41 protein-coding genes, 1 tRNA gene and 1 pseudogene (1 of these 43 cut by a window edge) are annotated in these 57,671 nt (G+C 60.9%); 22 read left to right on the forward strand and 21 right to left on the reverse strand.

The features are described from left to right. From KTAU_RS17975 to KTAU_RS17985, 3 genes and pseudogenes are all read right to left on the reverse strand, one after another. The coding region (locus KTAU_RS17975) for an ABC transporter substrate-binding protein (protein ID WP_228026526.1) at positions 1-734 on the reverse strand (734 nt) is incomplete at its 3' end. 326 nt (positions 735-1,060) lie between these two features. Next, on the reverse strand, positions 1,061-2,197 hold the full coding sequence (locus KTAU_RS17980; protein ID WP_151729668.1) for a LacI family DNA-binding transcriptional regulator: 1,137 nt from the start codon (positions 2,195-2,197) through the stop codon (positions 1,061-1,063). A 438-nt stretch (positions 2,198-2,635) separates the two neighbouring features. Next, a pseudogene (locus KTAU_RS17985) lies at positions 2,636-2,911 on the reverse strand (ABC transporter substrate-binding protein); the annotation flags it as partial. Positions 2,912-3,849: 938 nt separating this feature from the next. Between KTAU_RS17985 and KTAU_RS17990 the strand changes: the two are divergent. The 5 genes from KTAU_RS17990 to KTAU_RS18010 all read left to right on the forward strand — a co-directional run bounded on the left by KTAU_RS17990 (position 3,850) and on the right by KTAU_RS18010 (position 10,136). Further along, positions 3,850-5,205: a cellulase family glycosylhydrolase gene (locus tag KTAU_RS17990; RefSeq protein ID WP_228026527.1), complete on the forward strand. Its 1,356-nt coding sequence runs from the start codon at positions 3,850-3,852 to the stop codon at positions 5,203-5,205. A gap of 327 nt (positions 5,206-5,532) precedes the next feature. Next, positions 5,533-7,728 carry a cellulose binding domain-containing protein gene (locus KTAU_RS17995; protein WP_151729671.1) on the forward strand — a complete coding sequence of 732 codons (2,196 nt, stop codon included), beginning with the start codon at positions 5,533-5,535 and terminating at the stop codon, positions 7,726-7,728. Positions 7,729-8,290: 562 nt separating this feature from the next. After that, the gene (locus KTAU_RS18000; protein ID WP_151729672.1) at positions 8,291-8,491 is read left to right on the forward strand and encodes an ECF transporter S component family protein; all 201 of its coding nucleotides are present in this window, start codon (positions 8,291-8,293) and stop codon (positions 8,489-8,491) included. Between the two features lie 60 nt (positions 8,492-8,551). Next, a complete protein-coding gene (locus KTAU_RS18005) occupies positions 8,552-8,758 on the forward strand; it encodes a hypothetical protein (RefSeq protein WP_151729673.1) in 207 nt (68 codons plus the stop codon). 187 nt (positions 8,759-8,945) lie between these two features. Beyond that, positions 8,946-10,136 (forward strand): permease, encoded by a 1,191-nt coding sequence (locus tag KTAU_RS18010; protein WP_151729674.1) that lies wholly within the window; start codon positions 8,946-8,948, stop codon positions 10,134-10,136. Between the two features lie 66 nt (positions 10,137-10,202). Here the strand turns inward: KTAU_RS18010 and KTAU_RS18015 are convergent, their stop codons facing one another. The 4 genes from KTAU_RS18015 to KTAU_RS18030 form a co-directional block, all read right to left on the reverse strand. Further along, entirely contained in the window at positions 10,203-10,505 is a 303-nt protein-coding gene (locus KTAU_RS18015; protein ID WP_151729675.1) for a DUF1330 domain-containing protein, read from the reverse strand. A gap of 123 nt (positions 10,506-10,628) precedes the next feature. Continuing rightward, positions 10,629-11,531: a DUF1295 domain-containing protein gene (locus tag KTAU_RS18020; RefSeq protein WP_151729676.1), complete on the reverse strand. Its 903-nt coding sequence runs from the start codon at positions 11,529-11,531 to the stop codon at positions 10,629-10,631. Next, the gene (locus KTAU_RS18025) at positions 11,528-12,085 is read right to left on the reverse strand and encodes an EXPERA domain-containing protein (RefSeq protein ID WP_170293411.1); all 558 of its coding nucleotides are present in this window, start codon (positions 12,083-12,085) and stop codon (positions 11,528-11,530) included. The genes KTAU_RS18020 and KTAU_RS18025 overlap by 4 nt, the downstream gene beginning before the upstream one ends. Positions 12,086-12,218: 133 nt before the next feature. Further along, on the reverse strand, positions 12,219-13,010 hold the full coding sequence (locus KTAU_RS18030) for an SDR family oxidoreductase (protein ID WP_151729678.1): 792 nt from the start codon (positions 13,008-13,010) through the stop codon (positions 12,219-12,221). Positions 13,011-13,495: 485 nt separating this feature from the next. Here KTAU_RS18030 and KTAU_RS18035 point away from each other — a divergent pair, with 485 nt between their 5' ends. The 3 genes from KTAU_RS18035 to KTAU_RS18045 all read left to right on the forward strand — a co-directional run bounded on the left by KTAU_RS18035 (position 13,496) and on the right by KTAU_RS18045 (position 17,255). Continuing rightward, positions 13,496-13,891, forward strand: a complete 396-nt coding sequence (locus tag KTAU_RS18035; RefSeq protein WP_151729679.1) for a response regulator — start codon at positions 13,496-13,498, stop codon at positions 13,889-13,891. Positions 13,892-14,032: 141 nt separating this feature from the next. After that, on the forward strand, positions 14,033-14,632 hold the full coding sequence (locus KTAU_RS18040; RefSeq protein ID WP_151729680.1) for a chemotaxis protein CheW: 600 nt from the start codon (positions 14,033-14,035) through the stop codon (positions 14,630-14,632). Beyond that, on the forward strand, positions 14,625-17,255 hold the full coding sequence (locus KTAU_RS18045; protein ID WP_151729681.1) for an ATP-binding response regulator: 2,631 nt from the start codon (positions 14,625-14,627) through the stop codon (positions 17,253-17,255). Before KTAU_RS18040 ends, KTAU_RS18045 begins: the two co-directional genes overlap by 8 nt. Positions 17,256-17,392: 137 nt before the next feature. On the opposite strand, the gene ftsH is transcribed toward KTAU_RS18045, so the two are convergent. Both ftsH and KTAU_RS18055 read right to left on the reverse strand, forming a co-directional pair. Then, complete coding sequence (gene ftsH / locus KTAU_RS18050; RefSeq protein ID WP_151729682.1) at positions 17,393-19,390, reverse strand: ATP-dependent zinc metalloprotease FtsH; 1,998 nt, start codon at positions 19,388-19,390, stop codon at positions 17,393-17,395. Between the two features lie 379 nt (positions 19,391-19,769). After that, entirely contained in the window at positions 19,770-20,759 is a 990-nt protein-coding gene (locus KTAU_RS18055) for an N-acetylmuramoyl-L-alanine amidase (RefSeq protein WP_151729683.1), read from the reverse strand. Between the two features lie 529 nt (positions 20,760-21,288). On the opposite strand from KTAU_RS18055, the gene KTAU_RS18060 reads away from it, so the two are divergent. From KTAU_RS18060 to KTAU_RS18080, 5 genes are all read left to right on the forward strand, one after another. Next, positions 21,289-22,566, forward strand: coding sequence for a zinc ribbon domain-containing protein (locus KTAU_RS18060; protein ID WP_151729684.1), 1,278 nt, complete (start codon positions 21,289-21,291; stop codon positions 22,564-22,566). A gap of 901 nt (positions 22,567-23,467) precedes the next feature. Further along, positions 23,468-24,820, forward strand: coding sequence for a glutamine synthetase family protein (locus KTAU_RS18065; RefSeq protein ID WP_170293412.1), 1,353 nt, complete (start codon positions 23,468-23,470; stop codon positions 24,818-24,820). Between the two features lie 466 nt (positions 24,821-25,286). Then, positions 25,287-26,267: a ring-cleaving dioxygenase gene (locus KTAU_RS18070; protein ID WP_151729686.1), complete on the forward strand. Its 981-nt coding sequence runs from the start codon at positions 25,287-25,289 to the stop codon at positions 26,265-26,267. A gap of 189 nt (positions 26,268-26,456) precedes the next feature. Further along, on the forward strand, positions 26,457-28,073 hold the full coding sequence (locus tag KTAU_RS18075) for a hypothetical protein (protein WP_151729687.1): 1,617 nt from the start codon (positions 26,457-26,459) through the stop codon (positions 28,071-28,073). 186 nt (positions 28,074-28,259) lie between these two features. Then, complete coding sequence (locus KTAU_RS18080; protein ID WP_151729688.1) at positions 28,260-29,486, forward strand: helix-turn-helix transcriptional regulator; 1,227 nt, start codon at positions 28,260-28,262, stop codon at positions 29,484-29,486. A gap of 219 nt (positions 29,487-29,705) precedes the next feature. Here the strand turns inward: KTAU_RS18080 and KTAU_RS18085 are convergent, their stop codons facing one another. From KTAU_RS18085 to KTAU_RS18105, 5 genes are read right to left on the reverse strand one after another with little or no spacing between them, the layout of a single operon-like run. Continuing rightward, positions 29,706-31,235, reverse strand: a complete 1,530-nt coding sequence (locus KTAU_RS18085; protein WP_151729689.1) for an NADH-quinone oxidoreductase subunit N — start codon at positions 31,233-31,235, stop codon at positions 29,706-29,708. A gap of 16 nt (positions 31,236-31,251) precedes the next feature. Further along, complete coding sequence (locus tag KTAU_RS18090) at positions 31,252-32,877, reverse strand: complex I subunit 4 family protein (protein ID WP_151729690.1); 1,626 nt, start codon at positions 32,875-32,877, stop codon at positions 31,252-31,254. A gap of 15 nt (positions 32,878-32,892) precedes the next feature. Next, a complete protein-coding gene (gene nuoL, locus KTAU_RS18095) occupies positions 32,893-35,145 on the reverse strand; it encodes an NADH-quinone oxidoreductase subunit L (RefSeq protein ID WP_151729691.1) in 2,253 nt (750 codons plus the stop codon). A 6-nt stretch (positions 35,146-35,151) separates the two neighbouring features. Then, positions 35,152-35,469, reverse strand: a complete 318-nt coding sequence (gene nuoK / locus KTAU_RS18100; protein ID WP_170293420.1) for an NADH-quinone oxidoreductase subunit NuoK — start codon at positions 35,467-35,469, stop codon at positions 35,152-35,154. A gap of 12 nt (positions 35,470-35,481) precedes the next feature. After that, a complete protein-coding gene (locus tag KTAU_RS18105) occupies positions 35,482-36,024 on the reverse strand; it encodes an NADH-quinone oxidoreductase subunit J (protein ID WP_170293413.1) in 543 nt (180 codons plus the stop codon). A gap of 610 nt (positions 36,025-36,634) precedes the next feature. On the opposite strand from KTAU_RS18105, the gene KTAU_RS18110 reads away from it, so the two are divergent. After that, positions 36,635-38,647: an inactive serine/threonine-protein kinase VRK3 gene (locus tag KTAU_RS18110; protein WP_151729693.1), complete on the forward strand. Its 2,013-nt coding sequence runs from the start codon at positions 36,635-36,637 to the stop codon at positions 38,645-38,647. Positions 38,648-38,899: 252 nt separating this feature from the next. Here the strand turns inward: KTAU_RS18110 and KTAU_RS18115 are convergent, their stop codons facing one another. Beyond that, positions 38,900-40,288, reverse strand: a complete 1,389-nt coding sequence (locus KTAU_RS18115; protein ID WP_151729694.1) for a calcium:cation antiporter family protein — start codon at positions 40,286-40,288, stop codon at positions 38,900-38,902. 455 nt (positions 40,289-40,743) lie between these two features. Here KTAU_RS18115 and KTAU_RS18120 point away from each other — a divergent pair, with 455 nt between their 5' ends. The 3 genes from KTAU_RS18120 (at position 40,744) to KTAU_RS18130 (ending at position 43,660) form a co-directional block, all read left to right on the forward strand. After that, positions 40,744-41,382, forward strand: a complete 639-nt coding sequence (locus KTAU_RS18120) for a GtrA family protein (protein ID WP_170293414.1) — start codon at positions 40,744-40,746, stop codon at positions 41,380-41,382. A gap of 166 nt (positions 41,383-41,548) precedes the next feature. Further along, a complete protein-coding gene (gene map / locus KTAU_RS18125; RefSeq protein ID WP_151729696.1) occupies positions 41,549-42,343 on the forward strand; it encodes a type I methionyl aminopeptidase in 795 nt (264 codons plus the stop codon). 123 nt (positions 42,344-42,466) lie between these two features. Continuing rightward, positions 42,467-43,660 carry a WD40/YVTN/BNR-like repeat-containing protein gene (locus tag KTAU_RS18130; protein WP_170293415.1) on the forward strand — a complete coding sequence of 398 codons (1,194 nt, stop codon included), beginning with the start codon at positions 42,467-42,469 and terminating at the stop codon, positions 43,658-43,660. Between the two features lie 237 nt (positions 43,661-43,897). Here KTAU_RS18130 and KTAU_RS18135 read toward each other — a convergent pair whose 3' ends face one another. The 4 genes from KTAU_RS18135 to KTAU_RS18150 form a co-directional block, all read right to left on the reverse strand. Beyond that, positions 43,898-46,633, reverse strand: coding sequence for a valine--tRNA ligase (locus KTAU_RS18135; protein ID WP_151729698.1), 2,736 nt, complete (start codon positions 46,631-46,633; stop codon positions 43,898-43,900). 843 nt (positions 46,634-47,476) lie between these two features. After that, a complete protein-coding gene (gene pdo / locus KTAU_RS18140) occupies positions 47,477-48,184 on the reverse strand; it encodes a protein disulfide oxidoreductase (protein ID WP_151729699.1) in 708 nt (235 codons plus the stop codon). Positions 48,185-48,421: 237 nt separating this feature from the next. Next, positions 48,422-49,861, reverse strand: a complete 1,440-nt coding sequence (locus tag KTAU_RS18145; protein WP_151729700.1) for an MBL fold metallo-hydrolase — start codon at positions 49,859-49,861, stop codon at positions 48,422-48,424. Between the two features lie 244 nt (positions 49,862-50,105). Beyond that, positions 50,106-50,459, reverse strand: a complete 354-nt coding sequence (locus tag KTAU_RS18150) for a rhodanese-like domain-containing protein (RefSeq protein WP_151729701.1) — start codon at positions 50,457-50,459, stop codon at positions 50,106-50,108. A gap of 172 nt (positions 50,460-50,631) precedes the next feature. On the opposite strand from KTAU_RS18150, the gene KTAU_RS18155 reads away from it, so the two are divergent. From KTAU_RS18155 to KTAU_RS18165, 3 genes are all read left to right on the forward strand, one after another. Beyond that, complete coding sequence (locus KTAU_RS18155) at positions 50,632-51,120, forward strand: ArsR/SmtB family transcription factor (RefSeq protein ID WP_228026528.1); 489 nt, start codon at positions 50,632-50,634, stop codon at positions 51,118-51,120. A 237-nt stretch (positions 51,121-51,357) separates the two neighbouring features. After that, positions 51,358-51,768: a DUF302 domain-containing protein gene (locus KTAU_RS18160; protein WP_151729702.1), complete on the forward strand. Its 411-nt coding sequence runs from the start codon at positions 51,358-51,360 to the stop codon at positions 51,766-51,768. 120 nt (positions 51,769-51,888) lie between these two features. Then, complete coding sequence (locus KTAU_RS18165; RefSeq protein WP_151729703.1) at positions 51,889-52,782, forward strand: GntR family transcriptional regulator; 894 nt, start codon at positions 51,889-51,891, stop codon at positions 52,780-52,782. A 115-nt stretch (positions 52,783-52,897) separates the two neighbouring features. Here the strand turns inward: KTAU_RS18165 and KTAU_RS18170 are convergent. Continuing rightward, positions 52,898-52,972 (reverse strand) — tRNA-Asn (locus tag KTAU_RS18170). Between the two features lie 185 nt (positions 52,973-53,157). Further along, positions 53,158-53,772: a DUF2269 family protein gene (locus tag KTAU_RS18175; protein WP_151729704.1), complete on the reverse strand. Its 615-nt coding sequence runs from the start codon at positions 53,770-53,772 to the stop codon at positions 53,158-53,160. Between the two features lie 459 nt (positions 53,773-54,231). Here KTAU_RS18175 and cydD point away from each other — a divergent pair, with 459 nt between their 5' ends. Both cydD and cydC read left to right on the forward strand, forming a co-directional pair. Further along, a complete protein-coding gene (gene cydD / locus KTAU_RS18180) occupies positions 54,232-55,995 on the forward strand; it encodes a thiol reductant ABC exporter subunit CydD (RefSeq protein WP_151729705.1) in 1,764 nt (587 codons plus the stop codon). Continuing rightward, a protein-coding gene (gene cydC / locus KTAU_RS18185) for a thiol reductant ABC exporter subunit CydC (protein WP_151729706.1) crosses the window boundary here: on the forward strand, positions 55,992-57,671 show its 5' portion. Its footprint extends 87 nt past the window's final position; 1,680 of the gene's 1,767 nt are visible here — the first part of the coding sequence; the start codon lies at positions 55,992-55,994; its stop codon lies beyond the right edge, outside the window. The genes cydD and cydC overlap by 4 nt, the downstream gene beginning before the upstream one ends.

Consider the following 57,671-nt stretch of genomic DNA (forward strand, 5'->3'; position numbering starts at 1 on the left):
GAGTAGACGTAGATGTGCTTGACGGCGGGCTGGCTGCCCCAGTAGGAAGGGTTGACGTCGTAGATGATCAGGTCGGGGGAGAAGCTGCGCAGCTTGTAGGGGCCGGTGCCGACAGGGTTCTTGTCGTTGGTGAACTTGGTGAGATCGCCGCTGATGGTGGACCAGACGTGCTGAGGCACGATGTAGGTCTGGCCGATATAGAAGAGAGCGGTGCTGTTGGGGCCGGTCAAGGTGAAGGTCACCGTCTGGTCGTCAGGCGTAGCGACATCCTTGACTAGCGGCAGCACGCCGCCCTGGTCGAGAGCCGGGTGGGCCTTCAAGAGATCGAAGGTGAACTTGACATCGGCGCTGGTGAAGGGCTGGCCGTCGTTCCACTTGACGTTGGGGCGCAGGTGGAAGGTCAGCTGGCTACCGTCGCTGGAGAACTCATAGCTGGTCGCCAGCCACGGCTCGTAGTTGCCCGTATAGAGATTGGTACGATACAATCCCTCGTAGAGCAGGCCCTGAGAGCCCCAGGCAGCGGGGGTGTTGTAGTTAAAGAATGGGTTAAAGTTGTCGACGTTGGGACCATTGGGCGCCGGCAGCACGTTGAGCGTGTCCGTCTTAGGCCCCGATGAAGAGCTTGAGCTGCCGCCGCCGCAGGCGGTCAGCACCAGACCGAGCAGGAGCAGCAGCGACACCAGCCCGAAGGCAAAGCGATGCCGACGTGGTGACGATGCCAGATACGAACGCATAGAACCTCCTGAAACCAAGAGTAGAAATCAGGCGATTATTTGGACCATTTTCCCTACAGGCGACAATGTTCGGGTGCCAGAAAGGGACAAAATGCCAACCAGACAACAGATCGACCGGTTTACAGGACAGCAAACCGGCAATCGCTGCTGCTCCCAGACCAGATATCGAGTCGGTAAATACTGTCCAGGCAAGCTGTGCTGCTGGAACCTGTTGGCAGATATGCTTCCCTGCTGATTCGCTAGCAGGCGCTGCTCTGGCTGAGGCGGTAGGAAGTGCAGGGACAGGTAACTTCCTGCGACGTCGAGCCAGGCTGGCTCAGCTCTGCTCAGCGAGAGCGATCACCACCTCCTTGCTCAGATGGGGAATGAAGATGACGCGAGGCCCCGCAGGAGGCGCGGATGATCAGGCTCGTGGGCATCTTTACCCGCACGGGTGGGTCAAAGACCGCCGCCGAGGGAGTAACGCTAGCGAACTGACCATTCTGGCTCGGGTGATGCATCATGCGGGAAGCCTCTACAAAGGCCAGGAGCATCTCCGCGGCGCGGCGCCCCATCTCGTAGAAGGGCTGACGCACCGTCGTCAGCGGTGGCTCCATGTGAGCCGAAGACGGGTTATCGTCGAAGCCGACGACAGCCACGTCATCCGGCACCCGCAGGCCACGCTGCTCCGCGGCAGCAATAGCTCCATAGGCCATGTAATCGCTACCGGCGAAAATAGCAGTTGGCCGTCTCTCGGGAGGCAGATCGAAAAAGGCATTGGCGCAGGCGCGCCCCGTCTGCGGCATGAAGTCGCCTTCCAGCACCAGCGCCGGATCAAGAGGGATGCCCGCTTCCTCCAGGGCATCGCAGTAGCCCCGATAGCGATCGTGCGAGACCTGGTACTTGAGCGGCCCCTGAATATGGGCAATGCGCCGATGCCCGAGGCGAATGAGATGACGGGTGGCCTCATAGGCCCCTACGCGGTTGTCCACGCTGATCCAGGGCGTGTTCTCTGGCGGAATGCCCTGATCATCAATGAGCAGCACGGGGAAGGAACGTGAATGGAGCGCCGCCAGATACTTGGCCGACGGACCAGGGAAGACAGCCAACAGCCCGCTCACCAGCCGTGTACGAACAATGCGGCTGATGATGTCGCTGCGGTCCTTCTCGTGATTAACATCGTTGATACTGTAGAGAATCAGCTCGTAAGGGGTCGCCCCAACAACCTCTCCGACGCCTCTCATCAGCTCCGGGATGAGCGGCCAGGTGAGAGAAGGAATGAGGGCGCCCAGTAGCCGACTGCGCCCACCTGCCAGACCGGAAGCGGCGATGTTGGGCACAAAGCCTTGCTCCTCCATGACGCGTAAAATACGCTCACGGGTCGCAGGGTCCACATCCGGCTTCTGATTGAGTACTCGCGAGACTGTCGCTTTGGAAACTCCCGCCAGGCGGGCAATGTCCCGAATCGTCAGCTTCTCGGCCATAGCAATCCTTCTCACGCTTACGCGCAGGCCCTCCCTCCATTCCTCTGAGGGCCTCCCCGAAATAGGTTGTAACCGTTCACGAGATCGATACCGTAAACGATTACGAAAATTGTAACCGAAGAACCCCACCTTGTCAATAGGTGGTGGCTCACGATATAAAATGCCAAAGAAGCTCGGGTTCGCTCTGTCGCTGTGGGGCCTAAATCGCCAGAGATCCTTCTCTTCTGCCTTTCTTTTATGAAGGCTATCTCCAGGCCATCCGTACCTGACTTGCTTTGGAGACTTTACTGGTCCTCCCTGCCTCCTCTACCATACTCAACTGAATAGTATGATAAGCCTTACCTGCATGATAAATCCATCCCCATTTTTTCCTAGCTTCGCTACAAACCGGACAACCAGAAAATAGACCGCGGGGAGTGGCAGCGCCCTGCACGTCACCTATGAAATACGGCGGCGGAGGTAGACGTAGATGTGCTTGACGGCGGGCTGGCTGCCCCAGTAGGAAGGGTTGACGTCGTAGATGATCAGGTCGGGGGAGAAGCTGCGCAGCTTGTAGGGGCCGGTGCCGACAGGGTTCTTGTCGTTGGTGAACTTGGTGAGATCGCCGCTGATGGTGGACCAGACGTGCTGAGGCACGATGTAGGTCTGGCCGATATAGAAGAGAGCGGTGCTGTTGGGGCCGGTCAAGGTGAAGGTCACCGTCTGGTCGTCAGGCGTAGCGACATCCTTTTAAGCTCAAGCCGTCCCGACCTGGCTTATCTGCTTCCCTGTCAACTTGATCATGTGCTCAGGTCAGAGCCTTCTCCCCTTTCTATGTGAGCGAAAGCCCCCGTAAACGTTACCGTTACCGACGTAAATTGTAATAGTGTGCGATTTGTCTGCCAATTATCTGATTTAGTAGCAAAGATATTCAATAAGAGCTAGATGCTCATCAGTAGGAGAGGAAAATTAAAGGATATGCAGCATCAAAAACCTATTGAGTCATAAAGTATAGGGTAATCCCTTTAATCGCGGAGCATCGTAGGCCATTCTGGCTCGAGGTAAGGATAACAGTGCGTTTAGCCCGAGGGGGCAAGCTGGTAACCATTGCCAGCTTGCCCCCCTTTTTTCCTACCCAGTCGGGGAAACTCCTGGCTTGTTGGCGCCCACCGGCGCCCGCTAGCAGCTGGTTCGTCCGGGGTGCCCCGGGTCAAGGAGGTAGTCGGCGCTTGACAAAGGCCAGAGCTGGCAGGTATAGTTACTTTCGTAAACGTTTACGGTATCGTTTACGATACCGTTTACGAAGCTGTGGTAGAACAGGAGCCGCGGGATAAAAGTGACCACAGCGAGCGAGCCGGGCGCAGTGCTATCTCTGGTGCAGGGATGCGCAACCCCGGTAAGCAAGGAAGCTACCTCTTTGATCTATCAAAAGGGGGGGAACTATGGCCACACCATCCGCGTATCGCTGGCCTCGACTGAGGTACGCGGCGCTCTCTCTCCTGCTTGTTCTGGCGTCCTTCTCTCTAGCCACCTATCTAGGCGTCAGATCGCAGGCTTTACGTGCCCATGCAGCGCCTTCCGTCACTGGCCTGCACGTTTCTGGGAACCAGCTGCTCAACGGGCAGAACCAAGTAGTGCGTGCGCTGGGAGTTGACCGCTCTGGGGCAGAGTACATGTGTCGTAGCAGCACTGCCACCACTGTCTTTGACGGGCCGGTTGACACCAACGCCATCAACGCTATGCTGAGCTGGGACATCACTGCCGTGCGCATTCCCCTGAATGAGGACTGCTGGCTTGGCATTAACGGTTATCCCGCTGCTCAGTACTCTGCTGCCACCTATCAGCAGCAGGTCATCAATTTTGTCAATGCATTGACAGCTGATAATCTCATCGTCATTCTCGACCTGCACTGGAATGCGCCGGGCACCCAGCAGGCCAACGGGCAGCAGCCGATGCCCGACCTGGATCATGCGCCGGCCTTCTGGACCTCCGTAGCCAACACCTTCAAGAACAACAGTTCAGTTATCTTCGATCTCTACAACGAGCCATACACCAGCAGCTGGGCCTGCTGGCGTGACGGCAGCACAGCGGCCAATGCCAGCCCCTGTAGCGATGTTGGTTTCGCCGTAGCTGGCATGCAGACGCTTGTCAATACGGTGCGAGCCACGGGCGCCACCAATGTAATTATGCTGGGAGGTCTGGCTTACGCCAATGATCTCTCGCAGTGGCTGCAGTACAAGCCGACTGATCCTCTCAACAACCTGGTGGCCTCTTTCCATCTGTACAACTTCAATGCCTGCAGCAGCACGAGTTGCTGGGACTCTCAGGTGGCTCCGGTAGCGGCCCAGGTGCCGGTGATCGCCGGTGAGATCGGTGAGAACGACTGTGCTCACGGGTTCATTGACACCGCTATGGCCTGGTTTGATCAGCACGGTATCAGCTATCTTGGCTGGGCCTGGGACACCTATGACTGCAGCTCCTTCCCAGCGCTCATCAGCAATTACAATGGCACTCCCACGGCCTATGGGCAGGGCCTGCATGATCACCTCATTGCTCTGGCCAGCAGCGGTGGTGGCAGCACTCCGACGCCGTCGCCGACCCCGTCCCCCACGCCGACCACGGCGCCATCGCCGACCCCCACTCCTACACCGCGACCGACAGTGACGCCGACGGCCACTCCGTCGCCCACGCCAGGCGCGGGCGCCTCGTGTCAAGTGCACTATAGTGTAGTGAGTCAATGGCCGGGCGGCTTCCAGGCCAGCATCAGCGTCACCAACACGGGCAGCAGTCCCATTAACGGCTGGACCTTGAGCTTCAGCTTCACAGCTGGTCAGCAGATCACTCAGCTCTGGAACGGGAGCTACACGCAGCAAGGGGCCCAGGTGACGATCACCAACGCCTCCTACAATGCCCAGATCCCGGCGGGCGGCACGCTTAGCTCACCGCCAGGTTTCCTGGCCAGCTGGAATGGCAGCAATCCTGCCCCAACAAGTTTCACTCTCAATGGCGTCAGCTGCAGCGTCATCTGACCTGGCAGCCTTGATACCAGCAGCAGGTCAGGGATGGCTATTACCGCAAGGACGCGCCTGCTGGTATGTCCATAGATGAGCCGTGTAAGCGGCTAGCGCAATCCTGGGAGAGGCAGGCGGAGGCTGGGCAGGTTGGTGGAGTGGTGGAGGCGCCGGGTCGAAGACGGCGGAGAGGAAGACGCTCGTCTGAGTGGACCTGACCGTCATCGGCCCGCCCTCCACCGCTCTCCTGGCCGCTCCTTGGGACCATCTTCCTTCCGTCTCGCCTCTCCATCGCGTTACTGGCGAGAACCACAGGCTCTGGACGCATCTAAGGAGGCATTGGGCATGAAGCCATCCTTCTTCTCGCGCTCGCGTCTGCGACCATGGCAGGGACGCTGGATGTTCAGAGCGCTACTGATTGGCGTGTTATTGCTCTGCTCGGCGGGGTTGGCGCTGGGTACGGCTCGCAGCAGTCATGCGCAGTCGGCGCCCGCCGGGCTGGTCCTCGAATATGCCGATGCTAATACCAGCGCCACGACCAATACGCCTCGTCCTCACTTTGAGATCGTGAATAACACCAGCTCCAGTGTCGCCCTCAGCAGCCTGACGATCCGCTATTGGTATACCGAGGATGGTAGCCAGTCACAGCAGTTCTGGTGTGACTATGCGGCGGTGGGTTGCAGCAATCTTTCCGGCTCGTTTGTCCAGATGAGCGCCCCAACGGCGACCGCTGACACCTATCTTCAGGTCAGCTTCAGCAGCGCAGCGGGGAGCATTGGGCCTGGCGGCAATAGTGGCGAGATCCAGGTACGCTTCAATAAGAGCGACTGGAGCAACTATGACCAGACCAACGACTATTCGTGGAGTGCGACGCAGACGAGCTATGCCCCGTGGAGCCAGGTGACGCTCTATCTCAACGGGCAGCTGGTCTGGGGAACTGAGCCGGGTGGGGCCAGCCCAACGCCGACGCCGACGCCCTCGCCTACCCCGACGAGCGTATCGACGCTGACTCCCACGCCTGGCGCGGGTGGGGGTAGCACAAGCGGTGGCTGGACGACCAGCGGCACGAAGATTCTGGCTCCCAATGGCAGTCAATTTGTGATCAGCGGCATCAACTGGTATGGCTTCGAGACCCCCGACTATGTGGCGCACGGCCTCTGGTCGTACGATATCTCGACGATTCTCAACCTGGTCAAGAGCTATGGCTATAATACGCTGCGCATTCCCTTCTCAGACCAGATGTGGGAGTCCGACCCGGTACCGCAGAATGACGTTGGCTGTCCGTCGTGTGTGGGCCTGCACGCGCGTGATATTCTGGCCAAGATCATCAATTACGCTGGCTCGATTGGCCTGCATGTCATTCTGGACAATCACCGCTCGGAGGCAGGCGAGTCCGCGGAGCAGAGCGGACTGTGGTACACGTCGGCCTATCCCGAGAGCAGTTGGATCAACGACTGGGTGAGTGTGCAGCGCTGGGTGCATGGTATTCCCCAGACCTTGGGGGCGACCGATACGGTGACAGTGAACTATCTGGCCTCTGATGGCTGGCCGATCGTCTTGGGCTATGATTTGCGCAATGAGCCGCATGTAGAGGGAACCTATCCCAATCAATACGCCAGCGGTGCTCAGTGGGGTTCGGGCGATGGTATTGATCCGGCGACCAACCCGAATCCGAATCCGTTTGCCCCGGCCTGTGTGGCAACCTCGTCCTGTCACGATTGGCGCCTGGCTGCAGAGCGCGCAGCTGATACGCTGCTTGGCGATGCTCAGGCGCACGGTTGGAGCTATCCCTTGATCTTTGTCGAAGGGGTCTCGGCCTATCCGACAGCCTCTGGCACGCAGGCCAACGGTCCCTACTCCAGCACCTGGTGGGGTGGCAGCCTGCAGGGTGTCAATGGCAATAGCAACAACGCAGGGGCGCCGATCGTGCTCAACGCCGGCGGCAATGCCAGCAGCCTGGGTCCGGCGGTCAATAATCAGGTGGTCTACTCAGCGCATGAGTATGGTCCGACGCTCTATCCACAGAGCTGGTTCAATAGTAGCACCTGTTATAAGAGCGGCTGCTCTAGCTCCAGCCTGGTGGATGTCTGGACGAGCAACTGGGCCTATATTGCAACGCCAAACGGCATCAATCCAACCTGGCCAGGCCATAGCAGCTATCCCTGGAGTAATACCGGGGCTCAGCCTTACAGCTCGGCTCCGGTCTGGATCGGCGAGTTTGGCACCGGCAATAGCGCCAGTGATCTGGTCTCCAGCGGCGCCGGCTCGCAAGGCCAGTGGTTCACGGACCTGATCAACTTTATCAAGAGCAGTTATGGCGGCGGAGGCTCAGGTGTGGCCGTGAGTAATCTGAACTGGACCTACTGGGCGCTGAATGGCGAGGATAGCTATGGCCTGCTCAATGGCCAGTACAATGGTCTGGCCAATCCAACTAAGGAATATAGCTTCCTCTGCTTTATCGAGACCGGCCCGCTGGCGGTGCCTGCTGGGAGCAGCAGCGGTCAGTGTGGCTCGACAGGTCCGTTGCCAGCGCCGCAGTGAGGCGCGGCCAGCATAGCCCGCGCTCTCATCGGTCCCACTGCAGTGAGCAGGCAGACAGACAGCTCTAACACATAACGAGCGCCCCTGCTGGATACGAACGAGCACGAGCACCCACCCTGGAGGAAGGGCGGGGCGGAGGAGCACCTGCTCTGCTAGCCTCGCCCTTCCTCTCTCCCTCTCAGCTCACCGGTCCCGCTGATGCCGCTTCCACCGCGATCAGGTCGCTCCTGGAGGCAGCGCGCGTGTCACCTTTGCCCTTGGCTGACAGCTTTCCGGTTCCCTATACTAACCAGCAGTTATTGCAAAAGATTTGCAATTGCATCTGAGAAGCAGTTATGGCCGGCAGCAGGCGAGATGGCCTATTGGATGGCAGCCGGTCAGACCTGTCTGCGCCTGCTGCCACGGCCATCCGCGGTCTTTCCTCGGCACTTGGGCAGTGCTCTGTCTTTTGAGCGGGCTAAGGAGGTTCCTGTTTGTTGGTTATTATACCTATCGGTTGATAGCGGGGCGCTCGCCGGTGCTCTCGACGCGGCGCATCTGGGGAGCGGCCATTGGCTCCTAGATGGGGATTACCGCAGCGGCTCTGGCGGTTGGCATCGAGCTGGGGCTACAGCCAGTGCTCTCCCTGCAGAACGGGCACCCGCTCTATAGCCCCGTAGCCACTCCGGCGATGTTGCTCTCGCATGCCTTTGGGGCTTCGCTGGTTGAAGCCTTGATTACGGCCCTGTGGGAAGTCGCCAACGGTGGGTGCTGGTCAATTTGATCCGTCGCCTGGGCGAGCAGGGGAGAACTATCGTTACGGCCACCCACGAGTCTAGAGATTGTGCCATTGATTGCGCGCCGGGTGATTGTGCTGGGCGAGGAGCGGCGCGTTCTGGCCGACGGGCAACTGCTGGAGATCCTGCGCGATCGTGCGCTGCTGGTGCGCGCCAATCTGATTCATCCCCAGCGGCGCCGTAGCTGGCCTCTGCCCCTGGAGGCTGAAGAGGAGCAGCAGGCGCCGAGCGACACCGCGGCCTCCTCCCTCTAGACTGCTGCCAGGCGCGGCAGCAACCCTGGTCAGGAGGCTAGGGCTGGTCCCCGGTCCTGACTGCGCCTGCCCATGAGCTTGACAGGGGTGATCTGGGCGGCCTATCTTTCTCGGGGAAGCCTTGGCTTCCAGCTTGCTCTGAGGTGACCTGCGAGGGCAGGTGGCAAAAGGAGGGAAAGAAAGGCCCATGTTTATCGTACAGGCGCTGCTGAGCGCCTTCAGTATGTTCTGGGAAATTCTCTGGCCGCTTGTCTTAGGCTTTGCCCTCTCGGCACTGGTGCAGGCGGTCGTTTCCCGAAGGACGCTGGCCCGTCTCCTGGGAGGCGAGTCGCCCCGGCATCTGGCGCTGGCTACCCTTTTCGGCATCGCCTCCAGCTCCTGCTCCTATGCGGCGGTGGCCCTGGCGCGCTCGCTCTTCCGCAAGGGGGCCAGTTTCACGGCAGCGATGGTCTTTGAGCTGGCCTCGACCAATCTGGTCATTGAGCTGGGCCTGATCTTACTTGTCTTACTGGGCTGGCCGTTCATGCTGGCGCAGTATCTTGGCGGCCTCCTTATGGTGATCCTGCTGGCCCTCATCTTCCGTCTCACGCTCAGTCGCCAGCTGGTGGCCCGGGCCAGAGAGCAGGCGGAGCGCGGCCTCAGCGGAAGAATGGAGGGCCATGCAGCGATGGACATGAGCGTTGAGTCTACTGGTCCGTTCTGGCGCCGTCTCTGGAGTGGGCGGGCCTTCACGGTCATCAGTCATTATTTTGTCATGGACTGGGCTGCAGTCTGGACCGACGTGCTCCTAGGACTGCTTATTGCCGGGGCCTTGGCGGCCTGGGTGCCCGAGAGCTTCTGGCGGGCTTTCTTCCTGAGCGGCAACCCCACGCTCGCCGCCATCGAGGGGCCGCTGCTTGGTCCGCTGGTAGCCGTCATCAGCTTTGTCTGCTCGGTGGGCAATGTGCCCCTGGCGGCGGTGCTCTGGCGTGGCGGCATCAGTTTCGGCGGCCTGGTCAGCTTCATCTTCGCTGACTTGATCGTCCTGCCTATTCTCGACATCTATCGCAAGTATTACGGCTGGAAAATGGCTGGCTATCTGCTGCTGACCTTTTATGTAACAATGGCCCTGGCTGGCTACCTGGTGGAGCTGCTTTTTAGCCTGCTGGGCCTTATTCCTACGCAGCGTACGGTAGCTGCCATTGGCGGAGGTTTGCAGTGGAACTATACCACTGTGCTCAATCTGTTAGCTCTCCTGCTGGCCGCCGCGCTCGTCATCCGTTTTCTGCGCACCGGGGGCCCGGCCATGCTGGCCATGATGAACCGGCCTGCTTCTGAGCCAGCCGAGGCCTCCCATGTACATGAGCACGGCTCTCATGAGCATCAAAGTGCCTCATGAGCAAGCAGGGGGCGGCTGATGGACCCACTGGCTCATGAGGCGTGTAAGTAAGCGTGCCTCTTGCGCTCAGGCTGGCTGCTCGGGGAGGCCGTGGACGAGGATTAAACGCGAATGAGAGGCGCGCTGGCGGATGCCGCGGATCGCGCTGTACTCGGGCGAATTGTACCAGGCCCGGGCTTGTTCGGCTGTCGGAAACTCTACCAAAGCGATGCGTCCAGGCTTCCAGTCGCCTTCGATGGTCTCAATCTGGTTCCCACGCGCCAGGTATCTGCCGCCATATTGGGCCACGGTAGCGCCGGCCTGGCGGGCATACTCCTGATAATCGTCGGGATCGGTGATATCAATGCTGGCGATGATATAAACTGCCATCGTTCTCCTCCTGTTCTAGCAGTTGTATCCCCATGCTCCTCAAAGACTGGCCCGATAGTCTGAAGCGCCTTTAGCCCGAGAGCTGTGTTGTCAGGGCAAAGACACTATAGCACATGGCCTGGCTCAATGGTCCAGCTCTGCCCGCTGCTGTGGAAGAGGGTGAGGCGGCCAGGGAAAAAACGGTGAGACGCGCCGCTGGTACTCGGCATAGCTGGCCGGGTACTTTGCCAGCAGGTGGCGCTCCATCAGCGGAATGCTGATCCCCAGGAAGAGCGCCAGCATTGCCAGCGGCCCGATGATTGTCCACCAGAAAGCCGGATGAGCTGCCAGCACAAAGAGATAGAGGCCCCACCAGAAGAGGACCTCGCCGAAATAGTTGGGATGGCGCGACCAGGACCAGAGACCCGGCGGCAGAGGGCCGCGCTCGGCGGCGGGCCGGGTCCGGAAGTGCTCCATCTGCTGATCGGCCAGAGCCTCGATGGTCACGGCAGCCAGTGTCACCAGGGCCGCCAGCCCATCGGTCAGCACGAGGGGGGTCCCGCGATCGCTCAGGTTGGGCCACAGGCTCAGGCAGCCCAGGAAGACCAGTACTGTCGGCATCAGATGAATGCCGAGCAGGCTAACCGGCCAGTACCAGTGCCCCGTACTCTTACGGATATCCACGTAGCGCCAGTCTTCATGTTCCAGCCCGTGCCAGCGCCTGGCCCAGTTCAGCGTCAGGCGCAGTGCCCACAGACAGAGCAGGACAAAGATGAGGACGTGACGCGCATTGGCCAGACCATCCGAGCCGGGCTGGAGCAGCCAGAAGAGCGCGATCGGGATCGGGGCCACGCTCCAATAAGGATCGTAGAGGCTCGAATTGTTGGTCAGTACGCTGAAGACGAAGACCACGATGGTCGCCACCGCGTCGGCGACCGCCAGCGCAGCCAGCGGCGGCCAGCTCTGCTGAAGGAGCTGGAGTGTTACCCAGGCCACCCCCAGCGCCAGCACATAAGCCAGGGTCACTATAGCGAAGGCGCGTTTCATCCTCTGACTCCTTCCCCCGTTAAGGCTGGCTTGCTCAGGGCCACTGGGCGGCTGAAAGGATGCTCGCGTAATCCCATGCGGAAGAGAATCACAAGCGGGAAAATGATCCACGAAGCGTTAGCGGCAATTACCAGGCCCAGCTGTGGCGAGCGGTAGACACCGAAGGCCTCCTCGCTCAAGATGATCACCACGCCTTCGATCATAGCCACGGCGTAGATAATGCTTGGCAGGCGAATCCACTCGCGGCCCTTCGCGTAGGCATAGATAGCCACCAGGTAGAACGGGCCATAGAGCAGATCGTCGAGCCAGATAGTCACCTTGAAGAAGACTGGGCGGGCCATCAGGAGCGGGTCAAAGTGCTGGCCCCACCAGTGGATCAGATCGACCACCGGGCGCGGGGGCCAGAGCGGATAGCTGAAATGCCAGGGATCAGGAATGATAATCTGTTCAATATCGATCAAATAGGACACGAAGAGCAGATTGATCACGAAGAAAGCGATCAACAGCCAATCAAGGCGGCGTTGGGAGAGAGGAACAGGCTCCAGAGTTGTCACAGCATCAGCCTCCTGAGAGGAGATCTGAGGCCCGGCTCAGTGAGCCAGACCAGGGCTGGCGAGCGCTGGGACAATGCGTGCGTGCGGGTCTGGCCCGGTGTGGCCAGCCGCAGCTGCGGACAGCTTACTCAGCTCACTCGCGATAAGAAATCAGGGCCGTTGAGGCCAGCAGGCGCTCGACCAGGGCTGGGGCCCAGCCGTTCAGCCAGACCAGAGTCTTGCCGGAGAGCGTCAGCACCTGCTCGCGGCGACGGCGGGCGGCCTGTCGCAGGATCAGGCTGGCGCAGCGAGCCGGGTCGAGTGCGGGCACCTTCCTGGCCTGCTCGCCCATCACCTCCTGCAGGCGTGCCGTGCGCACGGCGCTCAGGTAGGTAATCGAGACGCTGACCCCGCTGCCGTGCAGCTCCGTGCGCAGCGTGTTCAAGAAGCCGCGCATAGCATGCTTCGAGGCATTGTAGCCGGCGGTACCCGGTAGACCGAGCAGGCCGCCGAAGCTGTTGACACCCACGATGCGCCCGCGACTGCGCTTCAAATATGGCAGAGCGTAGTAGGTGCAGTAGACCGTGCCCAGATAGTTCAGCTCAATCTCGGCGCGTATGGTTGAGAGATCGCGGAGGGCTTCGAAGCGGCGTGGAAAGCCCATGCCGGCGTTATTGATCAACATATCGAGGCGACCGTACTCACTGACCGTATGCTCGACCAGGTGTCGACACTGGGCCTCATCGCGCAAATCAGTGGGAACGGCCAGGGCGCGGGCGCCACGAGTCCGGCAAGCGGCAGCCACGGCCTCCAGCGCCTCGCTGCTGCGTGCGGCCAGGGCTAGCCAGGCGCCCTGCTCCGCCAGCTGGTAGGCCAGCTGCTCACCAATGCCGCGCGAAGCACCCGTGATAAGCACCACGTGCTCGCGAAAAGGGGCATCAGCCATCAAAAGCCTCCTCTGCTTCGCTCTCGGCTAGCGTGATTACCTATTAGTTTCTTAGTTCCTGCTCGCGCGGGAAGAAAGGTGGCCTGCTCTCCTTCCGGGCGCGTTGCAGGCCAGGCGGCTTGCCTGTTGCTACTAGATTACCACATGAGGGGCTGGCGAGGCTCTGGGAGGCGGGCTGGAGGGGCTGTGGGCCGTATTTGACCGTGATAAAAATCTTAATCAGTTTTTTATGCCCTTGTATTGCACTTTGCGGACGCCTATGGTACTATTGCTACAGCCCCACTATGTCACCTGAGTAGACTGGGTGTTTCGACGTTTTATCAGGGAATGGTCCTGAGAGCAGCACGGGGAAGTCGAAGCGACAGCTCTACCAGCGCGACCTTCAGGATGAAGGGAGCGCAGGGGGCCATCCGATACATACAGACTGTTGTATGTTGGCGGATTGAAGGATGGTAGTAGTGTGGAAGCAGAGAGAGGGAGACACTATGAGCAAACTCGTCATGGTGATAGATGATTCGCTGACCGTGCGCAAGATCATCGAGACCAGCCTGAGACGTGAGGGCTTCGATTACGTCAGCTATCCTGATGGGATTCAGGCGCTGGAGGCTCTCACGAAGCATAAACACCGCGTTCCTGATCTGGTGATCCTCGACATTGGCCTGCCAAAGATGGATGGCTACGAGATTGCCCGCATTTTGCGAACGAAGCCCCAGTTCGGTAATACCATCATTGTCATGCTCTCGGGTCGCGATGGGGTGATTGATCGTCTCAAGGGACGTCTGGCGGGAGCCAAGGATTACCTCACCAAGCCATTTCGGACGCAGGATGTCATTTCGGTTGTGCAGGCCCATCTGGGTAGTCCAACACCAACCTATAGCTAGCCGGTCTGGTTTCGTCTGCCGGGCGTTTGATTGATTGGTTGGTTGGTTGGTTGGGCCGCGCTCGTTCGATCAATCAACCGCCTCGGTCAGTCCAATCATGCAAGGAGCGGCTCGCTCATCACTCACGAACGAGCAGAACGAATGAGGGCAGTGCTGCCCGCGGCGGCGCGAGCGGAAGAGAAGATGGTTGTACCACGTGCGGGAGGGTTTCTCTCCAGGTCGCTAGAAGCCTTGAGCGATGAAGAGTTCTGGGACTATGCGCGTGAGCTGGCTCGCATGGTTCCGGCTGCCGCTCATCCCGAGGAGTATCTGGAATGCAGCCTGTCGCTAGGGCAGGGCTGCTGTTTTGTTTCACTTAAGGCACTCTGTGAAGTGGTGCCTCCTCCTCATCGCTTTGCTGTTTTGCCCGCTTCCCCTGCCTGGTTGCTTGGCCTGGTAGCCTGGCGTGGCGAGGTGATCGCCGCTATTGATCTCCCCGGCTTTCTCTGTGGTTCTCCCACTGCCTCCGCGGGCGAGGGTATGCTCCTGGTGGCCGATCATCCTGATCAACCGATCGGCCTGCTGGTCCCCGCCATCGGCTCGATCCTCTCCCTGGAATATACGCCCCTGGAAGAGTGTGAGGCGCTTCCCGTGCGCCGTGAACTGCTGCGTGGCCTGCGTGGCACCGATCCCGTACTGGATGTGCCGGCTCTGCTGGCCGAGGTCGTGCGCGAAATAGAGAGGGCGGTGACCTATGGCTGAGCCAGAGGATGCTCTCCAGAGCGATCTGCCGGAATTGCCGGAGGGAGCGTCTGAGCTGACGCCCGAGGATCTGGCGATCATTGAAGCCTTTCGCCTGATGGAGGACCTGGAGCCGCCAGCGAGCCTTGCTGAAGCGGCGGCAACCACAGCTAGCGGCGGGGAGGTCAGTTTGCCTGATGGAGCCGCGGTTACCTCCACTGGAAGAGAAGAGGCGGGAGCTGGCTCGTCATCGGCTGATACCGGCCTCGACGATATGCTGGCGCTCTTTGTTGCTGAGGCCGATGAGGATATTGCCTCAATGCGTCAAGCTCTGACCCAGTTGGAGCAAGAGGACCGACTTGACGAGGGCCACCTGGAGGCCCTGCGCCGCTGTGCTCATAAGCTGAAGGGGACCGCGGGGGCCGTTGGCTGCCCGTCGATGTCGACGATCGCCTACTATATCGAGATGCTCGTCGGCTCACTGCGCGATGGCTCGGTGCCGATGATGATCGGCCTGATGGCCCTGGTGCAGGCCATGCGTGCGCTGGAGGCGACCCTGCAAAGCATCGTTGAGACGGGACAGGAGAGTAGCGCGCCGCTCACCGAGTTGGAGGCCGATTATGAGGCCCTGAATGAGTTCGGCAGTGTGCGCCGCACGCCCTCAGAAAGCCTGATGGCTCTCACCGCAGCCGATGAGGCTCTTCTGCTGGAAGAAGAAGAGCTGGCTCCCCGCTCGCCGCTGCGCGAGGAGATCGCCCGTTTCCATCTCCGCACCCGCACGCCGCGTGACTCCGGCTCGCCGCTGCCTTCAGTACTGGTGGATGCTGAACGCCTGAAGCGGCTCATCCTCCATAGCGAGCACCTGGCCGAACAGCGAGAGCCGCTAGAGAACGCGCGGCGCGAGCTGGAGGCTGCCCTGCAGGAACTTTACTCCGCTCAGGCTCGCTTACAGTATCTAGAGACACTGCTCTCGCTTAATCCTCTCTCGCTCAGCGAGACGGGTCAGATTCCTCCTTTACCCCTGCGGGCGCTTCCCCAGCAGCCAATGTCATCGCTAGTTGCGCGCATTCTGGAGGAGGCGGAGCAGGCTGGACGCCATCTACCGACTCATGCTCAGCAGCGCCAACGTCTGAGCGCCCTGGCGCTCAAAGCGCGTGAGACGACCTCTTGGGACGAAATGGAGGTTGATCGCTATACCGAGAGCGATGTCCTCTTACGCGCCTTTGCCGAGGCCATCGCCGATGTCAGCACGGCTTCAGCCCAGGTTCGCGCGGCCTTTACTCGTCTTGACCGTGTACTGCGTCGCCATATGGACCTTGCCAATCGGGTGCGTGGCGAGACGCTCTTGTTACGCTCGGCGCCGCTGGCCGTTTTGCTGCCGCGCATCCGGCGGGCCATCAGGATGAGCGCCGATGCTCAGCGTCAGCGTGTCCGCTTTGAAGCTCGTGGCGAAACGACCGAGGTGGATCAGGATATTTTAGAAGCCCTGGCCCGTCCGCTGCTGCAGCTAGTGCGCTATGGCATGATCACTAATTGGAGCAGTGTCCAGGCTGAAGATGGAGCAGAGGAAGAGCAGGAGCGACGAGTCTGGTTCTATGCCCATGCTGTTGGCAATGAGGTATCGCTGGAACTGGGCTTCTCGACGCCGGTGCGGGCGGGAGCGCTAGAGCTGGTCCAGGGACCTATTCAACAGCTGCAGGGGACGGTGACCGCTCAACGTAATGCCCTGGGCGGCGTGACCTTCTACCTGACGCTGCCCCGCTTGCACGGGGCTATGCATGGCTTGCTGGTACGCACTGCGGGCCAGCGCCTGGTGGTGCCGTTCTCCCAGGTACGCCGCATTGTGATGGAACGCTCTGCCCTGGAGGAAGAGGGCCAGGTCTCTCGTGCTCGTTTCCCGAAGGACGGGCGCTCCGCTGTACCGCTCTCTCGCTTGCTAGGGCTGCCGGACGCGAACGGTGGTGGCAGTCTGCCTGTTTCCGCGGCGGAGGCGCGCCCCCTGCTCCTATTGCAGGAGGGCCTGCCCTGTGAGGTGATCGAAGTGGACGAAGTCCTGGGGGGCGTTGAGCTGGTAGTTCGGCCTGTGGCCTCCTATCTGCGGCGTCCGGGGATCATGGGGGCCGCCATTGACGGCCAGGGCAATGTCTTGCTCGTCGTGGATTTGATGCGTCTCGCGCCTCCTCCGGAGGCCCCCGAGGCGAAGAAGGCAAAAGCGCAGCGCGAGCCACTGGTCGGCAGCCCTGAACAGATGGCTGCCAGCGCCGGGCGGACAGTCATGATCGCCGACGATTCGGTCTATATTCGCCAGTCGTTGCAGCAGACCTTGCAGCGAGCTGGCTATCGCGTGGTGCAGGCGCGCGACGGTATGGAAGCCTGGGAGCTGTTGCTAGAGCAGCCGCCAGACGTCTTGCTGCTTGATATAGAGATGCCCCATTTGAACGGCTATGAGCTGCTCAGCATGATCCGGGCCAGCTCACGTTTTGCTTCGCTCAAGATCATCATGCTCACTGCGCGCTCTTCGGAGAAGCATCGTCGCTCAGCCCAGGATCTGGGGGCTCAAGCCTATTTGATCAAGCCTTCGCCTCCTGAGCTGCTGCTAGACACCATTGGGGCTGTGCTGAGCGAAAAGCCTCCAGCTTCGTAGGTGGCGTCGGCACGGCGGAGCTGTAAAGTCACTGCCAGAACAAGAAGGCTCCCCTTCCCTGACCGGATCGAGAAGGGGAGCCTCTTTTTTAACTGCTGGCTGGTGGAGCAACTGATCGCCGACCGCTGCCTCTCCCACTATTCGCGATAGTAGGTGGCAGCAGCCTTAATCGCGCCGGTCTCGATCATGATCTGACGCAGCTGCTGAGTATCGAGTGTCTCGTAGAGGCGCAGGGCCTGGGCAATGCGATCCAGCGTCACGCGATGCTCGCGCAGCAGGCTCAGAGCGCGATTATAGGCCGCCTTCACGATGCGATCGACCTCTTTATCGATCAGCGAGGCCGTTTTCTCACTGTAGTCGCGGCGTCCGAAAGCGGCCCGCTCCAGCGGGTCTTCGCGTTCCTGGAAGAAAAGCGGGCCGATCCGGTCGCTCATGCCCCAGTTAGTGACCATATGGCGGGCGATCTGCGTCACCTGCTGCAGGTCGTTCTCCGCACCGGTCGTAATGCGGCCAATGGCCACCTCCTCCGCGGCGCGTCCGCCGAGGGCGGTCACCAGGCGAGCCTCCAGATACTCGCGACTGTAGTTGTGGCGGTCATCGAGCGGCAGGTAGCGCGTCACGCCCAGCGCCTGACCGCGTGGCACGATGGTTACTTTGCCGACCGGGTCGACGTGCTCAGTCAGGAGCGCGGTCAGGGCGTGGCCGCCTTCATGGTAGGCCACCACCTTCAGGTCTTCCTCGCTGAGAACCAGCGGGCGCTCGGCGCCCAGAACGATCTTATCCAGCGCCTCCAGGAAGCAGTTCTGATTGACGGCATCCAGATTGCGGCGCGCGGCCAGCAGTGCTGCCTCATTGACCAGGTTGGCCAGGTCGGCGCCCACCATGCCCGGCGTCGCCCGCGCAATTGCCTCCAGGTCCACATCCGGGGCCAGTGGCACCTTGCGCGTGTGAATTTGGAGAATCGCCAGGCGGCCTTTCCAGTCGGGCCGATCCACTGTCACGCGGCGGTCGAAGCGACCGGGGCGCAGCAGGGCCTTGTCGAGTCCTTCGGGGCGGTTGGTTGCCGCCAGGACCACCACCGCCTGACGGACATCGAAGCCATCCATCTCAACCAGCAGCTGGTTCAGTGTCTGCTCGCGTTCATCGTTGCTATTAATGCTGGCGCCGCGCTGGCGTCCGACGGCGTCGATCTCATCGATAAAGATAATGCTGGGGGCAGCTTTCTTGGCCTGGTCGAAGAGATCGCGCACGCGGCTGGCGCCCACGCCCACCAGGACCTCGACGAACTCGGAGCCGGACATCGAGAAGAAGGGGACGCCGGCCTCGCCGGCCACGGCCCGCGCCAGCAAGGTCTTACCGGTGCCCGGGGGTCCAACCAGCAAGACACCGCGGGGGATCTTGCCGCCCAGGCGCTGGAACTTCTGGGGCGTCTTCAAAAACTCGACGATCTCGACCAGATCGTTTTTCGCCTCATCGACGCCGGCCACATCGGCGAAGGTCGTGCTGGGCCGGTCTTCCATAATCAGGCGCGCGCGGCTCTTGCCGAAGCTGAAGATATTCTGCTGGCCCTGTGTGGCGCGCCTGATGATGAACAAGAAGAGCACTCCCAGGAAGACCCAGGGCAGGGCATTAAAGAGGATGTTCAGCCACAGGCTGCCATCACTGGTCGGCTTGGCGGTGACTGAGACATTGTGCTGCAGCAGAAGCTGGATCAGCTTGGGGTCTCCGCTGGCGAGCTGCGTGAAATGATAGTATATTGACGTCTTGCCGGGGTTATTGGGGTCAGCGACAGGGTCCTTGAACTCGCCGGTCACGTCCTGCCCCTGAAAAACCGCCGTCTTGACGTTATCTTTCTCTACTTCTGCGTAGAAGGAGCTATATGGGATCTCAATAGCGTTTTGGTTACTGCTGCTTGTGCCGCCCTGGATGAAAGACTGAAGGGCCCACCACCCCAGCAGCAAGATCCCCACAATCACCAGGGAGCGCAGCAGCAACGAGGACAGGCTTTCATTGTTGCGGTTATTATTGTTGTTGCTGTTGCCATTGGGACTGGGAGGAGTATTTAAGCGCGGAGGCCCGCCCTGAGAAGGGCCATCGGGGCCGCGCTCATAGGTATGTAAAGCCTGAGCTTCCATCTTGTTCAGACCTGCTTTCTGCTCGACGGGATCGCCGCATCGGCTGACTGGCTCGCGGGCCAGGGGCAGCCAGGCGATCAGGTGTGGTCGCTGCCTCTGTATTCTATACGGTAATACGGATGAGCGAAGCGCTTGGGTTGGAATAATTACTATACTATGATATCTCATAGGAAGGAAAGAGTGCCAGCCCGGCCCCAGCAGCTTGATGGCTGTCAGCCTGGCCGGAGCAAAAAAGCATGAGCGCAGGCAGGGAGGGAGGATGAGAAGGAAAACAGGCATGATCAAACGCGCGGACCCTGCCCCGGGCAAGGGGGCGAGAGGGGTCCGCGCTGCTATCGTCAGATGAGCCTGTTGGCAACTTCGCCGGCTGATGGACGGGCTAGCTTGCTGGTTTAGCGGATGGACTGGAGCCAAGCTCCTGGGCGTCCAATTCCTGCTTGAGTGTATCGACTTCCTGTTTCAGCGTATTCACCTGCTGCTGCAGAGTGGCCACCTGCTGTTGGAGCGCGGAGATGCGCGGGTCCTGGCCGGGGCCGCGGTCAAGGTGCATGAGGTAAGCAGGGCCGGAGCCGGGAGGGTTGTCGACCTGGTGGCCGGGGTCCCAGCAGACCACGCCGCGCTCAAAGCGTTGCAAGACCACGCCCTGATAGCCAGGAACAGCCGTCTCGTTGGAGAGTGGCAGGCCGAGGTAGGTCAGCCCATAGAGGGCATCGCCACCGTAGCGACGGTAGAAGTCCAGGATGCCATGACCGACGACGTAGCCGGTTTTGGTGCAGCGCCAGACGTTATTGCCGAGATCGGTAAAGTAGCCGCGAGTGGCCGTGATATCCAGCATAAACCCTCCTTGCTCAAGAAATGCCCACAGCTCATTCCAGGGATAGTTCCCCGGACAGCGCGCGCGCGAAATGGGGTCCAGCTCAAAATGGCCGATGATGCCGCCGCTGGCATCGCCATGCCGCGCCGGGATGCCGTGGCGCTCACAGATGTCTGCAATCAGGTGGAAAGAGGCGCGTTTCTGGGCATCGGTGAGCGGCGTGGAGTTATCGAGAGCTGGGTCCACATGCTCAATGCTGATGGTGACGAGGTTCAGATTGATGCCCTCGGGCAAGAAGGCAGCATGGCCTGGCTCCAGACAGCAGTTTCCCCCGGCGCCGTCCTGCTCACGCACGCACTGCACCACTGTCCCATCCTGTCCCACCACATAATGGGTGCTGGTCATCTCCGCATTGGTAGCAAAGTAGTTGGCCACCTCCTGCGCTGTGTGAAAGCCCGCGGTCTTGTGGATCACGATCCATTTCGGGTTGTTGGCGTCGATGAAGACCCGCGAACGATCCACGTACATCGGGATGGCTTCCGCGTAGTCGGTCATCGCTATGGTACCTCCTCCTTCGACCGCTGCTGGTGCGCTCTCGCAGGCGAGTTTACTGAGGTCATACCTGCTCCTTTCCAGTTCAGAGCGACAGCACGGCTCCTGTCGCCAGTGAATGGATCTGTGCTCTTACTTAATCTATTACCTTCTTTTGATAAAGAAGCTTCGGTTAAGAGAACCGTCCTGTTTCACTGCGCAACATGGCCATTATAATCTACTATCGCTTCTATCTAGTAAGTATACTCGGCACAACAAATGTTTTTGATCAGGTCAAAAAGACTTACTGTCAAAGAAGGCGAGCGGTGGCAACTCAGTCGAAGCTGCCCGTCCAGAGACTCGTCTTTTGGGGCGAGAGAATCGGCTCCTGGTTGCGTTTAAAAGATGAGAAGATTGCCTCGTCAGTCAGGTGAGTGACCAACGCAACTGGCTTTCGGGATAGGGGCCCGGTGTGCAGTATTACCTTGTTAGGTGTCGCGTTTTCTTGCAGACTGAGTGATGACTAGAAAACCGACCAGGAGGCTGTGTCAACATGCAACGGTGTCCTCATTGTGGCGCCGCTCTGCCTGCCGATTCTCATTACTGCGGTCAATGTGGCTTACCAGTCTATGGAGCCACGCCTCATGAGCCGACAGAGCGGGCTGATGCTGGTGCCCATGCACCTGGGCCAGCCCTGGACCCGACGCGCCAGGCCGGGCCGGCACCCGTTGGGCCATACCAGGGAACAGTGCCTGCGGTGGGGTCTGATCCTTATGGGATGACCAAGTACGGGACTCCCCCCTATGGGGTAGAACCAGGGACGGAGCCTGCGGGGGGGGACCTTTTCGCGCCACCACCTCCGCCACCTTCTTCGTTCGAATATCCGCCTCTCTATCCTATCCCTCCTGTCCCTCCTGCAAGCCGGAACCAGCGTCCGCTTCGTCGACGGTCACTGATGCTCATTGGGGTGGTGGTAGTGGTGCTGGTGGTGGGTGGCGTACTGGCCGCTCTCAACCTCCTGCATGTGGGACAGGAGCAACCGCAGCTCAGGGTCAGCAGTGCCTATCACGTGGGCGGTCTGCCGGCGGGGGCTACGGGGACGAGCTTACAGGTCAGCGGGCAGCAGTTTGCCTCTGACTCGCAGGTGACCTTTTATCTGGATGGTCAGCCCCTTCCAGGAGTGAACGCTAAAACCGATCGCAACGGGGCTTTGAAAGTGAATCTGAGCGTGACGAGCGACTGGAAAGTCGGCCAGCATACGCTCACGGCGGCAGATGCCAGCAACAACCGCGTGCAGCAGGGGGTGACGGTGGTGATTGTGCCACAGGGGCAGGCGCACACACCTGGTCCCAACGGGGCCCCGCCGGATGATGCCAGCTTCAAGGTCGCTTTTACTGCTTCCAGCGGCTCGGCGATCCAGAGCGGTACGTTCACGGTCACGGGGCATCCTGATCCTGCCGGAGGCACGGTCTGTGCGAGCTATGCCAATGGGATGCAGGACGATGGGCAGCCACATACGCTGAGCGGGGTGACCTCCAGTGGTATTCGCTACCAGGAGACGCTTGTAGCGAGCTGTCAGGGAACGTATCGCGGTGGCAAAATCGTCTACAAGGAGATCTATAGCCAGGATTTGGTGGTTTTTGAGACATCCCTGGGCAATGTGACCTGCACCGCTGCTCCGCATACGCTCCAGGCCGAGGGGAGCTTTGTCGATGCCACGCATGTGAAGGGGACTCTGAGCGGGCCAGCCTACTCCTATAGCTGTGATGATGGGAGTTCCTCTCAGGTGCAGGCAGTAACGGGGACCTGGGAGGGCCAGCTCCTCACGTAGCGCTTCAGCCCTGGTCTCTGATAAACCCTGCTTCTTGCCAATCCCCCGCTTAAAAGACGGGGGAGTCTGCGTTTACGGTGGGCGGCTAGTCCTTCACCGCAACCTCCGTGGTTACGTTCTTCCTCGATAGTCACCAGTTAGGGGGAACGCAGTTCCTGCTAGCCACATGCTGCGACAGGAGTAGCGATCGCTGCCATCCTCCTCAGAGAACGTGGATGGACACACTCCTGCTGTGAGGAGAGGTCTGAGCAGAGCTGGCACTACAGCCACAGACGGCGGCGGGGAGACAGCGCGGCGCGTTGCTGCGCGAAAGAGGATAGCTACACCTTTGCAAAGGACGGCGCGAAGATCGCCTGTACGGCGCAGGCCTCATTTGTGGCGATGACTCTGGCAGGTAGCTTTACCTCCAGCCGGGAGGCGAGCGGAGACTATCAATCCCTTTATACTCCCCTACAATGTGATCAGGGAGCCACGGACTACCTGCCCTCGGCCCCAGGTGCCTGGACGGCTGTTCTTGTCTCCTAAAGAGCAGCCTGGGTGGCCCCTCTCACTGACAGCGATGTGCCTGACCTGCGCTGGCTGCTCGACGAGCGGCTGGCGTAGGCTGGCTGAGGCCATCGGCTCTGGCCTCCTCCCTCCCTCCCTCCCTCCCGCAACTACCTCATTGTGCCATCTGGAAGCGGCAAACCTGCAATTTAGCTGTCCCTTGAGTAGACTACCGTGTAAGCGGGAAGACAGGGACTGCTGTCCCCGCGCGTCGTGACAGCATCCAGGCTGGTGAGCCTCTCTCATCAGCTACACTGCATTGTAGTCAGCATCCTGGTCTGGTGGTTGAGTGAGGGGCCAGCCGGCGATTCATCAGTGTTCAGCAGTTCAGCTGCTCTGAATGGAGGTTTGCGCGATGACGATCACGCACAAGGACCAGAGCACCGCCGTTTCTCTGGATCAGCTTCTGGCCGAGTGGGAAGAGCTGGGTATTCGCACTGTGCTCTTTGAATTGCCCGACATGCATGGAGTGGCCCGCTCCAAGCTGATCCCTCTGAACAAGGTGCGCGGCTACGCTGAGAAGGGCCTGAACATGTACGGTGGCACTGTTGCCCTCGATAGCCGCTCGTTTGTCGTACCCGGCACCAGGTATAATGAGGAGAAGAATTACGCTGACCAGATGCTTCTTCCCGACCTGTCGACGGCTGCCGTGGTGCCCTGGCTGAGCGGTACGGCGCGCCTGATCTGCGATGCCTACTGGCAGGACGGCACGCCGCTTTATGCAGCGCCACGCCATGTGCTGCGCCGTGTCCTGTCCGAGTTGGACAAGCTCGGCTACGAGGCGGTCATCGGTCTGGAATACGAGTTTTATCTGCTTGATCCGATGACCATGACCCCGGTCTTCAATGGCCTGCATATCTTCAATACGTCGCGCAACCTGGCGGTGCCGGTGACGGAGCGCATCGTTGAGCTGATGCCGCAGATCGGCATCGATATCATCACGGCCAACTGTGAGTACGGCCCTGGCCAGTTTGAGATCAACTATGGTGCCCATTCCGCCCTGCGGGCCGCTGACCTGGGCTTCACCTTCAAGAATGGGGTCAAGATGATTGCTCGCCAGCTCGGCTACCATGCGACCTTTATGACCAAGCCCTTCAGCGATCAGTCGGCCAGCGGCGCCCATACGCATGTCAGCCTGGTCTCGAAGGCAACGGGCCAGAATGCTTTTCTCGATGCCAATGATCCGCAAGGGCTGTCGCCTACGGCCTACTATTTTACCCAGGGCATGCTGAAGCACGCCAATGCGGCGATGGCTCTGATGGCGCCGACGCCTAACTGCTACCATCGCTTCGTGCCGCACCATTTCGCGCCCTCTAACATCAGTTGGGGACCCGAGGATCGCTCGGCGATGATTCGCGCGAAGAATAGCCGCGATGAGCGTACGCATCTGGAGAATCGTTTGCCCACTGCGTTGAGTAATCCCTATCTATCGATTGCGGCGGTGATCGCAGCGGGTGTGCTGGGCCTGCGCGACCAGGAGCTGCCGCCGGCGGCGGTCTCGGGTCTGGCTGAAGAGCATAGCGAGTTTCCACCTTTGCCGACGACGCTCGACGAGGCCCTGGATGCGTTGGAGCGCGATGAGGAGTTCCGCCAGTTGCTGGGTGATGAGTTTGTGGAGGTCTTTACGCGGGCCAAACGCAGCGAGCTGGCACGCTTTAAGGCCCACGTGACCGATTGGGAGCGCGAGGAGTATCTGGAGATCTACTAGCTGCGACGTTGGCAGGGGTTGCCGCTCTGTCTGCGCTAAGGCTGACTCGCCCGTCAGTCAGTTAAAGAGCGGTGAACCCGCTGACTAACCCGCTTCAGTCATACACGCTTCCTTCTGAACTCTCTGGCCGGTACGGTGCATGGACCGCCGCCTGGTGGTCCATGCACCGCTGTTGTTTTGCCCGCGTGCAAGGGAGGTCAGTAGGGCTGTTGGCCTGGCCGTTAGTTCGCTGGGAAGTTCTGGGAAGGCCAGCGTGTTTCCTATAGTAGACTATCTGGCGAATGGGACGATCTGGCAGAGGCGATCTCGGGCCTGATGCTGCTGGTCGGATCAGATGCTGGCTGGGTTAAGATGATGCCAGAGCTTGCGCGTTGGCTGGCCCTTCGCTCTTCTCTGTGGGGCGCAAGGCATGAGAGCCAGCTGAGGTAGTGAGCCGGAAGCAGGAGTAAGGAAGGGAACAAGAGCAATGCAATTGCAAGGTATTCATCATGTGACGGCAGTGACGGGCAATGCCTCGCTGAACGTGGCCTTTTATACGCAGGTGCTGGGGATGCGCCTGGTCAAGAAGACGGTCAACCAGGATGATGTTTCGGCGTATCATCTCTTCTATGGGGATGAGTTGGGCCATCCCGGCACCGAGCTAACGTTTTTCGACTGGCCGGAGCTGGAGCGTCATCGCCACGGAGCGGGCACCATTTCGACGATCATGCTGGGAGTCAGTGGTGAGGAGGCGCTGCGCTGGTGGCAGGAGCGTTTTGCCCGCCTGCGTGTGGAGCATGATGAGCTGCGGCGCCGTGGTCCAGACGGAGTGCTCAGCCTGCCGTTCCGTGATCCCGAAGGCCAGCGCCTGGAGCTGGTCGACGATGGTGGACGGCTGCAGGGGGTACCCTGGCGCCGCAGTCCTGTGCCTGCTGAGTACGCGATTCGGGGCTTCTATGGTGTGCAGCTGACCTTGCGCGCGCTGGCCCCGTCGGCGCGTTTCCTGACCGAGGTGCTGGGTTTCCGTCAGGTGGGGAGCTATCAGCAGGGCAATGGCTACGAGGTGGTGGCCTTTGAGGTTGGTCCGGGAGGGCCTGGTGCGCTGGTACATGTAGAGATCCAGCCAGATGCGCCCTTCCATCGTTTTGTCGGCATCGGCGGCGTCCATCACGTGGCCTTCCGCGTGCCTACGGATGAGGAGCATCGAGCCTGGCGTGAGCGCGTGGCGGCTGTCAATCGCACGGTGACGCCGATTATCGACCGCTTCTACTTCCATTCGATCTACTTCCGCGAACCAGGTGGCGTGCTTTTCGAACTGGCGACGGATCTGCCGGGCTTCGCGGTCGACGAGGACCCTGAGCATCTGGGCGAGGGCCTCTCTCTGCCACCGTTTTTGGAGCCGTACCGGGCGCGGATCGAGGCCGGTCTGAAGCCGATTGAGCCGCTGGATCTGCTGGCGGGAGTCTAAGGGGAGGGAGAGCAAAGCGAGCCACGGGCTATCTGGAGGCCGGGTGAGGCGGCAATGAGTCGACGGTAGAACGGTTCATTGCCGCCTCACCCGGCTATCGTGTATGCTTAGCTCAACAGCGAAAGAGACCCGCTATGTCTGTAAGTCCAGGTTGTCGTCTATTTGCAGCCTGGGAAAGGAGCGTGCACCGTGGCTCGCAACCTCTACCGCAGTTATCTGTATGTGATCCTGCTTCTCCTGCTCGGTCTCGCTATCTATGCGCTGGCTGGTCTGCTTGATCCGCTCTGGCGTCTGACCCCGCTGCGACCTGGCTACGAGGCAGTCCCTGATCGGGCTGAGGTGGTACAGACACTGGTTTTTGCTGTGACGGTGCTTCTCTTCGTCGCCGTCCTGGGGGGTCTGCATTACTGGCTGCTACGACGCGACCTGCGTCAGGACCCGGCAGCAGGTGGCGGTGCCGTGCGCGCTTTTTTTCTCAATTTGAGCGAGCTGGTGCTGGCTCCGATTGCTATCTTCTCGCTAGGTCAGGTACTCACCCAGTTCCAAAGTGGCTATGCGGCCACTGGCCTGGCGACGCTCGCTGGACTACTGGTTCTGGAATGGGAGCGGCGGCGTCTGCCAGTCGGTCCCGGGCTGGCACGCTTTTTTCAGCGTCTTCATGTCTACGGCGTTCAGCTCATCCTTCTCTCCCCGCTGGTGAGCGCCACCAACTATTTCCTCTCGCTGGTGCTTGATTCCTACCTGCTCGGCGGCGGGCACGTTGCGCCTTCCGCTGTTGTGAATGGTCATGCCGATTTGAGGGGTCCATTGGCGACGGCGCTCTGGTTCGTGCTGGCCTGGTTTGCCTATGGCTATCTCAATCGTCACGACCCCGGTTCGTGGTTGCGGCGCTTGTTCTATGGTGGCGTGCTGGCCTATGGTCTGTTCTTAGCTCTCGATGAGTGTGCGGCTCTTCTGGATCTGCTCCTGCGTTTCCTGGCGGAGGAGAAGATCCAGGCAACGGCTCTGCTGTCGCCGCCCGGGGCACTGCTTTTCTCGCTGCCTTCGGGTATGGTGCTGGTCGGCTTGCTGGTGGCTGGCTTCGCCTGGCTCTGGCTACAGAGTGAGGTGAAGCAGCTGTCCGACCCGCTGCGGGCGCGTGCTGTGCTGCGCTATAGCCTGCTGGCTATGGCGGCGGCCATGCTGGCGCTGCTGTTCTGGGCTGGAAGCGGGCGTCTGTTGCTGACTCTCCTTTTCACGCTTTTCCCAACAGGACCTCTGCCTCGGTCTGGCGACTGGATCGATGGGTTGGCGCCGCTGCTGCTTGGCCTGGGCGCGCTGCCGCTGAATCTGCTCTTGATGCGGCGCTACCGACAGGAGCCGGAGCGCGCTCTGCTACCGTGCCAGGGCTTCATTCTGGCTACGCTGATCGGTGGGGTGCTGGCGACAACCGTCGGCGGGGCGGTCCTTCTTTTCTCGCTGGGTACTGTGGCACTTGGCTCCCCTGTAGAGAACTGGCCGCGGCTGACACAGGAGAGTGTAGTCGGACTGCTGGTCGGGCTGGTCGTACTGGCCTTCTATCTCTGGCAGGCAGGGCGCAGTGGAGTGCTTGCGAACCTGGGTTCTTCTCTACCAGCGCCAGTGCAGTCCGCCAGGTCTGGAACAGGGCCAGAGGCGGCGCCATCGATAACCGCTGCGACCGCTGCTGAGGCCGTTGGAGAGGGGACGCCTGCACTGGAGGACATCCTGCGACGCTTGCAGGCTCGCCAGATTTCGCTTGAGGAGGCTGCCTCTCAGATTCGGGCCTTGTTTGGCCAGAGGGCCTGAGCAGAGCAGAGGCTCTCTGAGCCCTCTTGTAAGCCCTCTCCAGCAATCGTCGCTCAAAAGCTTGCCAAAAGCAAAATTGTGTAGCGAAAACTACGGGATTCAATCCATTGAAAAGAGCTGAACTGAATGCTACACTCCCTGGTAGGAAATGTTCTTTGCCCTCTTGACAGATAAAGGAGGCATGAGATGAGTGGTGTTCACTGGTGGCGGCGCTATGGGGATTATCCGCCGGGGAAGCACAACTTGCCGCATATGGGGGCAGTGCTGAGCGACTATCGGCAGCGGCGAGGCTACAGTCGAGCAGAAGTAGCGCAGGCATTGGATGTCAAGAAGCAGGCAGTGAGCTACTGGGAGGCAACGATGTATCTGGCAGATCCAGAGCGACGCATGGTGCTGGCGAGATTGTTGCAGATACCGCCGGCGCTGTTGGGGCTGGCCTGGGAGCAGGTGGTCTATGTGGGCAGGGAGGGAGAGCCAGGCGCCAGCTACGAGCGGCTGGCGGAGGTGGTCAGCCTGGAGGGCTACTATCAGTACGAGGATCTGTTGACGCTGGCGAGTCGGCTACTGTATGCCGGTCAGTTTCGCATACTGGCCCGGCGTCTACCGCGCTGGCTGGGGAAGCTGCGGCAGAAGGTGAAGGAGGCGCCAGCCAGCGAGCGAGAGGCCTGGCTCTGGCTCCTGGGCCTTTACCTGCTGCGGGCCAGCTCCATCGCCAGGCACTCGCAAGGAGATCACCAGGGCAACCTAGCCTTGAGCCTGGCCAGCGAGCTCCTCCGACTGGGTCAAGAGCAGGACGAGCCGACGCTCCTGGGCCTGGCCTTCTATCGCCTGATGGACCTCTATCGGCAGATGGGAGCCACTGAACAGGCCAGAGATGCGGCTCAGGCGGGTCTGAACTGGGTGAAGCGGGTAGGGCCGGCGTTGGGGGGCAATCTCTACCTGCTGGCGGAGGTGGGAGAGGGGGACGAGCGGCAGTGGCGAGAGTGGCAAGAGGAGGCGCTCAGATTGGTGGAGCGAGTGGAAGGAGGAGAAGAGGACGCTTCGCAGTTGAAGCTGAACCGTGCGGCGGTGCATCACGAGGGGGCGAAGCTGTTGCTGACGCTGGCGCAGCGGCAGGGAGAGCGCCAGCGCCTGAATGAGTCTTATCGGGAGCTGGCGCAGGCGCGCTCGGGGTTGGGGAGCGATGTGGGAGCCTGGCGGATGTACCTGGATGTGACCGAGGCGAAGCTGTTTCTGGCGCAGGGGGAGGTAGAGCAGAGTGCCTGGCTGGGGGCGAAGGCCTGGGGCGTGGCGCAGCAGATGGGGTCGGTGAAGGTGGAGCCGGAGCTGAGAGCGTTGTATGCCAGCCTGAGCGCGAAGGCGCCGGGCCATGCCAGCGTGCAGTGGCTCGGCCTCGAACTGGGCATCTGCTAGAGGGGCAATCAGTAGGAGCTGCCTCGACTGCTGCCCATACGCTTCAGTCAGAGAATACGCAGACAGAAAGCCTGTTCCATCGCCGGAAACAACGCGCTCGAACCAACCCCGCAGCAAAAGAGGACGGCTCGCTCTCACGAACCGTCCTCCTTCGAGCTGTCTATCTAGCTATAGCCGTCCAGCGAGAGCCGACTGCTCTGCCCTGAACTGGCAAGATCCCTAATGGCCCAACGCCATCAGCACGCCCTGCGCCGAAGCGAAGAGCATCGACGCCGCTGGCAAAGCCCAATTCAGCACCACCTGAGCCACCACAATCAGCACCAGCAAAGCCGCCGTTGCCAGCACAATCGACGAACTCAAGCCCAGCGGCGTCGACAGGCGGTCCTCCTTGGGCGGCGCATCGAAGTACATCGCCTTCACAATGCGCCCATAGTAGACCAGCGACACCACACTATTGAGCAAGGCGATAATCACCAGCCACTGCAGCCAGGGCTGATTCATCTCCACCCCCTGGCTCCAGGCCGCACTGAAGAGAAAGACCTTGCTCCAGAAACCGGCCACCGGCGGAATCCCCGCCAGTGACAACAGACAGAGCGCCGTACCCAGGCTCACCAGCGGCTCGCGCCGCGCCAGCCCGCGGAAGTCCTCGATCTGCTCCCCACCCGTCGCATTGGCCAGGGCAATAATCCCCGCGAAGGCCCCCAGATTCGTCAACACATAGACCAGGATAAAGAAGAGCACAGCGGCATTGCCCTCTGGGCGACCCGTTGCCAGGCTTGCGCAGAAGCCCACCAGCAGATAGCCGGCCTGAGCAATGCTCGAATAAGCCATCATACGTTTCACATTTGACTGCACCGCCGCCACCACATTACCCAACGTCATTGTCAGGATGGCCATAATTGCCACCACCACCACCAGCTGAGGCAGATCGCGCAGATTCAGCCCGCCGTAGAAGAAAATGCGCAGCAGGCCGGCAAAGCCCGCCGCCTTCGAGCCGACCGAGAAGAAAGCCGTTGCTGGCGTCGGTGCTCCCTCATAGATATCGGGCGCCCACATATGGAAGGGCACCGCCGAAATCTTAAAGCCAAAGCCGGCCAGGATCAGAATATCGGCCACAATCACCAACAGATTCCCATCCTGCAGGCCCTTAGCGAACGTCCCGGCGATACTCAACAGATCCGTCGTTCCCGTCAGCCCATAGAGCAGAGCCAGCCCGTAGAGCAGAATCGCCGACGACATTGCCCCCAACAGCACATACTTCACCGCCGCCTCAGCCGAGCGCTGATCCGTACGCAGCAGCCCGGCCATCACATACAACGGGAAGCTTGTCAGCTCCAGCGAGATATACAGAGAAATCAGCTCACCGGTGCTGGCCATCAACATCATGCCGGTCGTCGAAAAGAGCAGCAGCGTATAGAACTCGCCCGCGCCCCGCACGTACTTCGAAACGTACGAGTACGAGGACAGGATCATCACCGCTGCGATCAGGAGAAAGACCACCTTAAAGAACAGCGCATAGTTATCGACCACCAGCATGTTAAAGAACGCATGGCGGGCTGAACCAGTATTTGTCAGAATCAGCGAAATTGTAAAGAAAGCTGGCACCAGCAGGCCCACCAGCGCCACTGCTGCCGTCACTGCGCGGCGCTTCACAAACAGATCGACCGCCATCACCACCAGCGCCAGCAGCGTCAGGCTCAGCTCCGGCGAGAGCAAGTAGAGATCAGCAACCTTAAAACCCGTAGCCATAGCACGCGCCTCCTACCTAGCGGCCCAGCGCCGTTGTAGCCACCGGCAGCAGATGATGCAGTGCCGGCACAATCACATCCAGCAAGAACCCCGGGTAGACCCCGACCAGCACAATGAAGGCCGCTAGCGTCACCAGCGGGATTGCCTCGCGCCAGGAAGCATCGGGCAGCCAATTCCAGCGTAGATTGAAAGGACCGAACAAGACCCGCTTCAGCATCCACAGCAGATAAGCCGCCGTCAGAATCATCGTAAAGACCGCGATCGCCGTTGGCACGGGCCAGATGCGGTAGCTACTTGTAAAGACCATATACTCCGCCACGAAGCCCGCCAGGCCCGGCAAACCGAGCGAAGCCAGACCGGCGAACGTAAAGAGCGTCGCCCACAGCGGCATCCGCTTTGCCACCCCGCCGAAGATCTCAATCTCGCGCGTATGGGCCCGATCGTAGATCACACCCACGCAGAAGAAGAGCAGGCTGGTAATCAACCCGTGGCTAATCATCTGCACGGTCGCGCCCATCAAAGCCGCCGTCCCAAAGTGCGCCACATCGGGATTGCTCGTGTGGATTGCCATTGCCGCCGCCGCCACGCCCAGCAGAATCACCCCCATATGGCTCACACTGGAGTAAGCGACCAGGCGCTTCATATCCTTCTGCACCAGGCAGATTGCCGCCCCGTACAGAATATTGATCACCGCCAGCACCACCAGCAGCGGCGCAAACTGCTGCAAGCCATCGGGGAAGAGGCCCAGGCAGATGCGGATCAGCCCGTAGGCACCCATTTTCAGCAGCACGCCGGCCAGAATCACGCTCACCTCAGTAGGGGCATCCGTATGTGCATCCGGCAGCCAGGTATGCAGCGGGAACATCGGGATCTTGACGGCGAAGGCCACAAAGACCAGCAAGAAGGCCAGCAACTGCGACCCCATCGTCACCCCGAGCAGCGGAACCGTCACCCCTGTGCTGGCCGGCAGCAGATGCTGCATCAAGACTGGCAGACTGGCCGTATTCTGGCCGGCCTGGAAATAGACCAGCAAGATACCAGCCAGCATAAAGATACTGCCGAAGAAGGTATACAGCAGGAACTTCCAGGCCGAATAAATGCGGCCCGGCATACCGTGCTTCAGCGTCTCACTGCCCCAGATGCCGATCAACAAGAACATCGGTGCCAGCTCCACCTCCCAGAACAGGAAGAAGAGCAGCAGATCCAGGGCCATAAAGACCCCCATTACTCCCGCCTCCAGCAGCAGCAAGAGGGCCATATACTCCTTCACCCGCGGCTTCTCCCAGCCACCGATCACCGCCAGCATCGTCAGCAAAGCATTCAAGATCACCAGCGGCAGGCTCAGGCCATCCACGCCCAGATAGTAATCGATACGGAACGTCACCGACCCAAGCTGGAACTGAATCCAGGGGAGCTGCACCACATCGATCGAAGCCGGATCGGCCTTCGGGTCCGTCACCGAGCCGAAATGGTAGCCGGTAGCCACGGCGATCCGCAGGAAGATCCAGAGCGAGAGTGCCAGCGTCGCCGCGCTAAAAGCCAGCGCCAGCCAGCGCGAGAGGCGGACCGGCGCCACCATTGCCAGCACTCCACCGAGCGTCGGCAGCAAGAGAATCCAGGTGAGATCGTAGGCAAAGATCACAGCGCTTCCTCCCCTCTATCTGAGCGTAGCCAGCACGAAGACAACCACGGCAAAAACCGCGATCCCACCGAAAAAGACCGTCATATACGCCTGGACCTTGCCGGTCTCCGCGCGTCGCAGACCGCTGCCCAGCTCCATGACCAGGCCAGCCACCCCGTTCACAATGCCATCCACCACGAAGCGATCGAAAGCCGCCGCCACATGGCAGAGGCCCAGCACCACGTAGCGCACAATCCAGTCATAGAGCGTATCCACATAATAGCGGTGCAGCAGCAGACGATGGAAGAAGCGCAACACCGCATTAGCCTCAACCACCTTATGAACGCGCTCCCAGCCGACCGCGCAATAGAGCACATAGGCCCAGGCGATGCCCAGCAGCGAGAGCGCCACACCCAGCCAGGTCAGGCCATCGCTAAAGAGCTTACCCAGGTCCAGCAGTGGCGCATGGGGGTCCAGATACTGGAAGAAGCCCACCCAGTAACCGGCGAAAATCGAGAAGACCGCCAGAATCACCAGCGGCAGCGTCATCGTCACCGGCGACTCATGCGGCGTTCCCTCACCCCGGTAAGGTCCGCCCCAGATGCCACCGAGTGCGCCGCCCTTGCCGCCAAAGGCCAGGAAGAAAGCGCGGAACATATAGAACGCCGTCAGACCTGCCGTCACCAGCGTAATCGCCCAGAGCGCGTAATCGCCGTGCTCGAAGGCCAGCGAAATCAGCGTCTCCTTGCTATAGAAACCGGAGAGGAAGGGGAAGCCAGAGATCGACAGGCCGGCGATCAACCAGGTCGCTGCCGTAATCGGCATAAAGCGGGCCAGGCCGCCCATCAGGCGCATATCCTGCACCTCGCGATGCATCGCGTGATGGAGCGCATGCAGCACGCTACCGGCGCCCAAGAAGAGGAGGGCCTTAAAGAAAGCATGCGTAAACAGATGGAACATACCGGCGCCCGGGCCGATCTCCGTGCCGGCCACGCCGAGGCCCACGAACATATAGCCGAGCTGGCTGATAGTTGAGAAAGCCAGCACCCGTTTAAAGTCTGTCTGTGTCAGGCCGATCGTTGCCGCGAAGATGGCCGTGATCCCGCCGATCCAGGCCACCACGCCGAAAGCCTGGGGGCCGGCGGCGGAGAAGAGAGCGAAGGTGCGCGCCACCATATAGACGCCAGCGGCCACCATCGTCGCCGCGTGGATCAAGGCGCTCACCGGGGTTGGGCCTTCCATTGCCGATGGCAGCCAGGTATGCAGAGGCACCTGGGCCGATTTCCCGATGGCGCCGCAGAAGACCAGGATCATCGCCAGGGTCAGCAGGGCCTGGTTGCCGGCGAAGGCCTGCGCCACCCCGTGAGGGCCATTACCGGCCAGCGTCGCGAAATCGAAGGTCCCCGTCGTCGCGAACAGGATCATAATGCCGAGAATAAAGCCCACATCACCGATACGGTTCATGACGAAGGCTTGCAGAGCGGCGCTGGCGGGGGCAGGGCGCTCCTCAGCGGGCTTAGCCCGCTTATTGATCCAGAAACCGATCAGCAGGTAAGAACTCAAGCCGACCAGCTCCCAGCCGACGAAAATCACCAGGAAATTCGCCGCGAAGACAATGGTCAGCATCGAGAAAGCGAAGAGCGACAGATAAGCGAAGAAGCGAGCGTAGCCAGCGGAGCTTGCCATATAGCCCTGGGAGTAGAACTGCACCAGCAGTGAGACGGTTGTCACCACCACCGTCATCGCCAGGGCCAGATTATCCAGGTGGAAAGCAATGGTATAGGGTTGGAAGGCGACATCGCTGCCCCAGGTATAGGAGAAGAGCGTGATTCCTCCCTCGGGCAGGCGTGGAGTACCGGGGAGCAGGCCGAGCGAAGCGAAGAGCAACAGCCAGGAATAGAGACAGGCGAAGAGCATCAGAACGATACCTACATAGCCGCTCAACCTTGCCCAGGGAGTCAAATACGGCACCGTCGGATCATCATCGTAGGGGTCGCCGTGGTGTTCTTGGTGTTCTGCCTCTCCCCCATGTCCCAGGTGCGCCGCGCCCTCAGCGGGCCCTGCCGCATGCGCGGCATGCTGCTGCTCAGCATGTCCGCCGGCGCCGCGGGTTGCCTCCCAGGCGGCAAAGGCCGGGTCCGCCTCGCGCAGGTAGGCCGCGTAGTCCTGCGCCGTCTGCCCATGATGGCGGCTCCACAGATCGGCCATGCGTGTCCCAAAGACGATCACCACGAACGACGCCAGCGGAGCGGCCAGAATGAGCCAGGCGTACTCATACAGACCGTACATAGCAAATCACCACTTCAGCATATCGATTTCGCCAACATCCACCGTCTGGCGCTTGCGATAGATCGCGATAATCATCGCCAGTGCGAGCGCCGCCTCCGCCGCAGCGACAGTAATGATGAAGATGGCGAAGATCTGTCCTGTCAACAGATTCGAGTAGGGCTTGACGTGGTTAAAGAAAGAGAAAGCGATCAGCGTGATATTGACGGCATTGAGCATAATCTCGATGCTCATCAGAATAGCGATCGCATTGCGCTTAGTGAGCGCGCCGTAGAGGCCGATACAGAAAAGGACCGCGCCAAGCACCACAAAATGTGTCAGAGTCAGGCCCATAGCAACTTACTCCTCCTCGCGGCTGATCACGATCGCGCCCACGATGGCCACCAGCAGCACCACCGTTGCGATTTCGAACGGCAGCACATAGCTATAGCAGGAGGGGCTATAGAGGAGCTGGCCGATCGCAATCACATTATTGGAGGGGAGCGAGCAGACCGTTCCCTGAAGCAACTGGGCGGCGGGAGCTGACTGAGCGAACTGACTGACCGTCGCAGCGAAGATGATCCCCAGGCCGACGAGGGCCGAGACCACCAGCGCCACGGCCATCGCCAGCGGGCGAGCGTTGGGATTGGTTACCCGTTGCCCGGCGATGCGTGTCAGCATCAGCGCGAACAGGATCAAGATCGTCACCGCGCCGGCGTAGATGAGGATCTGCACGATTGCAATGAACTCGGCATTGAGCAGGAGGAAGATGCCGGAAGCCATTGCAAAGACCACCACCAGCGCCAGCGCGCTATGCACAATATTCCGCTGGCCCACGACGACCAGCGCCGCAGCAACCAGCACAACGGCGATGATCCAAAAGATCAGGCTGGCTAAGTCCATAAAAAAAATGTCCTCCATCGAGCGGGCACTGAGAGCACCGTCCAGGCAAGCCTTGTCCTCACTGACCAGGTCTGCCAGCAGGCCGGCCAGAGTGCGGGAGAGAGGGGCGAAGCGGAGACAGCACGATGCTCGGCGCGAAGGCATCAATCAAGTCAAGAGCAGGTTCGTGTGAAACGAGCCAGTGGCCTCTCTATCGCCCTGCATACTCCCTCCCTCCCATTGTAGCAGGGTAGACCGGCATTGAAGCGGTGGATCTATCTGCCCTGTTCTTGTCTCGTTTCTTGCGTGCGTGCGTATGTGCGACGTGAGCAACTCCTCGCTGTTTCCCGTCAGATTCTAACAAAAGCCTGACGAGGTGACAAGGGCAGAAACCTTCCTGGTCCTGACTCGCCCGGCCTGGGTTGGGAGCGAGCTTGTTCCAGGCAGGACTCTCCTAAAATCGGGAGCGGTGTGGAGAAAGCGGCGAGCGAGTGCGTGCTTTCCAATGAATTCTGACGGCGATGGGGCCAATTCAGCTACGCGCCGCCCATTGGCTATGCTATAATCTTTTGGTGGTCATTTCTCTCGCAAGAAATAATCTGTGCAATAACACACGGCAAGGCACCTGTCCATGAGCATGACACAGACGACCAGCAGGCGGGATTCTCCCGAAACGCAGCGCTGTCCCCAGTGTAACGCTGTTGTGCCGCCCCACGCGGCTTTCTGTGGCGCCTGCGGAAGGCGCATTGAGGGAGCAGCCTCACCCCGCCCGGAGGAGGCCGAGGCCGAGTTTCGCCAACGCTATCGCATTACCTCGCTGGTGCGCCGCCGTCCCTACATCAGCCTATTCTTGGCTACCGATGCCAGTACGCAGCAGACGGTGATCATCAGCGATGTTGATATCAGTACGCTGGATGACGAGGCCCGCCAGCGCGCGGCGCAGCTTGTCAGGCGCGAGTACGACCTGCTGCGTCGTCATGCCATCCCTCATCTGACGCCGATACTGCGGCAAGTATACGATCAGGGCCATATCTACGTGATTGCCGGCAATCCCTTCGCTCAGACGCGAGAGGCTGGCAATGACGGGGCCGCTGTTCAGGCTCAGGGTGAGGGCAAGCTGGCCAGCGCTGAGGAAGACGGGCGGCTCTATACGCTGGAAAGCGTTCTGCAGAGTGGGATCGGGCTGCCTGATGAACAGGTGGCTGTGCAGTGGATTCAGGAGCTGTGCGAGACGGTGGATCGTCTCCACGGCCATCAGATCGTGATCGGTGAGCTAGATCCCCAGGCCCTGGTCCTGAGCAGCCTGGATTACCGCGGTCATCCGGCCCTATTGCTCTGCTGGCTCCCGGTTTATATTCGTACCCTCTTGCCGGTTTTGACTGGGGCGACGCGTCCCTTCAAGCCCGGCCCCTTCACGGCTCCCGAAGTCCAACAGGGCAAGGTTGAAGCCCGCTCCGACGTCTACAGCCTGGGGGCCTTGCTCTATCTCTTACTGACTGGCACCCCGCCCGCCGCGCCGGCGCCACACTTGCGCTCACCGCGCGAGCTGAATCCGCGGGTGAAGCCGGAGATTGAGGCAGTAGTCATGCGGGCCCTCTCCTTCGAGCGCTCCGAGCGTTTCCAGAGCGCCGCCTCCCTGGCCGAATCGCTGGCCAACCCCTACATCAGCACGCAGGTGGCGCGCTATCCGCGTCCGGCAACGACTGCCTCGCTGGGGGAGCGGGCTGCCGGTCATGATAGGCAGGATGGTACTGGCGAGCGCGGTAGAAGGCGCTCCGGCTGGCTCACCGGTCGCACTGGGCCAATCGCTGACGCCAGCCAGAATCAGCAAGCGCCTGTCGCCAGCGTGGCCTCTGCCGCCAGCGAAGCGGAGGGGAGGAATGGAGATGCCGGCGCTACCGCAACCAGGGACCAGGCCCGGCCAGCAGTGCCGTCGCAGGAAGAGGATATCGCCGCCCTGCCCACCTATATCCTGGCCCGCCGCCGCTCCGAGTTGGAGGAAATCGGTGAAGTGGCGCGGCGCTTAACGCAGCAGCTGCAGAAGCGCATTACAGGCATCTTGCCGGCCCTGCAAGGCAAACTCTTGCCTGCTGCCAAATCGGAGAGCACTGCCCTGGTGAAGGCCAGCCCAACCGAGGGCCTGCAAGAGCGCTCATTGCTGCGTCAGATCCAACGCTTCATTGTCGGTGAGCAACAGCGCGGCAGCGCAGCCGCTGCCATTATCGAGGCCCCCCTGCGTCTGCAACCTGGTCAGCGCTTTGCCATTCGGGTACGACTGATGGGGAGAGACCGCGCGCTGCCACCGCCTGGCTCACGGGCTGGCAGCCGGCCCGTGGGCTTGAGCGCCCTCACGCATGGCGAGCGCGTCCATATCGAGGTTCGTTCAGCCATCTACCAGCGCTACGCCTTCGTTGTGCAGCGAGCGGTCATCATGGTACCAGCCCGAGGCTATGTGGCCGAAGTGACTATCCCCATGCCGCCGCCGCTGAAAGGGCGAGGGGGACGTCGTGAGCGCCTGCACCTCGTCTTTACCGACGAGCACCGGCGTCCGCTCTACGAAAAGCCCTTTGCCCTTGAAATCCTGGTGTCGCCGCTGGTGCGTCCCGGTCAGGAGGGCCTGCAGGCCCTGCCTATTCCCTACTAAACTGACTACAACTAACTAGACGGCCCCTGGCTGGCCATCCGGGCGCTGCCGTGCCGCAGTCGCTTCCCAGCCCGACCGGGCTGCCGCCACATCACTCCTCGCAGAAGGGGAGGACTCAGGCAGCAACGAGGAGCGCCGTTGCTCCTCGTTCGCTATCTTGTCTCTCTGGCCTGGCCAGGTTGCCTCTGGCTTCTCCTCTCTTCCCCCTTGTCTTCCCCCTTTGGCTGCATCCAGCCGCTAACTGAGCGTGCTTCAAGCGCCGAAGAGAAAGACGGTACCACCCATAATAGCGTAGAGCAGGATTAACAACAGCCCTTCCAGCCAGACCAGCTCACCATCGTGCGTGATCTCGCTAAAGAGGAAGGCTCCCAGAGCCAAAACTGCGATCTCTACAATGCTGAAGACCAGGTCCAGGCGCTGAGGCGCCAGCAGGCTGCACAGCACCAGAATCGGTGCCACCAGCAGTGCGATCTGGATAGACGAGCCGGCAGAGGCGGCCAATACCATGCCCATCCGCTTATCCAGCGCCATATTGATGGTGTTGAAATATTCGGGCAGACCGCCAATGAGCGGGAGGAAGACCAGGCCGACAAAGGCCGGATTCCAGCCAAGCAGCTGCGTAAACGGCTCAATGGAGGCGACCAGGATGTCCGAGACCACGGCCACGCCGGCGGTAGCGGCGGCCAGCAGGAGCAAAGCCAGCCAGAGATTAGGCTTTTTCTCCTCCGCGGCCTCTGCGGTAGACCCAGGCTTCGGCTCTCCCTGACCACGCGGGGCCTGCCCGCCGGTCGGGACGGCCTCCGGCTGCCGCTGCTCGCCAGGTGTGCCGCTGGCGCTCGGCGTGGCCGGCGGCACACCGGTGGAAGCGACCCCAGGAGCCTCCACTCGCTCTGCAGAGACCATCGCCTGCAGGGTGCGGTCCAGCTCGCGCAGCACGCCGCTCTTGTTCGGCAGATTGCTATGGATCAGGCGCTGACGGTAGCTGAGCAAACGTAAGATGGCCGCCTCGGAGCGCGCCCCTAAGACCGGCTCAAAGCTATCGCTGCTTACCTCCTCTCCCTCCGCAGGGTGATCGCGCCAGCGGAAGACACTGAAGAGAAGGGAGGCGAGATAGCCGAGGAGAAGCAAAACGGCAATAAAGTCGGAGAGCTGGATGCCGCGCTCGACAATATGGCTCTGACCAGCGCGCGAGGCCAACAGCTCGGCAACCGCCGGCAGCAAGAGGCCCGCGATGCAGAGCGCTAGTAATGATGCATACTGGCTGGCCGGGCGCGTCTCAAAGCGCAGCCGCCCATGCTTAAGGCCGCCGACCATCGTGGCCACGCCAAGCACCAGGAGGATATTGCCCAGAATAGAGCCGATGATCGAAGCGCGCACCACATCCACCAGTCCTTCGCTTAGAGCAAAGAGGCCGATAATCAGCTCGGTCACATTTCCAAAGGTCGCAAACAGTAAACCCCCGATGCGCTCGCCTGTATGCTCAGCCACGGCCTCGACAGCTCGCCCAATCAGCGCCGCCAGCGGTAGAATACCCAAGGCGGCGCACCCAAAGCGCAGCAGTGGAGGAATCTCTACCCGTAGCCACTCCAGGGCTACGGCCAGAACCGCGAAGAGCAAGAGGCTATAGAACCAGCGCGACATAAGCACTCCTTCCCATACAGCTCACCGGGGCCGCTCCTCATGCGTGGCCCCGCGGGTCAGGCGAGAGCCTGCACAAGCAGCCCCAGTCTCCCAGTAGTTAAGCGTATTTTCTCCAACCCTGTCTACCGTAATCCTGCGGAAGATGCCAGATTGCTGCTCATCATTAGGTGCGGCACCTATGCTGAAAAAGAGAACCTCAGCCACTGAGTTCAGGCCAGCGAGCCAGGGCCAGCCCGCTCAGAAGCGCGCGAGGGGCGCGATCGTGGACCGGAACCGGCCCGGGAGGGATACCGTCAGTCAGCCTTGACCAGCCACCCATGAACGCTAGCCAGGGTGACGAGGACCAGCCTGGTACTAACATCCCTGGATGGAAACGAGGCTGTTACTTTGTCGATCTCTCACTCGCTTGTGCCAATGTAACAATTTTGATTGGCCATTGTAGGCACGGAGAACGCATGAAGAATACTATCACGCAAGATCGTCAGGATGACCTACTGGATCTGATTGCTCTGGTTGAACACAGCACACAGCCACAGCCGGCAGTCTCAGCCAGTGGGGCTGGTGGGGCCGCCGCTCAAGGCTCGGCTCCCGGCCTGCCGAGCTATCAGCCAACCTCGCTGGCGCTGGTGAACCGCTTCCTTGCCCTCGTCGATGACCTCACTGGCGGCAAGGCTGGCTGGTTTCAGCGGCTCTTCACTTACCTTTTCATCGGTGGTGCAGCTGCTGTCGTCAATATGCTTGTTTTCTATATTATGTTCTATCGTATGTCTATACCGGTCAATAGTACGCTGCACAATGCCATTGCTAATATTACTGCCGCTGAAATCTCAATCATTGCCAATTTCCTGGCTAACGATTACTTTACCTTCCGTCATCTTCCTGGCCATCAGCGCTCGTGGGGGCAGCGCTGCCTGCGCTTTCACCTCACGGCCATTGTCGGCAGCCTGTTGAATTTCTGCATCGAGCTAGGTCTGACCAACCTGGCGCATGTGCCGGCGCTCCTGTCGCAGGCCATCGCTATTTTCCTGGTCCTGATTTACAATTTCTCCTTCCATCACATCTTTACCTACGGAGGAATGAGTGCGGCCCACTGAGACCGCGGTCTGTTAGTCTGGAACGGCGCAACCAGAGAGCACTGGGGGTGGGGACGAGCGCGGAGCGGGGGGAAGGAAGGAAGGCGGCATTGGCAGACAGGTCAGCAATTGATCTGCCGGGCTGGAGACTGACCGAACTGGACTGAGCTGAGAGTGAGCACGAGCCATGAGCAGCAAGGGAGTGACCTATCGCCTGAAGTCGCACGCTGAGATTGAGGCCATGCGGGCGGCAGGAGAAATTGTCTGGCGGGCTCATCAGGTGGCGGCCTCGCTGGTCAAGCCGGGGGTGAGCACTGCCGAGATCAACGAGGCCGTCGAAACGTTTCTGGCCGAGCAGGGGGCGGCTCCGCTTTTCAAAGGGGTCCCCGGTCCGGTGCCTTATCCTGCAGCTACCTGTATCTCACTCAATGAGCAAATCGTGCACGGCATTCCTGGCAAGCGGCGCCTCCAAGAAGGGGATCTAGTAAGCATCGACATCGGCTGTCGTCTCGATGGCTGGTGCGGTGACGCTGCAGTAACCCATGCCGTGGGACGGATTGATGATCGGGCCAGGCGTTTGCTCCAGGTGACTGAGGGCGCCCTTCATCTGGCCATTGAGCTGCTTGGGCGCAAATCGCGCTGGGCCGAGGTAGCCCAGGTCATGGAGCGAACCATTCGTCAGGCTGGCTTTACCGTTTTTGAGCAGCTGGTCGGGCACGGTATTGGACGGGAGATGTGGGAACCGCCGCAGGTGCCAAATTTTTATCGTCGCGGGATGGATTTCCCCCTCCAGCCTGGCCTGGTCATTGCCGTAGAGCCAATGGTGGGTATGGGGAGCAAAGAGATTCGTATCCTTCCCGACCACTGGACCATTGTGACCGCCGACGGCTCGCTCAGCGCCCATTTCGAGCATACCATTGCCCTGACCGAGGATGGCCCCCAGGTGCTGACGACCGGTAGTGGCGGCCTCGTTTGGGGCTGATTGCCCCAATGGGCCAGCTCTCTCTTCTACACAGTGAAAGCAAACGATACCTTGCGAAAGCAGTTCATGGGCTATGGACCCGTCGCCTGTTGGCGAGCAAGCGCGACAAGGAAGGTCTGCCTGATGCCGGAAGCAGCATATGGCGATGTTCAGCAATGGCAAGCCCCACGGCAGGTTCCTCCGAAGTGGCTGGTACTGGCGGCCCTGTTCCTCCTGGCTCTTGGCAGCGGCTGTCTCCCTTTGGGGAGTGCGCCGCCCTCTCCGACCTCGCCGGCACTCAATGCGGCGGCGCAGCAGATGCAGACCCTGCTCATGTGTGACGAGCGGCACGGCTGGGCTTCGACCCAGCGCTCTGTTCTGCGCACCACCGATGGTGGTGTGCACTGGCAAGATGTTACACCTCAGCCCGAGGCTGGCTCGGTCCCTCGGCAACCCGTTGAGCGTATTGTCGCTACCTACCTGAATGCTCAGACTGCCTGGGTGGCCCTCATTTTCCAGGATGGGTCGACCACGCCGATCTACCATACGAGCGATGGGGGCCGGAGCTGGCAATGGACAAATGTGCCGGCTCCAGGGATTGGAGTCGTACAACTGACCTTTGTCGACGCTCTCCACGGCTGGCTGCTGGTCAATCTGGGGATTGCCACCAATGCCGAGGCCGTTGCCATCTGGCGCACCACCGATGGTGGCAGCCATTGGCAGCGCATCATGCAGGTCTCCGCAGCCCAGGCTCGCACGGCGCAAAGCTCTGCAACCCTTCCCTACAGTGGCAGCAAGTCCGGTCTGGCTTTTCTCAATACGACCACTGGCTGGGCCACTGGCAGTGAGCCAGGTCTCAATCGAGCCTGGCTCTATGTAACGCACGACGGCGGCCAGAGCTGGCAGCCTCAGTCTCTACCTCTTCCCACCGGAAGCGAGAAGGCCCAAATTGCCACCCTACCGCCGCGCTTCTTCTCCGATCGCGATGGCCTCTTGCCCGTCAATGTCTATGCCGCTGGCAAGGCGAGCCTCTATTTTTACGTCACCCACGACGGTGGCAAAACCTGGCGCTTTGGTCTGGCGCTGCCGGCTTCGGTCATCGCCTGGTCCTTTGTCTCGGCCAATGTTGGCTATGCGACCGACCGCACGACGCTCTATGTGACGCATGATGGAGGACAGCATTGGAGCCAGCAGCTACCCACTGGTCCTTTCGCGGACGTCATTCAACTAGATTTTCTGACGGCCAGCACTGGCTGGGCCTTGTGCCTGGCACCTCCGGCGAAAACCCATATTCTGAGGACGAACGACGCCGGTCAGAGCTGGCAGCAGCTCAGTTAAGTCCCGGCTAGCTTCAGCTCTCAGGTGAGCAGATAGCTTCTCTCCTTGTCGGTGGCGTGTCTGGAAAAGGAGCGGCCCATCGCAGCAGGCGATGGGCCGCTCCCTGCCTATGCGCGCGAAAAAGGAGGAACATGGGAGTACCTGTCTGCTCTCCCTCTCCGGCTGAGCGGAGCAGACTGGCCCAGGTGGCTTGACCTGAGCCAGCCTGGTTTCTGCCCTACTGGCAAGCGCTGGCGTTTAGCTGCTCAGAGCTGCGCGGCGCTCACGCAGCTTGGCCAGCCGCTCCTCTTGCTCGCTGAGGCGTTCGCGCTCGCGCTCCACCACCTCGGGCTTGGCCCGCTTGACGAACTCCTCGTTGGCCAGCCGCGCCTGGAAACGGGTAATCTCCTGCTCCGTACGAGCGATCTCCTTATCAAGGCGCGCCAGCTCCTTCTCCACGTCGAACATCCCAGCCAGCGGCAGGTAGATCTCCACCGGCCCAGCCAGCAGGCCCATTGCCCCTTGTGGCTTTGGCTCCAGACGCTCATAGAAGCGCGGCGTCTCTGTGCGCGCCAGAAACTCAATCAAGGGCGCCTGCTCGCTGAGGAGGGCGAGCTTCGGGCCAGCGGCCAGCAGCACCTGAATGCGGCGGGCCGGCTCCACGCCGAGCTGATTGCGCGCGTCGCGGATGCGCGTGATCAGCTCCTGCAAGAGGGCGAAGTCCTCCTCGGCCTCCTCGTCTTTGGCGGCTGGCACAGCCTGCGGCCAGGGGGCCACGATCAGGGCCGGGGCCGGCCAGCGCTCTGGCTCCGGCTCGCTGAAGCGATAGAGATGCTGCCACACCTCCTCTGTCACAAAGGGCATGAAGGGGTGGAGAAGGCGCAGCGAGGTATCGAGCACCGCGCGCAGGATCGCCGCCGTCGTCTTACGGGCCTTGGCGTCGCCCTGGAGCTGCACCTTGGCGATCTCCAGATACCAGTCGCAGTATTCGGTCCAGAAGAACTCATGGATGCGGCGACCGGCTTCGCCAAACTGGAACTCCTCAATCAATTGTGTCACATCGCTGATCAGCTGCGAGATGCGGCTCACGATCCAGCGATCGGCCAGGGTGCGGGGGCGGAGGGCCTCCAGGGGAGGCACGCCGTCCTCAATCTCAGCGGTCGCTGTCAAGACAAAGCGCGAGGCGTTCCAGATCTTATTGGCGAAATTGCGGTTGCCCACGATGCGCTCGGGCACCAGCTTCATATCGTTGCCGGGCGTACTGCTGGTGGCCAGAGTGAAGCGCAGGGCATCGGTGCCGTACTGATCCATCACCTCGATTGGATCGACGACGTTGTTCTTCGACTTGCTCATCTTCTCGCCCTTGGCGTCGCGCACCAGGCCGTGCAGGTAGATGACGCGGAAGGGGATCGTCCCCATGAAATGGATGCCGGCCATCACCATGCGCGCCACCCAGAAGAAGATGATGTCGTAGCCCGTCTCCATCACCGAGGTCGGATAGTAGCGACGGAGGTCCGGCGTATCGTCGGGCCAGCCGAGCGTACTGAACGGCCACAGCCAGGACGAGAACCAGGTATCGAGCACGTCCTCATCCTGATGCAGGCGTTCGCTCTCGCAATGGGGACAGCGCATCACATCCTCGCGGCTGGCGATCGTCTCGCCGCAGTCATCGCAGTACCAGACAGGAATGCGATGGCCCCACCAGAGCTGACGCGAGATCGTCCAGTCGTGGATGTTCTCCAGCCAATCACAGTAGATTTTCGTAAAGCGCTCGGGCAGGATGCGAATCTGGCCATACTTGACCGCGTTCAGCGCCGGCGTGGCCAGCGGCTTCATGTGCACGAACCACTGCTTCGAGACCAGCGGCTCAATCACCGTATTGCAGCGCTGGCAGTGGCCCAGAGGGACCGTGTAATCCTCGATCTTGACGATCAGGCCCTCCTGCTGGAGCTGCTCGACCAGCTTCTTGCGCGCCTCAAAGCGGTCCAAACCGGCGTAGGGACCGGCCTCGGGGGTCATCTTGCCATCGAAGCCGATGACCTGCACGCGCGGCAGGCCGTGGCGCTGGCCAATCTCGAAATCGGTTGGATCGTGGAAGGGCGTCACCTTGACCGCGCCGGTGCCGAAGCCCATTTCCACAGCCTCATCGGCGATGATGGGAATCTCGCGTCCAATGACCGGCAGAATGGCGGTGCGCCCCACCAAAGCGCGATAGCGCTCGTCGCGCGGGTTGACCGCCACCGCCGTATCGCCGAGGATCGTCTCCGGGCGTGTGGTGGCCACACTGATATACTCGGTTGTCCCGGCGTTGCTCCCGGCCTCGGGCTTGAGCGGATAGCGCACGTAGGTCAGCTTGCCAGGGGTATCCTCGTGCTCCACCTCCAGGTCAGAGATGGCGCTCATGCAGCGCGGGCACCAGTTAATGATGCGCTCGCCGCGGTAGATCAGGCCCTCCTCGTAGAGGCGCACAAAAACCTCACGCACGGCACGCGAGAGGCCCTCGTCCAGGGTAAAGCGCTGACGCGACCAATCGCAGGAGACGCCGAGGCGGCGGTGCTGGTTCTGGATGCGCTTCTTATATTGGCCAACCCACTGCCAGACCCGTTCGAGGAAGGCGGCGCGACCCAGACGATGACGATCGGTTCCCTCCTTAGCCAGTTCGCGCTCCACCACGGCCTGCGTGGCGATGCCAGCGTGATCCTCGCCCGGCACCCACAGCGTTTCATCGCCACGCATCCGATGGTAGCGAATCATAATATCCTCGATGGTAGCGGTGAGGGCATGCCCCACATGCAGCACGCCAGTCACGTTCGGGGGCGGCATGCTGATCACAAAGGGGGGCCGCTGTGGATTCGGGCGCGGCTTAAAGTAGCCTCCTTCCTCCCAGAAGCGATACCATTTTCCCTCGACCGCCTGCGGCTCATAGGCTTTGGGTAGGGCCGCAAGCAACTGCTTTTTCTCTTCGATACTGGCTATCTTCTCCTGCTCAATCATATTCCCTCCTGCGGTAGTGGGTGAACTCCGCTATCACCGCCTGGCTGGACTGCCCTGGCTGCTACGATGAACGGCTACAACGATGATGATGATAGCGATGATGGCTCAAAGCGTACTCAGGTCAGACGCGGCCAGGCCACTTTTTGTCAGCTCAGACCGCGGCACTGAGAGCGGGCGGGGCCTGGCTGCCTTTGGACTAACCAGGGAGCCCACTATCCCAAGGCGGGGAGTTGGGCGGATCACAGTTCTAACAGAAAACCCTTCCCGCCATCAAGGACGAGAAGGGTTCATACTCGTGGTACCACCTTGCTTCAGTCAATCGCCCTGCGCTCAGGCTTACACTCGGGCTGCTCTGCCGGCCAGTAAAGGCCGCGATCTTGAGCAATGCTGCTGCTCTCCTCCCCTGATGGCAGGAGGCGATTGACCCTCATTTGTGCGCTAACGGGCACACCGCAGCAGCTCACGCGTCCCTTTCAGTATCCTCATGCCCATTGTCCCCTCCGCGCTTGCTCTCTCCCTTGCTCAGCTCTGCCGGGACCGCGACAAGCTACCTTGCTCAGACTCCCAGGCGACCTTCAGCGTCTGCCATCCGGGGAAGACTTGCAGCCGGTGATCTTCCCTCTCTGCCGGGGCCAGAGCGCCTACTCCTCCTGTTCAGCGTCTGTGTCACTCTCTAGAGCGCGTAGCATGCGCCTTTGTTCGGATTGTCTTTAGTGTAGCAGATCGCGTAGCCAATGTCAAGCCGAGAGCAGGCGATCAGACAAAGCTCGCTCTCGCCTTCCTCGCTCTGGCTAGCCCTTCCTGCGGACCTGCTGCTCTGCCTCTGATCCTGGCGACCTCATCTCAATGCTGGGACTGAGACGCCTGGGAAGACTGGGCTGCCTCGGGAGCGAAGGTCTGCATGATCTGCTGCATCAGCCGCGTCTCGGGCACTGCTCCCAGAATCTCCAGCTGGTCGTTAATCACTGTCTTAGGCACTCCCTGGACGCGGTAGCGCTGCGCCAGATCGACGAATTCGGAAACCTCGACGACATCCGCCGTCACTCGCTCGCTGGCCATCGCCAGCGCATGGGCCAGCAGGGCCATGCGTGGGCAGTAAGGGCAGGTTGGCGTGACAAACACTTGAATGTGCAGGTCTTGCTGCAACGACTGTAATTGTTGCTGCGTCTGCGGACTAAGCGCTGTTTCGCCGCGCGACAGCCGGCGGATATCCTCGATCAGCGTACTGAACTCGTAGCCAGCCGGAATACCGAAGAAGCGCAGGCGTCCCCTGGCCTTGCCCTCCAGGATAAAGGCCGGAATGCGCTCAATCTGGCGCTGCCTGGCCTCGGCCTCATCGCGATAAAAGTCCTTCACCTGAAGATGGATCTTATCCGAGAGGCTGGCCACCTCTTCCAGAAGCTCGCGGGTCTCTTTGCAGAACTGGCATTCATGGCCTGGAATCAGCAGCGGAGACTCGCGCTGCGTGAAGTAGGTAATTGTCACCTCGCCATCCAGATCCTTGAAAAGCTCGCGAATCTTTTCCTGATCGCTTGCTTCGATCAAAGCCATCGTTCCACCTTCTCTCATTTACTGATGCTACGCATTACTCTCTGACGCTGTTGCGCGCCGCCGGCAGCCCAGGAAAGGGCGGGTTCCCCCCGCCGTAGGGGAGAGGCCCGCCACATTCTACCGCGTCGAGCGGCGCCTTGCATGCACAACCATATGTCCAAGAAGGACCGGCGCAGAGGGGGCCGGCAGCTGGCCAGCTCTTGCTCTGCAGTGCCAGGACCTACGAGATCGCGGGTTTCACGGATGGGCATGCGTTGCCAGATCCTCTGCCGTCGGCAGGGTGGGTTCCTCTGCCGGCTCGGTCACCAGCGGCAGGCCGCGCTCCTGCCAATCGGGCACACCCCCATCGACAGCCACCACCTCGCGTCCTGTGGCCGCCAGCATGCTGGCAGCGATCGAGGCGCGGTGACCGGAGTGGCAGATGACCGCCAGAGGCGTATGGCGTGGCAGGCTCTCCAGGTGCTGAGGTAAATCGCCGATGTGCAGATGGAGCGCGCCTGGAATATGGCCTTGCCGCCACTCATCATCGCGGCGCACGTCCAGCACGGTCAGTGAGGGCTGGCCCTTCCAGCGCCGGTAGAGGGTGTCAATATCGATGCGCTCGAAGCTGCCCGTGGGCAGAGCGGCGGCCTTCCAGGCCGCGATGCCGCCAGCCAGGTAGCCTTGGGCCTGTTCGTAACCAATGCGGATCAGCTGCACCACCGCCTCACGTCGGCCCTCCTCATCCTCGATCAGGAGCAAGAGTGGTGTATTGAAAGGCAGCAGCCAGCCGACGTAGGTGGCGAAGGAGCTGTCCAGCTCGATATTCAAGGAGCCAGGAATATGTTCACGAGCGAACTCTGTGCGCGGGCGACCGTCAACCAGCGGCAGGCCCTGCTGCAGCCAGCGCTGCACCTCCTGCGGCGAGCGCGGTGGCAGCTCCGGTAGCCCACCCAGAATACGCGGCCCTTGCTGGTTAATATCATGCATGTAGCGGTAATAGTGTGGGTAGGCTGTGTAGCTGGCAAGCTGGCGGCGCACAAAGTCGACTTCGTCGCGCGCCTGCACCACGGGGTTGGCCAGACGCTCTTGACCAATGGTAGTGCTGCGCTTGGCGCCAACAGCGCTTGCCACACAGAAGGAGCCGGCGCCGTGTGTCGGGTAGACCAGCACGCTATCGGGCAACATCTGCAAGAGACGTAGCAGCGAGTGATATTGCTGACGCGTCAGGGTCAGGGTCAGCTCGGGGCCGAGCAGGTCGGTACGGCCTGCGCTACCGACGAGCATGCTGCCACCACTAAAGAGGGCATAGGGTTGGCTGCTCTCCGCTTGGTAAAGCAGGTAGCTCGTATGCTCCGGCGTATGGCCCGGGGTCGCCAGGGCCTGGAAAGTCAGCTCCCCCACGCGGAAGCGGTCGCCATCGCGCACCGGTTGGTGAGGGTAAAGCAGATGGGCATCAGCACTGGCGACAATCGTGGCACCTGTGCGCGCCGCCAGCTCGCGCCCGCCGGTGACGTAGTCGTTGTGAATGTGCGTCTCCAGAATGTGGGTGATGCGCGCCTGCGAGCGTGCTGCGGCTTCCAGGTAAACGTCGACGTCGCGACGTGGATCGACCACCGCCGCCTGACCGCTGCGCCCGTCGCTGACAAAGTAGGATTGGTGCCCCAGACCTTCAATGAAGAACTGCTCGATTTGCATGGTTCTCACCTCACGGCCACCCGCCTGCTGCCAGCCTCGGGGGGGTGGCGCTCGCCCAAGGCTGGGCCGCTCGTTCGCTCGTTCTTCAACCGCTGGAGCGGCTGGCCTCTATTAGTATATCATCTTAATACGTTATGTCGATATAACTACTGAACTGTTAAAAAAACGGATGGCACTGACCTTCCCGCCCCAAAGGATGGAAGCTGTGGCTGTCCTGGCACTCCTGGCCATCTAAGGTAAGGAGCTATTCGACGGGCAGCCCGTGCAGGCGCCAGCTCGTGATCCCGCCTTTCACATTGACTACGCGCGAGAGACCCAAACGTTGGAGCAGCCGGGCTGCCTGAGCGCTGCGATGACCGCTCAAGCAGATCAGCAGTACCTCGCGATCGCGCGGTACCTCATCGACGCGCGTAGCGAGCTGTCCAAGGGGAATATTGACGGCGCGCGGCGCGTGGCCGCTGCGATATTCCCACGGTTCACGCACATCGATCAGAACGGCTTCGCTGTCCGCGCGAGACAGGCGCTCCCAGGCTTGGCGGACATCGATTGTCGCAACAGCCTGTGCTTCTTCTGAGTGTCGTAGAAATCGTCCAAACATGAACCTTGCTCTCTCTTTCGCTTAGCTGACGGAGGGGCTGCCCGCCTTTCGCGGGCCAGCTCACTCTCCTTGACTTTCCTTTCTAATTATATTACTATATAGTCATGAAGTCAAGTGGTGATGATGGACATTCACCCGTTGACCTCTACTCAGAGGGAGAAAGGAGAGCATCTTGACAAAGGAGAGACTCCAGCCGGTTCAAGACGGGGGGGAGTGGCAGCCGCGTGACCCGGAGAGCGCGACGCGCTGGAAGCAGATCAGCAGCGAAGGGGGCTTTCCCGATCCGCTGCTTGAGCTGATTGCGGCGCGCTTCCGCCTCCTGGGGGAGCCACTGCGTCTCAAGCTCCTGGCGGCTCTCACGGGCGGTGAGCGCAGTGTTGGCGAGCTGGTGGCTCTGACGGGGGCCAGTCAGCCGAATGTCTCGAAGCATCTGGCGGCCCTCATGCAGGGAGGACTTGTCAAGCGGCGCAAGGTTGGCACCAGCATTTACTATACCCTGGCTGACCCCAGCGTCCTGACCCTGTGCGACATCGTCTGCGCTGGTGTTCAGGAGCGCTTTACCACGCTGGCGCAGACGCTCCAGCTCGGCTCAGCGATGGCCCTGGAGGATCTGCCGCCAGTAGAGGAGAGCGAGATCAGCGGATCAGGACCCCGCCAGTAGGGGCGCGTGCTCTCTGCCAGCGCGGTTTGCCATTGACATTCGGCTGCGCCCTCTCCTCTCGCCTGCGGCCCAGTCTTCGCCTGCGTTCGCTCAGCTGTGGGGCCACGAGTGAGCAGAAAAGCGCCCCTCTTGTAGTTTTGGCCATAGTGATCAGTCGTAGCAAGCAAACTAGCAGGAGGCTGGAGCGTCCTCCAGTCTCTGCCAGGAGAATAGTGTAAAGAAGGAGGGAGAAAACCGATGGTAGCCTACGGTTTTGGCATCACGCTGGCTCTACCCTATGAGCAGGCTATCGAACGTATCAAGGAAGCCCTCAAGGCGGAAGGCTTTGGGGTCCTGACTGAAATTGACGTGCGGCGCACGCTGCGTGACAAGCTCGGGCTGGAGACTGCTCCCTACGTGATTCTGGGAGCCTGCAATCCCCACCTGGCTCATCGGGCGTTAGAACTCGAGCCAGAGATCGGTCTCCTGCTGCCCTGCAATGTCGTAGTGCGTGCCGTCGCTGACGGCAGCCGTGTTGAGATAGCCGATCCCCAGGCCATGCTGGCGGTGAGCGGTAATCCCCAGCTTGAACAGATCGCTCAGGAGGCGCGTACACGGCTGCAGCGTGCTCTTGCTGCACTTGCCCCACTCAGTGCCCCTTCCGCATAATGGCTTGCCGCACATGCTCTGGTATCCTATAATGAGGGGCAGTGTTCCGCTGTGAACATATCATCATAACCATAGTCGCGGAAGCGAACGGAAGCGAACTGGGCCAGGCTGAGGAGAAGTATGCCAACACCACAGCAATTGATGCCTGGGCCGACGCCGCTCTATCACCAGCTGGAGCAGATTCTGCGTGGCGAGATCGAGCGCGGCGTCTATCGTCCTGGCGATCGCCTGCCGACTGAGCAGGAGCTGATGCAGACCTACGGAGTCAGTCGCATTACGGTACGTCAGGCTCTCAACGAGTTGGAAGACGAGGGTCTGGTCGTGCGGCGTCATGGTAAAGGTACCTATGTAGCCGAGAAGCGCATCGAGCAGAGCCTTGTCCGTCTGACCGATTTTGTCGAGGACATGGAGCTGGCTGGTCTTGAACCATCCTCGCGGGTGCTCGCCTTCCAGCGCGAGGCGGCCAGCCCGGCGGTGGCCGCCGCCCTTGGTCTGCGTGAGGGTGAGGAGGTGATGCGCCTTGATCGTCTGCGCCTGGCCAATGGCCGGCCTATTGCCTTCGATGTCACCTGGCTACCGATGCGCTTCGGCGTGCTTCTGCCCGAGGAGGAGCTAAGCCGCGAGACGATTTTTCATCTGCTGGAGTCGCGCTACGGCATCCCCATTGAGGCAGGTACCTTTGAGATCACGGCGGCTAATGCGACGTCCGAGCAGGCGCGCCTGCTAGAGGTGTCCGTGGGGGCTGCCCTACTGCTGATTCGCCGCCTCTCCTGCACCGGAGGAAATGCCCCTGTCTATATACAGGAACGCTACTATCGACCCGACCGCGTGAGCTATCGGCTCTGCCTGCAGCGTCGCGGTGGCGGCGGAAGTCGTCCACCGACCATCAGCGAGCTGCGCCCCGTTTTCGCCGAGACCGTTAGCCCGCCGACTGAGGCTGAAGAAGACAGCCGGGCCGGAGGTTCGGTCGAGCGCGGCGAGGCTCAGCACCTCGCTGAGCCTGCAGAGGGGTAAGCAGCTCGCTTTGGGAGGGAGGAAGGGAGGCGATGGTCCCCAAAAAAACGTGCAGGCCATCGCCTGCAAAAAGAAGAGCCACAGAAGCGCTGACTTCTGTGGCTCACTGCTTATGTGGCTCCTCGAGCAGGATTCGAACCTGCAACCCACCGGTTAACAGCCGGTTGCTCTACCGTTGAGCTATCGAGGAATGTGGCTCTCACAACGGCTTGCGACATTATTATAACGCGGGTGGCTCAATTAGTCAACACCTTTTTTCAGGGGCAAGGGAACCTGGCCAGTACTGTCTAGGTTCGCTGGTGCCTGCGTGCCAGCGGCCTCCTGGCCAGGCTCATGGCTCGCCGCGCATGCTGTGTTGACAGGCAGATCCTCAGCTCACCGCCGGTTGGCGGTCTGTGAAGCTGAAAGCGACTCCTGGTCCTGGGGAGTCATAGCCGGGCCGGTTCCACCCTGGCGAATCACCAGACCCGATATGGCTGCGCTGATGAGGACAGCAACGGCGACTGTCAGGAGCGAGCCGATCCAGTCTGGCTTCATGACCATTAAGAACACGATGCCGACGGCCAGGGTCGAGGTTGTAATTGTCGTGGTCCAGGGCAGGGGATGTGTCAGGAGCTGGCGTAGCTCTGGGCTAACCGGTCCCGCTCCGGCGCGTGCCAACTGGGAGCCGAGGCGGCGCCCATGAGCGCTATTGACCCGTGAGGTCACCAGGCCGGTGAGGAGAAAGAGAACCAGCGAGATATCGAGCCAGGCCTGGCTCCAGCCCCAGGCCTCCAGCAACATGGCCAGGCCAGCGAACAAGATGAGCAAGGAGGTCAGCAGCATGAATCTCCCCAGGGGCCGGAGTACGCTGCTCCAGAGACGGACAGCCTCTACGCTCTGCGCCCGGCGTGCTCCCTGCATACTGATCAGCTGCACCGCTACCCCCATGAAGAGGCCCAGGACCCCCAGAATATGCAAGAAGAGCACGAGATGGTACCAGTCAATCATGTGGATGTCTCTCCTTCGTGGCTATTCCTCTGATTTCGGCTCGGTCAGGGTTGCTCGCTCTTCAGAACCCTGCACCAGCAATTGTGCCAGGAGATGGATGCTGCTACCAGGAATAACTTCACAGATGTTTTGTCACTTTTTTAATACTGCTGAAGTGAGTGTTTTGATTGCAGCCCGAGGTTCTCGCCTGTTCTCATGCTCGCTCGTCTCGGGTGAGATTGCCTTACGATCTGCTCACAAAAGAGCCTGAGCCTTTTCTCAATTGCCGGGCGGCGTTGCAACTTCGCCTCTCAGGTGTTCTACTATTTCTCAGGACAGAGCGGATACGGTATTCTCCGCAAAAAAGTTCAGGTTCTCCCCCGATTGCAGCGTCCTGGGATTACGCTAGAGTATAGGGTGTTGAGAGCACACCTGAGAGACCTGAGAGACCTGATAGCTGATTTTGCCAAGAGGAGTGCGATGGAGAAGCAGATATTGCACTACTGTACTGCGGCACGCTGGCCGTTGGCGTTAAGTGTGCTGGCAGGTCTGCTGGCACTGCTGGCTACCGTTGGGCAGATGGCCTTGCTCAGTTGGGTCGTCGCGCGCGTCTTTCTTGGCCATGCTGATCTGCAGCAGGTCGGGCTAGCCCTCGCAGCCCTGCTGCTGATCATTGGCTTGCGGGCCGGCCTGGTCTGGCTGCGCGAATTCAGCGCGCGGCGGGCCGGCAATCGGGTCAAGAGCGAGATGCGACGCCGTCTCTTCGCGCATCTTTTGCTCCTCGGTCCTCTCTTCGTGCGTGGCGAGCGCAGCGGCGAGCTGGTTGCCACGCTGAATGAGGGTTGTGAGCGCCTGGAGACGTACGTGGCTCGCTACCTGCCACAGGCCGTCTGGAGCCTGGTTATTCCGCTCCTCTTGCTGGTCATTATCTGGCCGCTTGACCATCTCAGCGCCATCCTGTTGCTGATCACTGGCCCTGTCATTCCTATTCTAATGATTGCGGTGGGCAGCTATTCCCAGAAACACATCCAGCGTCAATGGACAACCCTGGCGCGGCTGAGCGCGCACTTTCTTGATACCATCCAGGGCCTGGTGACGCTCCATCTCTTTGGGCGCAGCGGCGCCCAGGAAGCGCACGTGGCCCGCCTGAGCGATGAATATCGCCGTCGCACCCTCAGAGTGCTGCGCTACGCCTTCCTCTCCGGCGCGGTCCTGGAATTCATGACCATGCTGGCCATTGGTCTGATCGCTGTCTTCCTGGGTGTGCGCCTCATCAACCGCGAGCTACCCTTTGAGCAAGCCTTTCTGGTCTTATTGCTTATACCCGAATTCTATCGCCCGTTGCGAGAGTTGGGCACGCAGTATCATGCTGGTATGGAGGGGCGTGTTGCGGCCCAGCGCATGCTAGAGATCCTGGCCAGCGTACCGCCGGTTCGCGAACCGCGGGAGGCGTCGCGGTCGCTACCAGCGGCCCCTTTGACGCTCACCTGCGAGCAAGTGACCTATCGCTATCCCGACAGCGAGCGCCCGGCCTTGCAACAGGTGAGCTTTACCCTGCCTGCGGGTTCCTGTACGGCTCTGGTTGGGCGCAGCGGAGCGGGAAAAAGCACGCTCGTCAATCTACTGCTGCGCTTCATGGAGGTCGAGAGTGGGGCCATTTTAGTCAATGGGCTGCCCCTGGATCGCCTGCCGGCGGATCTCTGGCGGGAGTACGTAGCGCTGGTGCCTCAGCGTCCCTATCTCTTTAGTGGCAGTGTGCGCGACAACATTCGCCTGGCGCGTCCTGGGGCCAGCGACGAAGAAGTAGAGCGTGCCGCCGAGCTGGCGGGGGCGGCGGACTTCATCCGTGAGCTGCCGGCGGGCTATGACACCGAGGTGGGCGAGCAAGGTCTGCGACTGAGTGCCGGTCAGCTTCAGCGCCTGGCCCTGGCGCGGGCCTTCTTAAAGCAGGCGCCGCTGCTGATCCTGGATGAGCCAACCTCTAGCCTTGATCCCGAAAGCGAAGCCCTGTTGAGCGAAGCTCTGGCTCGTCTGCGCTGCCAGTGCACGGTTCTGGTCATCGCCCATCGCCTCAACACGGTGGCTACTGCCGATCAGGTGCTGGTACTCGACGGTGGGCGTCTGATCGAGTCCGGTCCCCCTGCGGCTCTGTTGCAACAACCCACGAGCGCCTATGCGCAATTAATGACGGCCCGCCTGCAGGAAGCTGGGGCCGTGCCCGGGAAGGAGGCTGAGGCTTTATGACCACCAAGCGACCATCGATGAGAACGGCCTGGCGTCTACTGGCTTTTCTCCGTCCTTTTACTCCACAGATCATCGTGACGGTCCTCTTGGGCGGCGTCATGGTCGCGGCCAACATGCTCTTGTTGAGCATGGCCTCCTACCTGATCGCCGGGGCGGCCATCGTGACCATGATCGTCTTGCTGAGCATTCCCATTACGATCGTACGCCTGATGGGCCTGGTGCGAGCGGCGGCCCGCTATGGCGAGCGTTTGCTATCGCACAATGTCACCTTCCGTCTGCTGGCGCATATCCGGGTGACTGTCTATCGCCGATTGGCCCCTCTGGCGCCGGCGCGCCTCTTCCAGTTGCGCAGCGGCGACCTGCTGGCACGCCTGGTCTCCGACGTCGACGAACTTCAAAATCTCTACCTGCGCGTTGTGGCACCGGTTTTGGTGGCGGCGCTGGTCACGGTCATCACCTGCTGGCTCCTGGCCATTTTCAACACGGTCCTGGCCCTGGCGGCCCTCTTCTTCCTGCTCATCACAGGACTGGGGCTGCCACTGCTAGCCCTCCGCCTGACGCGCGGCCTGGGGCGTGAGCAGCTAGCGCTCCGTGGCCGAGTCAACATGCACATCGTGGAGAGCCTGCAGGGAATGAGCGATCTGCTGGCCTACGGACAGGCGGCGCGACGGCGTGCGCAGCTGGCTTCCTGGGAGCAGCGGCTCGACCGTCTCCAGCGTCGGCTGGCTCTGGCTGGGGGGTTGCAGGAGGGATTGCAAGAGCTACTAACGGGCCTGGCGGTCTGGTCGATCTTGCTGCTCGCCATTCCTCTGGCGGCGACCAGGCAGATCAACAGCATCTATCTGGGTTTTCTAGCCATGCTCGTGCTGGCAGCCTTTGAAGCCATCACTCCCCTGGCTCAGTCCTTCGGACAGCTTGGCCACTCGCTGGCTGCGGGCGAGCGCCTCTTTAGCATTATCGACACTGCGCCCGCTGTCAGCGATCCAGAGCAGCCGGCGCCCATCCCGGCTACCAGGTCGCTGGCGCTGACCTTTGAGGACGTCACCTTCCGCTATGAAGAAGAGGGGCGTCAGGTCACCCTGGCGAACATCTCCTTCCACGTTCCGGCTGGGGGGCGCGTGGCGATCGTCGGCCCGAGCGGTGCTGGCAAAAGTACCCTGCTCCGCCTGGTTATGCGCTTCTGGGACCCGCAGGAGGGGCACATCCTGCTGGCGGGCCAAGACATTCGTTCCTTTGCCCTGGCTGATCTGCGCAGCCTGATGGGTGTTGTAACGCAAGATACCTATCTTTTTAACGACACCATTCGCGGCAATCTCCGTCTGGCAGCACCCTCCGCCACGGAAGGGCAGCTCTGGCGCGTCCTGGAACTGGCCCAGCTTGACGACTTCGTACGCCAGTTGCCCGCCGGCCTCGACACCTGGGTTGGTGAGCAGGGCCTCAAGCTCTCTGGCGGCGAGCGCCAGCGTCTGGCCATCGCTCGCGCCCTGCTCAAGGATGCCCCGCTGCTCTTGCTCGATGAAGTTACCGCGAATCTGGACCGTCTTACCGAGCAGGCGCTGTTTGAGGCGCTGGATAGATTGATGCAAGGTCGCACAACGCTGCTCGTGACCCATCGTCTCCTGCACATGGAGCAGATGGATGAAATTCTGGTTGTAGATGGAGGCCGCATTGTTGAG

This window comes from Thermogemmatispora aurantia, assembly GCF_008974285.1.
GTDB classification, from domain to species: Bacteria; Chloroflexota; Ktedonobacteria; order Ktedonobacterales; family Ktedonobacteraceae; genus Thermogemmatispora; species Thermogemmatispora aurantia.

What these genes read in the sequence shown, in the direction of transcription:
- map (WP_151729696.1), top strand. Translation starts at nt 41,549, where the DNA reads ATGAGCAGCAAGGGAGTGACCTATCGCCTGAAGTCGCACGCTGAGATT.
- KTAU_RS18085 (WP_151729689.1), bottom strand. Translation starts at nt 31,235, where the DNA reads ATGGCTACGGGTTTTAAGGTTGCTGATCTCTACTTGCTCTCGCCGGAG.
- KTAU_RS18175 (WP_151729704.1), bottom strand. Translation starts at nt 53,772, where the DNA reads ATGATTGACTGGTACCATCTCGTGCTCTTCTTGCATATTCTGGGGGTC.
- KTAU_RS18130 (WP_170293415.1), top strand. Translation starts at nt 42,467, where the DNA reads ATGCCGGAAGCAGCATATGGCGATGTTCAGCAATGGCAAGCCCCACGG.
- KTAU_RS18110 (WP_151729693.1), top strand. Translation starts at nt 36,635, where the DNA reads ATGAGCATGACACAGACGACCAGCAGGCGGGATTCTCCCGAAACGCAG.
- KTAU_RS18150 (WP_151729701.1), bottom strand. Translation starts at nt 50,459, where the DNA reads ATGTTTGGACGATTTCTACGACACTCAGAAGAAGCACAGGCTGTTGCG.
- KTAU_RS18080 (WP_151729688.1), top strand. Translation starts at nt 28,260, where the DNA reads ATGAGTGGTGTTCACTGGTGGCGGCGCTATGGGGATTATCCGCCGGGG.
- nuoL (WP_151729691.1), bottom strand. Translation starts at nt 35,145, where the DNA reads ATGTACGGTCTGTATGAGTACGCCTGGCTCATTCTGGCCGCTCCGCTG.
- KTAU_RS18030 (WP_151729678.1), bottom strand. Translation starts at nt 13,010, where the DNA reads ATGGCTGATGCCCCTTTTCGCGAGCACGTGGTGCTTATCACGGGTGCT.
- KTAU_RS18145 (WP_151729700.1), bottom strand. Translation starts at nt 49,861, where the DNA reads ATGCAAATCGAGCAGTTCTTCATTGAAGGTCTGGGGCACCAATCCTAC.
- KTAU_RS17990 (WP_228026527.1), top strand. Translation starts at nt 3,850, where the DNA reads ATGTGTCGTAGCAGCACTGCCACCACTGTCTTTGACGGGCCGGTTGAC.
- KTAU_RS18165 (WP_151729703.1), top strand. Translation starts at nt 51,889, where the DNA reads ATGCCAACACCACAGCAATTGATGCCTGGGCCGACGCCGCTCTATCAC.
- KTAU_RS18160 (WP_151729702.1), top strand. Translation starts at nt 51,358, where the DNA reads ATGGTAGCCTACGGTTTTGGCATCACGCTGGCTCTACCCTATGAGCAG.
- KTAU_RS18070 (WP_151729686.1), top strand. Translation starts at nt 25,287, where the DNA reads ATGCAATTGCAAGGTATTCATCATGTGACGGCAGTGACGGGCAATGCC.
- KTAU_RS18035 (WP_151729679.1), top strand. Translation starts at nt 13,496, where the DNA reads ATGAGCAAACTCGTCATGGTGATAGATGATTCGCTGACCGTGCGCAAG.
- KTAU_RS18020 (WP_151729676.1), bottom strand. Translation starts at nt 11,531, where the DNA reads ATGAAACGCGCCTTCGCTATAGTGACCCTGGCTTATGTGCTGGCGCTG.
- KTAU_RS18120 (WP_170293414.1), top strand. Translation starts at nt 40,744, where the DNA reads ATGAAGAATACTATCACGCAAGATCGTCAGGATGACCTACTGGATCTG.
- KTAU_RS18015 (WP_151729675.1), bottom strand. Translation starts at nt 10,505, where the DNA reads ATGGCAGTTTATATCATCGCCAGCATTGATATCACCGATCCCGACGAT.
- KTAU_RS18040 (WP_151729680.1), top strand. Translation starts at nt 14,033, where the DNA reads ATGAGGGCAGTGCTGCCCGCGGCGGCGCGAGCGGAAGAGAAGATGGTT.
- KTAU_RS17980 (WP_151729668.1), bottom strand. Translation starts at nt 2,197, where the DNA reads ATGGCCGAGAAGCTGACGATTCGGGACATTGCCCGCCTGGCGGGAGTT.
- KTAU_RS18000 (WP_151729672.1), top strand. Translation starts at nt 8,291, where the DNA reads ATGGGGATTACCGCAGCGGCTCTGGCGGTTGGCATCGAGCTGGGGCTA.
- KTAU_RS18115 (WP_151729694.1), bottom strand. Translation starts at nt 40,288, where the DNA reads ATGTCGCGCTGGTTCTATAGCCTCTTGCTCTTCGCGGTTCTGGCCGTA.
- KTAU_RS18105 (WP_170293413.1), bottom strand. Translation starts at nt 36,024, where the DNA reads ATGGACTTAGCCAGCCTGATCTTTTGGATCATCGCCGTTGTGCTGGTT.
- KTAU_RS18135 (WP_151729698.1), bottom strand. Translation starts at nt 46,633, where the DNA reads ATGATTGAGCAGGAGAAGATAGCCAGTATCGAAGAGAAAAAGCAGTTG.
- KTAU_RS18010 (WP_151729674.1), top strand. Translation starts at nt 8,946, where the DNA reads ATGTTTATCGTACAGGCGCTGCTGAGCGCCTTCAGTATGTTCTGGGAA.
- ftsH (WP_151729682.1), bottom strand. Translation starts at nt 19,390, where the DNA reads ATGGAAGCTCAGGCTTTACATACCTATGAGCGCGGCCCCGATGGCCCT.
- KTAU_RS18055 (WP_151729683.1), bottom strand. Translation starts at nt 20,759, where the DNA reads ATGACCGACTACGCGGAAGCCATCCCGATGTACGTGGATCGTTCGCGG.
- KTAU_RS18065 (WP_170293412.1), top strand. Translation starts at nt 23,468, where the DNA reads ATGACGATCACGCACAAGGACCAGAGCACCGCCGTTTCTCTGGATCAG.
- KTAU_RS18045 (WP_151729681.1), top strand. Translation starts at nt 14,625, where the DNA reads ATGGCTGAGCCAGAGGATGCTCTCCAGAGCGATCTGCCGGAATTGCCG.
- cydD (WP_151729705.1), top strand. Translation starts at nt 54,232, where the DNA reads ATGGAGAAGCAGATATTGCACTACTGTACTGCGGCACGCTGGCCGTTG.
- KTAU_RS17995 (WP_151729671.1), top strand. Translation starts at nt 5,533, where the DNA reads ATGAAGCCATCCTTCTTCTCGCGCTCGCGTCTGCGACCATGGCAGGGA.
- KTAU_RS18060 (WP_151729684.1), top strand. Translation starts at nt 21,289, where the DNA reads ATGCAACGGTGTCCTCATTGTGGCGCCGCTCTGCCTGCCGATTCTCAT.
- pdo (WP_151729699.1), bottom strand. Translation starts at nt 48,184, where the DNA reads ATGGCTTTGATCGAAGCAAGCGATCAGGAAAAGATTCGCGAGCTTTTC.